58 protein-coding genes and 1 riboswitch (2 of these 59 running past the window's edge) are annotated in these 57,671 nt (G+C 46.1%); of the genes, 39 read left to right on the forward strand and 19 right to left on the reverse strand.

Annotated features, from left to right (window positions below; all coding sequences use genetic code 11):
* The 6 genes from MKY23_RS02125 to MKY23_RS02150 form a co-directional block, all read left to right on the forward strand.
* Positions 1-295, forward strand: partial view of an amino acid adenylation domain-containing protein gene (locus tag MKY23_RS02125; protein WP_339834927.1) — the end only. The gene continues 6,206 nt to the left of window position 1, outside the view; 295 of the gene's 6,501 nt are visible here — the last part of the coding sequence; the start codon falls outside the window, past its left edge; the stop codon is at positions 293-295.
* A gap of 51 nt (positions 296-346) precedes the next feature.
* The gene (locus MKY23_RS02130) at positions 347-1,123 is read left to right on the forward strand and encodes an alpha/beta fold hydrolase (protein ID WP_339834929.1); all 777 of its coding nucleotides are present in this window, start codon (positions 347-349) and stop codon (positions 1,121-1,123) included.
* Positions 1,124-1,139: 16 nt separating this feature from the next.
* The gene (locus MKY23_RS02135) at positions 1,140-4,166 is read left to right on the forward strand and encodes an efflux RND transporter permease subunit (RefSeq protein WP_339834931.1); all 3,027 of its coding nucleotides are present in this window, start codon (positions 1,140-1,142) and stop codon (positions 4,164-4,166) included.
* 66 nt (positions 4,167-4,232) lie between these two features.
* Entirely contained in the window at positions 4,233-4,511 is a 279-nt protein-coding gene (locus tag MKY23_RS02140) for a 2TM domain-containing protein (protein ID WP_339839154.1), read from the forward strand.
* Between the two features lie 168 nt (positions 4,512-4,679).
* A complete protein-coding gene (locus MKY23_RS02145; protein WP_339834933.1) occupies positions 4,680-5,630 on the forward strand; it encodes an SDR family oxidoreductase in 951 nt (316 codons plus the stop codon).
* 297 nt (positions 5,631-5,927) lie between these two features.
* Positions 5,928-7,184, forward strand: coding sequence for a DUF445 domain-containing protein (locus tag MKY23_RS02150; protein WP_339834935.1), 1,257 nt, complete (start codon positions 5,928-5,930; stop codon positions 7,182-7,184).
* Between the two features lie 127 nt (positions 7,185-7,311).
* On the opposite strand, the gene MKY23_RS02155 is transcribed toward MKY23_RS02150, so the two are convergent.
* The 4 genes from MKY23_RS02155 to MKY23_RS02170 are packed head-to-tail and all read right to left on the reverse strand — an operon-like array spanning position 7,312 to position 10,102.
* Positions 7,312-7,668 (reverse strand): YxeA family protein, encoded by a 357-nt coding sequence (locus MKY23_RS02155; RefSeq protein WP_261771711.1) that lies wholly within the window; start codon positions 7,666-7,668, stop codon positions 7,312-7,314.
* A gap of 23 nt (positions 7,669-7,691) precedes the next feature.
* On the reverse strand, positions 7,692-8,423 hold the full coding sequence (locus MKY23_RS02160; RefSeq protein WP_339834937.1) for an ABC transporter permease: 732 nt from the start codon (positions 8,421-8,423) through the stop codon (positions 7,692-7,694).
* A gap of 12 nt (positions 8,424-8,435) precedes the next feature.
* Positions 8,436-9,185 (reverse strand): ABC transporter permease, encoded by a 750-nt coding sequence (locus MKY23_RS02165; RefSeq protein WP_090918850.1) that lies wholly within the window; start codon positions 9,183-9,185, stop codon positions 8,436-8,438.
* Positions 9,185-10,102, reverse strand: coding sequence for an ABC transporter ATP-binding protein (locus MKY23_RS02170; protein WP_154891480.1), 918 nt, complete (start codon positions 10,100-10,102; stop codon positions 9,185-9,187). The genes MKY23_RS02165 and MKY23_RS02170 overlap by 1 nt, the downstream gene beginning before the upstream one ends.
* Before the next feature lie 158 nt (positions 10,103-10,260).
* On the opposite strand from MKY23_RS02170, the gene MKY23_RS02175 reads away from it, so the two are divergent.
* The 8 genes from MKY23_RS02175 to MKY23_RS02210 all read left to right on the forward strand — a co-directional run bounded on the left by MKY23_RS02175 (position 10,261) and on the right by MKY23_RS02210 (position 20,879).
* Positions 10,261-10,974: a response regulator transcription factor gene (locus tag MKY23_RS02175; RefSeq protein WP_154891459.1), complete on the forward strand. Its 714-nt coding sequence runs from the start codon at positions 10,261-10,263 to the stop codon at positions 10,972-10,974.
* Entirely contained in the window at positions 10,974-12,359 is a 1,386-nt protein-coding gene (locus MKY23_RS02180; protein WP_090918846.1) for a HAMP domain-containing sensor histidine kinase, read from the forward strand. The genes MKY23_RS02175 and MKY23_RS02180 overlap by 1 nt, the downstream gene beginning before the upstream one ends.
* Positions 12,360-12,635: 276 nt before the next feature.
* Positions 12,636-12,818: a type A2 lanthipeptide gene (locus tag MKY23_RS02185; RefSeq protein ID WP_161556976.1), complete on the forward strand. Its 183-nt coding sequence runs from the start codon at positions 12,636-12,638 to the stop codon at positions 12,816-12,818.
* A 110-nt stretch (positions 12,819-12,928) separates the two neighbouring features.
* Positions 12,929-16,273: a type 2 lanthipeptide synthetase LanM family protein gene (locus MKY23_RS02190; protein WP_339834944.1), complete on the forward strand. Its 3,345-nt coding sequence runs from the start codon at positions 12,929-12,931 to the stop codon at positions 16,271-16,273.
* Positions 16,266-18,488, forward strand: a complete 2,223-nt coding sequence (locus tag MKY23_RS02195; RefSeq protein ID WP_339834946.1) for a peptidase domain-containing ABC transporter — start codon at positions 16,266-16,268, stop codon at positions 18,486-18,488. The genes MKY23_RS02190 and MKY23_RS02195 overlap by 8 nt, the downstream gene beginning before the upstream one ends.
* A 406-nt stretch (positions 18,489-18,894) precedes the next feature.
* A complete protein-coding gene (locus MKY23_RS02200; protein WP_154891455.1) occupies positions 18,895-19,176 on the forward strand; it encodes a hypothetical protein in 282 nt (93 codons plus the stop codon).
* Between the two features lie 17 nt (positions 19,177-19,193).
* On the forward strand, positions 19,194-20,531 hold the full coding sequence (locus MKY23_RS02205; protein WP_186809805.1) for a hypothetical protein: 1,338 nt from the start codon (positions 19,194-19,196) through the stop codon (positions 20,529-20,531).
* A gap of 75 nt (positions 20,532-20,606) precedes the next feature.
* Positions 20,607-20,879, forward strand: a complete 273-nt coding sequence (locus tag MKY23_RS02210; RefSeq protein ID WP_090918837.1) for a hypothetical protein — start codon at positions 20,607-20,609, stop codon at positions 20,877-20,879.
* 187 nt (positions 20,880-21,066) lie between these two features.
* Here MKY23_RS02210 and MKY23_RS02215 read toward each other — a convergent pair whose 3' ends face one another.
* From MKY23_RS02215 to MKY23_RS02230, 4 genes are all read right to left on the reverse strand, one after another.
* On the reverse strand, positions 21,067-21,870 hold the full coding sequence (locus MKY23_RS02215) for a YcnI family protein (RefSeq protein WP_253498318.1): 804 nt from the start codon (positions 21,868-21,870) through the stop codon (positions 21,067-21,069).
* A 79-nt stretch (positions 21,871-21,949) separates the two neighbouring features.
* A complete protein-coding gene (locus tag MKY23_RS02220; RefSeq protein ID WP_221790915.1) occupies positions 21,950-23,662 on the reverse strand; it encodes a copper resistance protein CopC in 1,713 nt (570 codons plus the stop codon).
* Positions 23,663-23,915: 253 nt separating this feature from the next.
* Entirely contained in the window at positions 23,916-24,572 is a 657-nt protein-coding gene (locus tag MKY23_RS02225) for a response regulator transcription factor (RefSeq protein WP_090918831.1), read from the reverse strand.
* A complete protein-coding gene (locus tag MKY23_RS02230) occupies positions 24,572-25,402 on the reverse strand; it encodes a histidine kinase (RefSeq protein WP_154984942.1) in 831 nt (276 codons plus the stop codon). Before MKY23_RS02230 ends, MKY23_RS02225 begins: the two co-directional genes overlap by 1 nt.
* A 319-nt stretch (positions 25,403-25,721) precedes the next feature.
* On the opposite strand from MKY23_RS02230, the gene MKY23_RS02235 reads away from it, so the two are divergent.
* A complete protein-coding gene (locus MKY23_RS02235; protein ID WP_090918827.1) occupies positions 25,722-25,910 on the forward strand; it encodes a hypothetical protein in 189 nt (62 codons plus the stop codon).
* Between the two features lie 111 nt (positions 25,911-26,021).
* Here the strand turns inward: MKY23_RS02235 and MKY23_RS02240 are convergent, their stop codons facing one another.
* From MKY23_RS02240 to MKY23_RS02250, 3 genes are all read right to left on the reverse strand, one after another.
* Entirely contained in the window at positions 26,022-27,854 is a 1,833-nt protein-coding gene (locus MKY23_RS02240) for a diguanylate cyclase (protein WP_221790918.1), read from the reverse strand.
* A 381-nt stretch (positions 27,855-28,235) separates the two neighbouring features.
* Positions 28,236-28,829: a DUF5317 domain-containing protein gene (locus MKY23_RS02245; protein ID WP_090918822.1), complete on the reverse strand. Its 594-nt coding sequence runs from the start codon at positions 28,827-28,829 to the stop codon at positions 28,236-28,238.
* A 245-nt stretch (positions 28,830-29,074) separates the two neighbouring features.
* A complete protein-coding gene (locus MKY23_RS02250) occupies positions 29,075-30,502 on the reverse strand; it encodes a hypothetical protein (RefSeq protein ID WP_336121280.1) in 1,428 nt (475 codons plus the stop codon).
* 111 nt (positions 30,503-30,613) lie between these two features.
* Between MKY23_RS02250 and MKY23_RS02255 the strand changes: the two genes are divergently transcribed.
* From MKY23_RS02255 to MKY23_RS02330, 16 genes are all read left to right on the forward strand, one after another.
* Complete coding sequence (locus MKY23_RS02255) at positions 30,614-30,745, forward strand: hypothetical protein (RefSeq protein ID WP_336121279.1); 132 nt, start codon at positions 30,614-30,616, stop codon at positions 30,743-30,745.
* Positions 30,746-30,778: 33 nt separating this feature from the next.
* Positions 30,779-31,810, forward strand: a complete 1,032-nt coding sequence (locus MKY23_RS02260; protein ID WP_090918818.1) for a BMP family protein — start codon at positions 30,779-30,781, stop codon at positions 31,808-31,810.
* A gap of 300 nt (positions 31,811-32,110) precedes the next feature.
* Positions 32,111-33,610 (forward strand): ABC transporter ATP-binding protein, encoded by a 1,500-nt coding sequence (locus MKY23_RS02265; protein WP_339834961.1) that lies wholly within the window; start codon positions 32,111-32,113, stop codon positions 33,608-33,610.
* Entirely contained in the window at positions 33,607-34,674 is a 1,068-nt protein-coding gene (locus tag MKY23_RS02270) for an ABC transporter permease (protein ID WP_339834963.1), read from the forward strand. Before MKY23_RS02265 ends, MKY23_RS02270 begins: the two co-directional genes overlap by 4 nt.
* Positions 34,658-35,581 carry an ABC transporter permease gene (locus MKY23_RS02275; RefSeq protein WP_154984937.1) on the forward strand — a complete coding sequence of 308 codons (924 nt, stop codon included), beginning with the start codon at positions 34,658-34,660 and terminating at the stop codon, positions 35,579-35,581. Before MKY23_RS02270 ends, MKY23_RS02275 begins: the two co-directional genes overlap by 17 nt.
* A 25-nt stretch (positions 35,582-35,606) precedes the next feature.
* Positions 35,607-36,278, forward strand: a complete 672-nt coding sequence (locus MKY23_RS02280) for a sulfite oxidase-like oxidoreductase (protein ID WP_090918811.1) — start codon at positions 35,607-35,609, stop codon at positions 36,276-36,278.
* Between the two features lies 1 nt (position 36,279).
* Positions 36,280-37,095, forward strand: coding sequence for a nucleoside phosphorylase (locus tag MKY23_RS02285; protein ID WP_339834965.1), 816 nt, complete (start codon positions 36,280-36,282; stop codon positions 37,093-37,095).
* A 236-nt stretch (positions 37,096-37,331) separates the two neighbouring features.
* Positions 37,332-37,520 (forward strand): hypothetical protein, encoded by a 189-nt coding sequence (locus MKY23_RS02290; protein WP_090918807.1) that lies wholly within the window; start codon positions 37,332-37,334, stop codon positions 37,518-37,520.
* 94 nt (positions 37,521-37,614) lie between these two features.
* Positions 37,615-38,100, forward strand: coding sequence for a GNAT family N-acetyltransferase (locus MKY23_RS02295; RefSeq protein WP_339834967.1), 486 nt, complete (start codon positions 37,615-37,617; stop codon positions 38,098-38,100).
* 139 nt (positions 38,101-38,239) lie between these two features.
* Positions 38,240-38,626, forward strand: coding sequence for a metal-sensitive transcriptional regulator (locus MKY23_RS02300; RefSeq protein ID WP_090918802.1), 387 nt, complete (start codon positions 38,240-38,242; stop codon positions 38,624-38,626).
* Positions 38,627-38,751: 125 nt separating this feature from the next.
* On the forward strand, positions 38,752-38,952 hold the full coding sequence (locus MKY23_RS02305) for a copper ion binding protein (RefSeq protein ID WP_090918799.1): 201 nt from the start codon (positions 38,752-38,754) through the stop codon (positions 38,950-38,952).
* A gap of 122 nt (positions 38,953-39,074) precedes the next feature.
* Positions 39,075-41,669, forward strand: coding sequence for a heavy metal translocating P-type ATPase (locus MKY23_RS02310; RefSeq protein ID WP_339834971.1), 2,595 nt, complete (start codon positions 39,075-39,077; stop codon positions 41,667-41,669).
* A gap of 305 nt (positions 41,670-41,974) precedes the next feature.
* Entirely contained in the window at positions 41,975-43,135 is a 1,161-nt protein-coding gene (locus MKY23_RS02315; protein ID WP_154891443.1) for an ABC transporter permease, read from the forward strand.
* A 158-nt stretch (positions 43,136-43,293) separates the two neighbouring features.
* Positions 43,294-43,890 (forward strand): TetR family transcriptional regulator, encoded by a 597-nt coding sequence (locus tag MKY23_RS02320; protein ID WP_145334097.1) that lies wholly within the window; start codon positions 43,294-43,296, stop codon positions 43,888-43,890.
* Positions 43,883-44,626 carry an oxygen-insensitive NADPH nitroreductase gene (gene nfsA / locus MKY23_RS02325; protein WP_154984928.1) on the forward strand — a complete coding sequence of 248 codons (744 nt, stop codon included), beginning with the start codon at positions 43,883-43,885 and terminating at the stop codon, positions 44,624-44,626. Before MKY23_RS02320 ends, nfsA begins: the two co-directional genes overlap by 8 nt.
* A 51-nt stretch (positions 44,627-44,677) precedes the next feature.
* A complete protein-coding gene (locus MKY23_RS02330) occupies positions 44,678-45,064 on the forward strand; it encodes a hypothetical protein (protein WP_339834976.1) in 387 nt (128 codons plus the stop codon).
* A gap of 321 nt (positions 45,065-45,385) precedes the next feature.
* On the opposite strand, the gene MKY23_RS02335 is transcribed toward MKY23_RS02330, so the two are convergent.
* From MKY23_RS02335 to MKY23_RS02355, 5 genes are all read right to left on the reverse strand, one after another.
* Positions 45,386-46,195 carry a TatD family hydrolase gene (locus MKY23_RS02335; protein ID WP_339834978.1) on the reverse strand — a complete coding sequence of 270 codons (810 nt, stop codon included), beginning with the start codon at positions 46,193-46,195 and terminating at the stop codon, positions 45,386-45,388.
* A gap of 102 nt (positions 46,196-46,297) precedes the next feature.
* Positions 46,298-47,149 (reverse strand): ABC transporter ATP-binding protein, encoded by an 852-nt coding sequence (locus MKY23_RS02340; RefSeq protein ID WP_154891441.1) that lies wholly within the window; start codon positions 47,147-47,149, stop codon positions 46,298-46,300.
* Between the two features lie 49 nt (positions 47,150-47,198).
* Positions 47,199-47,957 carry an ABC transporter permease gene (locus tag MKY23_RS02345; RefSeq protein WP_339834980.1) on the reverse strand — a complete coding sequence of 253 codons (759 nt, stop codon included), beginning with the start codon at positions 47,955-47,957 and terminating at the stop codon, positions 47,199-47,201.
* On the reverse strand, positions 47,957-48,247 hold the full coding sequence (locus MKY23_RS02350; RefSeq protein ID WP_090918785.1) for an MTH1187 family thiamine-binding protein: 291 nt from the start codon (positions 48,245-48,247) through the stop codon (positions 47,957-47,959). Before MKY23_RS02350 ends, MKY23_RS02345 begins: the two co-directional genes overlap by 1 nt.
* Positions 48,248-48,657: 410 nt before the next feature.
* Positions 48,658-49,698: an ABC transporter substrate-binding protein gene (locus MKY23_RS02355; RefSeq protein WP_154984924.1), complete on the reverse strand. Its 1,041-nt coding sequence runs from the start codon at positions 49,696-49,698 to the stop codon at positions 48,658-48,660.
* Positions 49,699-49,912: 214 nt separating this feature from the next.
* Positions 49,913-50,025: riboswitch (TPP riboswitch) on the reverse strand.
* A gap of 141 nt (positions 50,026-50,166) precedes the next feature.
* On the opposite strand from MKY23_RS02355, the gene MKY23_RS02360 reads away from it, so the two are divergent.
* Positions 50,167-50,661 (forward strand): hypothetical protein, encoded by a 495-nt coding sequence (locus tag MKY23_RS02360; RefSeq protein WP_339834984.1) that lies wholly within the window; start codon positions 50,167-50,169, stop codon positions 50,659-50,661.
* 54 nt (positions 50,662-50,715) lie between these two features.
* On the opposite strand, the gene MKY23_RS02365 is transcribed toward MKY23_RS02360, so the two are convergent.
* The gene (locus MKY23_RS02365) at positions 50,716-50,895 is read right to left on the reverse strand and encodes a hypothetical protein (protein ID WP_154984922.1); all 180 of its coding nucleotides are present in this window, start codon (positions 50,893-50,895) and stop codon (positions 50,716-50,718) included.
* A 647-nt stretch (positions 50,896-51,542) separates the two neighbouring features.
* Between MKY23_RS02365 and serS the strand changes: the two genes are divergently transcribed.
* Entirely contained in the window at positions 51,543-52,838 is a 1,296-nt protein-coding gene (serS, locus tag MKY23_RS02370) for a serine--tRNA ligase (protein ID WP_154984921.1), read from the forward strand.
* A gap of 45 nt (positions 52,839-52,883) precedes the next feature.
* Here the strand turns inward: serS and MKY23_RS02375 are convergent, their stop codons facing one another.
* Entirely contained in the window at positions 52,884-53,501 is a 618-nt protein-coding gene (locus MKY23_RS02375; protein ID WP_154984920.1) for a UbiD family decarboxylase, read from the reverse strand.
* Positions 53,502-53,516: 15 nt separating this feature from the next.
* A complete protein-coding gene (locus MKY23_RS02380) occupies positions 53,517-53,720 on the reverse strand; it encodes a hypothetical protein (RefSeq protein ID WP_123065546.1) in 204 nt (67 codons plus the stop codon).
* Positions 53,721-53,931: 211 nt separating this feature from the next.
* Between MKY23_RS02380 and MKY23_RS02385 the strand changes: the two genes are divergently transcribed.
* The 6 genes from MKY23_RS02385 to MKY23_RS02410 all read left to right on the forward strand — a co-directional run.
* Positions 53,932-55,044, forward strand: a complete 1,113-nt coding sequence (locus MKY23_RS02385) for an Ig-like domain-containing protein (protein ID WP_339834989.1) — start codon at positions 53,932-53,934, stop codon at positions 55,042-55,044.
* 123 nt (positions 55,045-55,167) lie between these two features.
* Positions 55,168-55,719: a GrpB family protein gene (locus MKY23_RS02390; RefSeq protein WP_154984918.1), complete on the forward strand. Its 552-nt coding sequence runs from the start codon at positions 55,168-55,170 to the stop codon at positions 55,717-55,719.
* A complete protein-coding gene (locus MKY23_RS02395; protein WP_261764640.1) occupies positions 55,716-56,129 on the forward strand; it encodes a DUF2809 domain-containing protein in 414 nt (137 codons plus the stop codon). Before MKY23_RS02390 ends, MKY23_RS02395 begins: the two co-directional genes overlap by 4 nt.
* A 29-nt stretch (positions 56,130-56,158) precedes the next feature.
* Positions 56,159-56,716: a GNAT family N-acetyltransferase gene (locus MKY23_RS02400; protein ID WP_154960020.1), complete on the forward strand. Its 558-nt coding sequence runs from the start codon at positions 56,159-56,161 to the stop codon at positions 56,714-56,716.
* Between the two features lie 47 nt (positions 56,717-56,763).
* On the forward strand, positions 56,764-57,093 hold the full coding sequence (locus MKY23_RS02405) for a DUF952 domain-containing protein (protein WP_090918766.1): 330 nt from the start codon (positions 56,764-56,766) through the stop codon (positions 57,091-57,093).
* Between the two features lie 24 nt (positions 57,094-57,117).
* A protein-coding gene (locus MKY23_RS02410; RefSeq protein WP_339834993.1) for a DUF1572 family protein crosses the window boundary here: on the forward strand, positions 57,118-57,671 show its 5' portion. Its footprint extends 13 nt past the window's final position; only the first 554 of its 567 coding nucleotides appear in the window; the start codon lies at positions 57,118-57,120; its stop codon lies off the right edge, out of view.

Genomic DNA, 57,671 nt, shown 5'->3' on the forward strand with positions numbered 1-57,671 from the left:
TTCTCTGAAGGACGGAGTAGACTGGACATTGCACATGATCAATAACTATCAAGCTCCTTCTACAGCGTTGGAAAAAAGTATTGCCGCAATGATATCCAATATACTCCAGCTCCCTCTTCCTGGGGTAAGAGATACTTTTTATGAGTTAGGAGGGGATTCGCTACAATTAGTCAAGCTACTTACGAAGTTAAGAGAATACTATAGTATTGATTTACTTGTGGGAGAACTATTACAGAACCCGACAATAGAGAAGCTTGCTATATGTTTGAACCAGAAATATGGCATTGAAAATTAAAATAGTTGAATTCTCCACAGAAGGGGCTGCTGATTTTTGAATAGAGTTTCTATGAAAAAGTATAATTCATGGATTGTAAGTTTCTATCCTGTAGCAACCCCCCGGCTTCGTATTTTTTGTTTTCCCTACGCCGGGGGGAATGCCATTGCTTACAAAGACTGGGGAGATTATTTTCCAGAAGATATCGAGGTTTGCTGTATCCAGCTTCCTGGAAGAGGTGACCGTTTGCTGGAGTCTCCAATCTCCTCGATCCCTGTAATAATGGAGAAGTTAGGTGAATGTTTTCTCGATTTTGCAAAGGGGATACCATTCGTTTTTTTTGGTCACAGTATGGGTGCATTATTGGCCTTCGAATTTACGCAATATCTAAAAAAACATCATCAGATCGAGCCGGAGGCGCTGTTCGTTTCTGCTCATCGTGCTCCCTATCTACCTAGAAAAGATAATTCTATATATTATAATTTGCCGGATGATGAATTATTGATGAGGTTAAAAGAATTAAACGGGACTCCTGACTGGTTTTTTGACGAGCCTGAACTGGTAAAACTTTCACTGCCAACGATCAAGGCAGATCTTGAATTATGCGAATGCTACAGTTATCAAGATTATCCCTTATTAAACATCCCAGTATATGCTTTTGGTGGAACAAGAGATCCTGAGATCAGTGAAGATAGTATTAAAGCATGGGAAAAGCATACGATGTCAGAATTTCAAGCGAATTCCCTTCCAGGTGACCATTTCTTTTTACATAGCTCAGAGGAGTTGCTTGTTTCTGAGATATACAAGGTAATGAGGAAAATTGTGTTGTCTAGTGTCAAACAATCGTAATAAGAGGAGTAGAGCCATGTCCTTTCTTTCAAGATTTAGTGTCAATAATCCGGTTGCCATATGTATTGTAATTATTTTGATTGTTGTTGCTGGGATTTATTCTGTCCCTCGATATAAACAGGAGTCTCTACCATATGTTGAGATACCATACTTACACGTGACTACAGTATATGGAGGGGCATCTTCACAAGAGGTACAAAATGAAATCACAGTACCTATCAATCGTGCGTTAAAGAACGTTGAGGGTATAAAGGTATCTCAATCCACCTCTGCAGCAAATTTTTCTGATATAACGATGGAATTTGGATTTAAAGAAGATATGAATGAAAAGCTGAAGCAGGTTGAGGAAGTATTAAGGGCGGTTACTCTTCCGGCTGGCGCAGACAAACCTCAAACCAGTAAATTTACGATTGATGATAAGCCGATTATGTATCTGTCTCTCAGTAAGCAAAATGATATCCAGGACAGTGAGTTTCAACAAGTTATAGCAGATGAGTTGATGACTAAATTAGAGAATGTTAGTGGTATAAGTCAATTAAAAGTGTATGGTCTTGCATCTAAAAACGTTTACGTCAAGCTTGATCCAATTAAGTTAGAAGCTAATAAAATTGCTCCCCAACAAGTGATCCAGTTGCTGAGGGCAACCAACACAACGATTCCATTTGGCACCATTATGTTAAACAACTCTTCTACAGAAATACAAATAAGCGGAAATTTTGATACTATCGAAGAATTGGAAAAATTTGCACTTGAACCCTCAGGGCAGTTAAGACTTAGTGATGTAGCAGTGATAAGTGAAGGTTTTGCTCAACAAGACACAATCACTAGACAGGGTGGGGCAACAGGCAGCTTGATACACATTATGAAAGATGCCAATGCGAATGTTGTTGAAATATCTGATCAAATACAAAAAATTTCCGATGAATTTGACTCAGGCAAAGTTAAAATGGAAATTATCTATGACAGTGCAACGGATGTAAGAAAGTCGGTAGGTGGATTAACTCGTGAAGCCATACTTGCTGCTATGTTTGCTTCATTATTTATATTTATTTTCCTAAGAAATGCAAGGGCTACGTTAATCGCGATTGTTTCTATTCCATTGTCGATATTGATCACGTTAGCATTTTTGAAGTACTTTACGGATATTACGATGAATGTGTTAACCCTTGGTGGTATAACCGTTGCTATTGGTAGAGTTGTTGATGATAGCATTGTTGTGATTGAAAATATAATAAGAAGATCTAGAAACGAGAAAATAACGAAAGATCTTGTCGTTGAAGCTACAAAGGAAGTTGGCAAGGCTGTGACAGCCTCGACGGTTACAACTGTTGCTGTTTTCTTACCGCTAAGTGTGGTCAGCGGATATATTGGAAAAATATTTGCTCCGTTCTCACTAAGCGTCATTGTTGCTCTGGTTGCTTCTTTAATAGTTTCGCTAACAGTAGTGCCTATGTTGAGCTATGTACTTCTTCGAAACGCTAAAGTTGAGCAACACAAAGAAGAGGGGCTTCTTATTAGAAGTTATGTCAGATGTCTTAAGTGGTTCATTACGCACAAAAAAACTGTGCTTATTGGAGCTCTAGTATTCATTTTACTTAGTATCCCTTTGGTTAAATTAACAGAAATTACTTTTTTTCCACAAAAGAGTGGTAAATATGTTAAGTTAATATATAACCTTCCCAAGGGTGTGAGCCTTGCTGAAGTAGACTCAAAAGCACGGGAAATTGATACTTTGATTAACCAGTCATCAGATGTAAAAAAAGCCGTTGTAACCTCTGGTTCACTTCCAGGTGAACTTGATCCTAATACGTACTTAGCCAGCACTGGTAATAAGGCCGAATGGTTTATTGCGCTACAAAATGATACAGACATTCAGAGCTTTATTGCAAATACGAAAGATCAATTAAAGGAGTATATCAGCGGAAATAATTTAGAGATTAGAGAGATTATTGATGGACCCCAAGGGCCTGATATTTCAATTGTAATTAACGGATCAGATTTGAAGGATATCAAATCCTCGACTGAACAAGTCATCGCTGCGTTAGAAGGAATTGAAGGAACAGCAAATATCGCAGGCAGTATTTCTGATTACACCAAAGCAGTTGACGTCAACATTCGCGCAGAGGATGCATTGAAATATGGACTTACAACCGGACAGGCATGGGAATTAATTAATCCGATCTTCTCTCAAAATACTGTGGGTAAACTGGGGAATCAAGAAAATGCTTCTGATATTGTTGTACAGTATGACAAAAAGAGTTACTCCATAAATGAGTTGAGAAATCTCCCTATTCTATCACCGACTGGTCAATGGATTACAGCAAAAGATATTGCTGATATCAAGGAGGTTGAACATCTAGGATTAATTCAATACCAAAATGATGAGCAGTTTTCTGTAATTACAGGGCAGATTATTGCTGATAATAGCAGTGATATTAATTCAAAGATTAAAGAAAAACTAAGCTTGATCCAGTTTCCGGATAATGTAGATCTTGTACAAGGAGGAAGTAGTAAACAGGTTGAAGAAATGATTACAGATATGGTGCTCGCTATCATTATAGCTGTAGGACTTGTGTATATGGCTATGGTAGTAACATTTGGAGGGGGGAAAATACCTTTTACGATTTTGTTCTCATTTCCTTTAGCTTTTACCGGAGCGATTCTTGGTACTGTGCTGGCAGGCCAGCCGATCTCTATAGCCAGTTTAATTGGTTTGTTAATGCTTATTGGTATTGTTGTGACTAATGCTATCGTACTGGTAGATCGAGTTCAACAAGAACGTGCGTCAGGTTTAACCATTCGTGAAGCTTTAATTCATTCGAGTAAAGTACGAGTTCGTCCAATAATCATAACTACAGTCACTACGATTGCAGCGTTATTTCCGCTTGTTATTGGTGTAGGCGAAGGTGGTTCTCTGGTTTCCAAAGGATTGGCTGTCGTGGTCATTGGTGGATTAATTACATCGACTGTTCTTACGTTGTTTATTATCCCGACTCTTTATGAGGTGTTCCATTATCGAAAAGTACGAAGTGAAACGAAGTAATTTCAGGCCTTCAGTGAAGTCTATTTTGCTTGTAAGCAACGTCCCTATAAATTTAAGAAGGTAGGTATAACTTTGGGAAAAAATAATGAGGAGTATGAACAGGCACTAAAACGGGTTAAAGCTCTTAAGGATTTTTATATTCATCTGGTGGTATATATTCTGGTGAATACTGGATTAATAATATATAACCTAGTATTTTATCCGGATAGCATATGGTTTATATATACGTTGTTAGGATGGGGAATTGGAGTGATCGCACATGGATTTACCGTCTGGGGTGGTGGATCGATATTTGGTGCTGAATGGGAAAAGAAGAAAATAGAAAAGTACATGAATAAAAAGTAATTATGGGTAAACTGGGCTCACTAATGCATAAATGATAGTGGGTCCAGTTTTATTTTTTAAGGACTGTCACAAAATACGATTTAGATGTAACTATTTCTATATATTTACTTAGGTGTGAGCGGTGTATATAATTTGTATAGAATACATAATTATGGATAAAGGGAGTTGTTGATAACGGACACGAGCGAATTACACGTTGTTGTAGGTACAGGACCATTAGGGATGGCAGTCATGGAACAGTTATTATTAAGAAACAAGAAAGTGCGAATGGTTAACCGAAGTGGAGAGATTGATTCATCGGCTAATGTAGAAGTAGTTAGAGGGGATGCAACTGATGATTTAGAGTTCAGTAAGGCTTGTTCGGGGGCTTCTGTTATCTATCATTGTGCCAAGGCTCCATATAAGGAATGGCCTGAGAAGTTTCCACCAATTATGGATGGAGTGATACATGCAGCTATAACTGAGAATGCGAGAGTTGTATATGCAGATAACTTGTACATGTATGGACAGACGAAATCCAAAATATCTGAGGACTTACCCAATCGAGCTACAGGACGTAAAGGCATGACTCGTGCTAACATGGCAGAGACATTAATGGATGCACATAACAAAGGAAAAGTGAAAGCTGTGATCGGTAGAGCATCGGACTTTTACGGTCCAGGAGTGTTGGATTCTGCTCTGGGAGAACGTGTCTTTGGAGCTGTCCTTGATGGTAAGCCATCAGAGGTGTTAGGAAATATAGATTTGCCTCATACCTATATATATATTAAGGACTTTGCAAAGGGGCTTGTGGAGTTGGCAGAGGACAACGATTCTTATGGGCAGATATGGCACATCCCGAGTGCAGAGACAACGACGACCAGGGAAATAATCGCGCGTATCTATAGATTGAAAAATCAGGAGCCGAAGTTTCGAGTAGCACCTAAATTTTTTGTGAACGTGATGTCCCTCTTCAATTCTGATATGAGGGAACTTAAAGAAATGTTGTATTTGTACGAAGCTCCGTTTGTTGTTGATACAGAAAAATACGAAAGAAAATTTAAGAAGAATGTAACTTCACATGACGAGGCCATATTAGAGACATTGGCATGGTTCGAACAAAGAGCCTCTACAAGATAGTATGTTCAGTGTATTGCACGACCCTTCTAATCTATAGAGGGGTTCTTCGATTTTATTGGCACAAAAATGAAGGTTTGGTTTTGACGTTTGTGGGTGATAAGATGAAGTATACGAAAATCGACGGAAGTGTAGCATGAATAGTGGATCTTGATCATGATTCTTGGAGGGATACCTTTAGGAGGAATCTTATCCAAAACATGAAATCGTATGCTTTTACATAATCAAAGTCAATCAAGCGTAGTGATCTCGTATGACAAGTCGAGCTCGCGCGATTAACGATAAAGGAGCAAATTAATCATGGCTAAACCTAAAAAAAACAAAACGGCAGCAGCCTGGTCTCTCGTCATTATGGGAGCAGGTTTCGCAGCATCATTGCCATTCCAGGGGGTGCCGGTAGGTAAACTGCTGGTAGGTTCGTTTGAAGCAGGACTCGTGGGTGGACTTGCAGACTGGTTCGCGGTCACTGCGTTGTTCCGCCATCCGTTAGGTATTCCGATTCCCCATACGGCGTTACTGCCGAAGAACCGGGATAAGATGACGGAAGGTTTGGTCTCCGCTGTCGAGAATAATCTGCTCAACAAGGACAGCATTACGGAGAAAATTGCTGGCTTCAAAGCAGCTGAGATTGTGCTGGATACATTGGGCCGGGAGCTGCATAGTGACGGTATCAAAACCATGATTGATACGTTGTGCAAACGTATTTTGGCCGGGCTTCCGCTAGAGCAGATCGCTCCGATTGTAGCCAAAGAGATCAAGTCACAGGCCGGAGCGTTTGACTTGGGGCCGATTCTCGAACGGGCCGCTGTACAGGTAACAGAGCGAGGGTATGATGCCCAGGCTCTAGATTATGCGTTGAAACAGGCAGAGGAGTGGCTGGTCAAACCGGAAACGATTCTGTTCCTGGGTGAAAGTGGCATGAAAGCGATTAGTGGTATCCAGATGAATGGACTCATGCAGTTTGCGATGAATGCGTTCATGGGTTATTTGAATGAAGACCGTCTGGGCGGCATTATTCAAGGATATCTTTTTGACCGGGTAGAGGATATGAAACGGGAAGGCAGTGCGCTGCGTTACAAAGTGCTGGATATGCTTCGTACACAGGCCATGCGTATTGCGGTGAGTGAAGCTGTGCAGGATGGCCTTAACGGGTGGAAGAATAATCTGCTGGATGGCTGGAATGCTGAGGAAACCGTGCTGAACAAGCTCATCGAGATGCGGGATAAAGCACTAGTGGCGATGGAGGATGGTCGTTATGTGGATACGTATGCACTGCCTGCAATAGAGAAGGTTTTGGCTGATCTGCGTGCAGATGATGCGTTAATGACAAGCATGAATGGCAAGATTGTAGAAGGTGTCACCACACTGCTGGAGAAAAATCACTCCAAAATCGGGAATCTTGTGCGCGAGAATGTAGATAAAATGGATAATGCTTCACTCATCTCGCTGATTGAAGATAAAGTAGGTCAGGATCTGCAATGGATTCGGATCAACGGTGCAGTGACGGGATTTATTATCGGGGTCTTACTGACCGCGCTACGGATGGTACTTGAATAAAAGGGAAGGCCGAGCCGATCTGGCTGGCCAGCAAGAAGAGCCGCTCGTGTGGAGAGCAGGCTCTTTTTTAGTGTCATCGTAATGATGTGGTTTGTTATCTTGTTGCTAGCTTGGGATGAGAGGTGGATTATTTGGAGGTTAGTTGCTTGGCTTGAGCGGGCAATTCATCTGCCGTCACTTCTTCCCAGTGTGTTACACCACGTATTGCGGCTACATAGAGCTTCAAATATGCACCACTTTTAAGTAATTTTCCTGTAGAAAAGTTTAATGTTTTGGATTTTCCCTCATCCGTGTAACCGACTAGTTTGTAGCTGTATCGTCCATTTTCGTCCTTGTTTACTTCAGTCTGATTCACAACCGTATAATAGGTTGTTTTGCCTGCTGGATTATCAGGTGTCAGTTTAGCCGGGTCCATGAATATAAGCCACAGGCAGGTCAGAATCACAAGTACTAATGCGAGAATACCGAGTGATTTTTTCATCATAGTACACTCCTTTGCGGATGAATTCAGGATGATGCAATATCTTTGTATTTCAGGCGGCGAATCGACCAGATGGCAAATAGAAGAATGAACAAGCTGTTCATCAATAGAAATACCATATTCTCTGAGGTAGTCAGCCCCTTCTGACTAAGCACACCCATACCGATCGTGAGCAGGGAAAACGGGAATAACATGCCAATCTTCAATACATACATGCCTAATCCAAAAAAAACTGCGCAAAGGCTGATACCAATAGGTGTAGCAAAGCTGCGTATCCGAATGGATAACCCAAGTTGAAGTGAGGCGATGGAAAGAGAAGCAAACCACCCTCGTAGGCTCCAGACCAGAATTTCCGTTGGAAACTCGCCCGGAATGTTGAACATCTTGCCCGCAGCCCAATACATCAGCATGAAAAAGGCTTGGGCGAAAAAGATCAATAGGCCAACAATGACCAATTTGGCAACAAACAGACTGGTGACACTTAACGGCGAAGCCAGAACCATGTTCCAGTTGCGGTTGCTATGCTCCAGACGGCATACAAAGGCACAACAGATGGCGATGAGAATAGGCAGGAAGAATTCCCCGTAAAATAAACTGACCTGTGTCCACAAGCTGAACCAACCATTTTGTAAAGCGGCCTGGTTAAAATAAAAGTTAAAACATCCGATAAGCAGGCTGATAACAGGCAGGATTGCCAGTACCAGACCGATCCGGGAACGCCGAAGTTTAAGCCATTCGGCAGAGATACTCCTCAGCATATAGTTCCCTCCTTAGATTTCTTGTCTCGAGGCATGAAAATTGCCAGCAAGATAGAAGATGATCGTCATGCACAGGGCCGCTAACAATAGGCCGACAGGCAACATTCCAGATACATAGGTTCCTGAAGAGGCGCTGTAAATGTAAGTGACCGGGTTCAAATCCAAATAATAAGACCAGATAAACAAGTGACGAATAGCGGCTGGGAACAAACCGGATGTGGTTCCAATGAATCCTCCCAGCATGCCCAGACACAAAGCAAACGCCTGATTGCGGACGGTCAGCGACAACCATTGCTGTAGTGCTGTAATGGCAAGTGTAGTTAATAACGTCCCAACAACAAATTGCACAAGCAGGGAGAGTGGGATGGAACCGGAAATGTTTTTGGATAGACCAAAGCCCACGATAAAAATGGCCTGTGCTATGATGCCATACAGGATCAGACTGTTTGCACAGATATATTTGGCGGTGTAGACATGATTTCGCCCCGTATTGGTAGTCATTAACATCTTCCAAGTGTTCCCCTTATGCTCCATATCACAGATGCGGGACACCACAATCGCCGATATGATCGGCAGAAACAGACCATTCATCGAAGCGATGCTGAAAATGAGTGCTTCCCAGCTGGCATTACTCGCGCTTCGAGAGATCGAGATGCTCATGGACATGGCAGCCCAGATCATCTCTGCAGCAAGGAACAGGGTAATCATGATCCAAATCTTTTTGCGCCGGATTTTGTAATACTCCAGAGATAGAGCTTTCATTACAGGCTTCTCTCCTTTCCAGTCAGATCAAGGAAAATGTCTTCCAGACTCTTTTTGTGTTCCTCAATGCGAGTGACCGGAATGTTCTGTTCCACAAGCGCTTTATTCAGCTTCGATACTTCTTCGTCGCGAAGATACTTCAATATGAGCTGATTTCCATGAACTTGTGGCATATAGCCATGAGTTAGTAGAAGTTTTTCTGCTTTTGCCGGCTCGGGGGTCTGAAAACGGATCGTGGCCTGATTGTTAGCCTGTAGACTCTGCATGGTACCTTGAAACAACAATTTGCCATCACTGATAATGCCCACGGAGGTTGCGATCTGTTCGATCTCGGATAACAAATGGCTGGAGAGCAGCACGGTGATGCCATATTGACCAGGCAGGGACTTGATCAATTCTCTGATTTCACCGATACCGGCAGGGTCAAGCCCATTCGTAGGTTCATCCAGAACAAGCAAGTTGGGAAAAGCAAGTAAAGCCATGGCAATGCCCAGCCGTTGTTTCATACCGAGTGAATACTGATCGGCCTGTTTATGTTTCTGATTTTCCAGTCTTACAATTTTTAAGGCTTCATCGATATTTTTGCTTGGTACATTTCGCAACCGCTGCATCACCTTCATATTTTCAAGACCGGTCAAGTGACCATAATACGAGGGGGATTCAATCAATGAACCGGTTTGGCTCAGAATGGCGGGTCGATGTGTGGTCAAGTCTTTCCCAAAGACCTTGACCGTACCTTCACTAGGTTTGATCAACCCTAGCAACATTTTTAACGTGGTCGTTTTTCCTGCTCCGTTCGGGCCTAGAAATCCAAAAATTTGCCCCTTCTCAACCGACAAATTCACTTGATGCACACGATTCATACCGCCGTATGATTTGGACAGATTATGCGTTTCGACAATGGGGGAAGTGTTTATCATTGATTTCATCTCCATTTCACGGTGATCTCTGTTAAGTTCAATATAGATCAGACGTCTTGCTCTTGGCTGAAGATAACCTTACATTTACCTTAAATAGAATTGGAAAATATAGGCTTATATTCATGTCCTGATGTATAATGAAAAGGGTGATACGAATGGACATAATGAAAAACAAGAAAATACTGATTGTAGATGATGAACCGGAAATCCGTGAGATGATCGAACGCTTTTTGCGTAAGGAGGGCTTTTTCAGAGTCTATACCGCAGGTAATGTGGCCCATGCTCTGGCAATGTGCAGAATAGAGAAGCCGGATGCAGCCATCCTGGATATCATGTTGCCAGATGGAGACGGATTCTCCTTGTTGTCTTCTATTCGTTCCTTCTCGGACATGCCTGTGCTATTTTTGTCAGCGCGAGGGGAGGATGAGGATCGTTTACTAGGTTTAGGTTTGGGAGCAGATGATTATATGGTCAAACCTTTTCTTCCAAGAGAGCTGATTCTTCGGCTCATGGGCATTTTGAAAAGGGTATACGCTTCCAATACGATAGAAAGATTGCCTGTATTTCGTCTAGGTGGATTAACCATTGATTTGGAAAGCGCTGTCGTTCATGGGAAGGGAACAGAACTTCCACTGACAGCCAAGGAGCACGCTATACTGGTCAAACTTTATGAGAATCAGAACCGGATTGTAACCAGTGATGCACTATGTCAGGCCGTTTGGGGAGATGAGAGTTACGGATATGAGAATACCCTAATGGTTCATGTTCGGCGGATTCGGGAGAAAATCGAAGAGGACCCGTCTAAACCAGTGTTTCTGTTAACCGTCCGTGGGCTTGGTTATAAACTGATGACTCAGGAGACTCGATAATGGATGGTTTGGTTCGTATTCTAAGAAGATTTGTCGGCTCTACCATTCTTGTATCTGTTGTACTGCTTTTATTTAATCTCGTATTGCTGGGTTCATTGATCTTCAAGGAAATTCACGAAGGACCTTCCCCCAGTGCTGTTGTCAAACAGGTCGCAGGCAGTTTGAGCAAGAGCGAGCAGGGGGAGTACACATTACAAAGTAAAGGGATGGAGATTCTCGCTGAACATCAAGCCTGGGCGATGCTTTTGAATCAGGAGGGTGGGGTGCAGTGGAGTGAGCGTCTTCCAGCAGAAATCCCTCTTACTTACAGTGTGACCGATGTTGCTAAATTTTCTCGATACTATCTTAAAGAGTACCCGGTATATGTGTGGGAACGGGAAGATGGACTTTTGGTGTTGGGGTATCCCAAAAATACGTATGGAAAATACCAGTTCGATTTTTTGGCGGATTGGCTCAAGTCTCTACCGGTCAGGATTGTACTGTTATTGATATGCAATGTGGCACTTGCGCTACTTATCTCATTGCTAATCGGAACCCGTGTCATACGAAGCATTCGCCCGTTGATCGATGGCATTCATGCACTTGCTAAAGGAGAGTCGGTGCAGGTTGAAACCAAGGGCATATTCAATGATTTGTCTGAAAGCATTAACTCGACCTCCCATATGTTACAGGAGAAAAATGATGCGCTAAAGGCAAGGGATGAGGCACGATCCAACTGGATATCAGGGATATCGCATGATATACGGACGCCATTATCCATGATTTTGGGATATGCCAGTGAACTGGAGGAGCAAGCGGATCTAACAACCGAGCAAAAGCAACAGGCATCCATTATCCGGCGTCAGGGGGAGCGTCTGCGATCGCTCGTCAGTGATTTGAATCTGGTATCGATGCTAGAGTATGAAATGCAGCCCCTACAGATGAGATCCATTCGGTTGCCTGTTCTGGCAAGGCAAGTAGTATCTGATTTTTTAAATAATGGTCTGGACGAGCGTTATCCGATATCGTTGAATGTTCAAGACGAAAGTCTGTATGTGCAAGGGGATGAACGATTGTTATACCGAGCGGTAACCAATCTGGTGCAGAACAGCATTAGACATAATCCGGAGGGGTGTGCAATCGAATTGATGATCAAGCGTGAAGTGCAAAGTGGTTACGCACAATTCATAGTCTCCGATGATGGGAAGGGAATTCCCGAGGAAGATCTGCTTGATGTGCTGGTTCTTCCTTATACGGCAGGTCGCATAAGACCTCCACGTCATGGGCATGGTCTCGGACTTCCAATGGTATCACGGATTGCTCAAGCCCATCGGGGGAAGCTTCTGCTCCAGTGTAACAGCCAAGGAGGGCTTCGCGCGGTATTGGAACTGCCTGTAGTGGTATAGAATTCACCTGTCTCAGGACAGGTTTTTTGCAAGTGTATACGTATAACAACGGAATATAGATATTAAAATTTTAAAATATGAATTATTTTATTTTTTTAGATAATCCAAGGAAGGGAAAATAACGATTTACAAAATCTAGCAAAGTGTGATAGAGTGAAGTTAGAAATAGATTACATATTTTATATTTAATGTAAATATATGTTTTGTTTGAATGAACTCCGGTGTTTAGCTTATTTAAGCTATACATATACAAAAAATTGAATGGAGGTTTTTTCAATGAAACAATTCAATCTCGAAGCATTAGCAGCAATCGAGGACATCAGTGATGATGAACTGATGGTGGTTACAGGGGCGTTGGCCGCAATTGAGGATAAGAAAAGCGGCGGTGTATTTTGCACAGTGAGTCATGAGTGCCATTATAATTCTGTTTCACCTTCTTCCTGGTTGACTTGTTGTTAATTCTGACTTCGATTTTCTTCAAGCACATAGCTGATCTCAGTTATGTGCTTGAAGTATTTATATGGCGTTTTCCTGTTTACAACCATTGATTTAGAAAGGGAGAGAAAACGATGAGCATACAGGAGCAGTTGAATAACTCCCACTGGGGTGATGCTTTATATTTGACAGAGAAATACAAGCAGTATGAACTTGGAGTTGCTACCGAGCCTTCCGCTCATGGAGACGCAGTCTCCTCATACGATGTAAGAATGAAGTTGTGGCTTGATCAGTTCTTTCAGGATCAGGAGCAATTAGCGGATCGATTCCAGGCTGAATCTATGGACATGAATAAGGTGAGTAGTCTATTTCAAACTTCAGATTTCCAGTACGCATTTACAGATATGGGCTGGCATCAGGAGCTTCGGAAGACGTTTCTTGAGAATGAGCATGAGGATATTACATATTTCATTGAGGGCAATACAGAGGAAATCCCTTTTTTTGAATTTTCACAACCTTTTCTGCAACGATCTATTCAGATCATGACAGAAGGTCTGTCAGAAGGATATGAGTGGCTGGATCGGCGCCGTGTCATCGGGCTTGTACTGAAGACCGTCTCGGATAAAGTGTTTCACTTGTCTGCGAAGACACTTATCTATGAACTAAATAAAGCTAGACTGCAAGAGGAATTGATAGGTGGAGATTCCCGGCAGAGATATTTGCATTTTGTAAGCGAGAAAATTCAGTCCAGAGAACAAATTCTCAACCTGTTACTGGAATATCCGGTTCTTGCCCGAGGTATTGCCGAGCACACGTTGCGGATCAATCAGAATATGATTCGGGTTCTGGAGCGATTGACGGCCGACCGTCATGAACTGGAATCTTTGTTTGATTTTAAACTGGACAGGCTGGAGGATATCGTATTTCTTGGAGATTCCCATAATGGTGGAGCCAGCGTGCTGCGGTTGAAATTTACCGGGGACGTTAATGTCATGTACAAGCCAAGAGACATGGCAATTGATACTGCATTTGCTGGTATACTACATTGGTTTAATGAACAGGAGATGGGATTGCCTTTCCGGATTACCAAAACGCTGGACCGTTCCGAGTATGGCTGGCAACAATATATTTCTTACGAGGAAGTAACCCGGGAGGAAGAGGCAGAACGCTTTTTTGAGAGACAGGGACAATATTTAGCGATTCTATATGCATTAAACGCAACGGATATGCACATGGAAAATATTGTTGCCCAAGTAGAGCATCCGTTCTTCGTAGATCTGGAGTCTTTGCTGCACAATCAACCCTTCAAGTATATGGATGAGAAGGAGCAGTATACGGCACTGGAGAAGACCCTTTCGATATTGAATGATTCCGTATTAAAAACAAGCATGCTCCCTACGCTGGACTCCAACGCCTTGTATCATAGTGATCTGAGCGGGCTTGCCGGAGATGTGGAGCAGATTCTCAATACTTATGAGGTTCACGATAAAAACACAGATATGATGAGGATCAAACGAAGCAAGATTGCTGTAAGTCGGTTCAGTCACCTGCCATCTTACAATCAAACGCCAATACAACCCGAACGCCATATCCATCGTTTAAAAGAAGGGTTCTATCGCACTTATCGTTCCATCATGGAGCAAAAAGACCGTTTCATCATGGCAGTACGCCACCATTTTCATGGGTGTGCTGTGCGGACAATTGTTCGGCCAACCGTGACCTATTTTACATTAATCGAAGCCAGCTCTCATCCTAAATATTTACGCAATGGGCTGGACAAAAGTCTGCTGTTTGACATGATGTGGGCCATCGTCCGGCAGGATCGTAACCGTGAGAAACTGGTCAGCTATGAATGCCATGATCTGTTGCACGGAGATGTGCCCATGTTCAAAACATTAATTGGTGAGAAGGTGCTGTTTCATCATTCGGATAATCAAGCCATTGAGGGTGTTTATGACTCGGATATCTTGACCCAGACGGAGACAAAGGTTCGGGCCATGAATGAAGATGATATGGATATGCAGTGGGAATTTACGGAGCGTACACTGCAAACGAAGTATGTACTGGAGCGCTCGTTCGCTATGGAGAAGAGTACAGCGAGTGTACGGCCAGAGGCGTTGAACGGGCATCCAATCTCCACGACCCGAGCTGATTACTTACGTGAAGCGGTAAGGATTGGTGATTATATTAAGGATATCGCGATCACGGGAGATGAGGGCAGCACCGTATCCTGGATCAGCATGGGCATGGATGCGGACGAGAAACTGATCTATAAATCCTCGGAACTGGGTCTATACAATGGGGTCACGGGCATCGCTTATTTCTATCTTTATCTAGGTCAAGAGACGGGTGACGGGAAGTATACGGAGATGGTCGATTTGTGTATCCAGACGGCCTGGGAGATGATTCGCAAAAACATGGACAGAAATATCTCTCTGTTTACAGGTTACGGATCACTTCTCTATTTGTTAGTGCATAAAGCGAAGGTATACTCCCAGCAGGATGTTCACCCGGAACTGCTCGAACTGCTGGATATACTGGATGAGATGATCGAGGAAGATGAGCGGCTGGATGTCATCTCAGGTTGTGCAGGCACATTAATGGCATGCGTGGATTTGTATATGATGTTCCACCTGCCTAAGGCACTGGACATAGCTACAAGATGCGCAGATCGTCTGCTTAAGCTGGCTGGGCCGATGGAACAAGGCTTGGCATGGGTGACATCGGCGATCAATAAAGTGCCCCTTAGCGGCATTGCACATGGAAACGCAGGCATATGTCTGAGTCTTGCCCGTCTGTACCGTGTTACAGGTCACGAACCTTATTTTGAAGCTTGTTTGGAAGGAATTAAATATGAGGAATCGATCTACAGTTCCGAAGTGAACAACTGGAAGGATCTCCGGTTCACGGATGGCAATATGTCGGAAGAACATTATGTCATGTATTGGTGTAATGGCGCACCCGGTTTGGGTATTGCCCGGGTAGGAACAGCACAGGAGTTAAGCTTCTGCGGGCCTATAGATGTGCTGGAAAAAGACATTCGCCGAGCGGTGACCAAGACTATGGAAGATGGTTTCACAGAAGTCAGTTATTCACTATGTCACGGAGATATGGGGAATTTGGAGCTGATCTTGCTCGCAGCCGACTATTGGCAGGATGAAACGTTAGAAGCATACGCTTATCAAATGGCTGATTATATCATGACCAAGGTTAGAGAGGATAACGGTCACTGGAGATGCGGCATTCCGAGTCGTCAACAAATACCAGGACTTATGCTGGGTCTGGCCGGAATCGGATACCAGTTACTGCGGCTGTATAATCGGACACTGCCTTCTGTACTTATGATGGAAGGGCCGGTAAGCCATGAACTGAAGGATGTAGAGCAGGTCACGCAGCAGGATAGAGTGGAGATGGCTTTTACCAGACAGCAGGAGTATACGGCAGAGCCGTCATCTGAACCGGGACAGCATTATGCCTAAACGTTCAGTATTTAGCCGTCTGCGTGGCAAGGCACAGCGAAAAATTCCTGTTAAATTGCAAATGAATCAATACGACTGCGGGCCCAGCTGTTTGCATATGTTGCTTGCGTACTACGGCTATGAAGCCGATTTTACCGATCTGAAGGAACGATTTGCCATGCTGGGGAGCGGTCGTGACGGAAGCTCCATGTTGAAAATGAAGGAGGTAGCCGAAACCTACCATCTGAAAGGTGTAGCCAAAAAGGCACCTGCGCCTTCACTCAGTAATGATTTCTTGCCGGTCATCTGTTTCTGGGAGCAACGACATTTTATTGTGCTTGAGGAGATTAAGGCTGGTAAGTTATATACCATTGTTGATCCTGCCATGGGGAGAATGACGATCACTAAACAGGAGTTCGAAGAGAAATATTCAGGTATTTTTCTGCTGGTATACCCGGATGAGGGGTTTGTCCCTTTTTCAGAAAAAAAGATGAGTAAAGTAGCGTATTTCAAAGATTTGATTCGCAGCAACAAAAAGTATTTTGTATGGGCCGTATTGCTTGCCCTGGGATTACAGCTTGTATCGGTGCTTTTTCCGTTCCTGATGCAGGTTTCGATTGATGCGGTAACGGGCAATGAGGGATACTCCATTTTTCCCGTGTTGCTCACCAGTGTGGCTTTATTAACCTTGTTTCAGATCGGTTTTGGATATGTTAAGGATATGTGTATCGTGCGCCTTCAGGAAGTGCTGGATTCGCAGTTAACCACTAGTTTTGTGTCCCACATGTTGAAGCTCCCGTATCAATATTTTGAGATTCGCTCTCGCGGAGATCTGATGATGCGAGTCAACAGCAATGTTACCATCCGGGAAATTTTGTCGCAAAAAATGATTTCCACGTTCATCAATTTATTTTTAATTGTGGTGACGTTTACCTACATTGTCATTCAGTCACGCATCATTGCGTTCACGTTGCTAGGTATAGGAATAACACAGGTCCTTATTTTTGTATACACGCGCAGCAGGTTCAAAAAACTGACGCAAACTCAGATTGTAGCTCAGAGCTTGGCAGGATCTTTTATGACCGAAGTGTTAGAAGGGATTTCAACAATTAAATCTCTCGGTATCGAGCAGCGCACGGAAGAAAAATGGCGGGAGTTATTCAAACGCCAGCTTGCCACGGTGAAGGAAAAGGCTATTTTTCAAACTCGAGTTAACACGATAACCAATACTTTGAATTTTATGACACCGATGCTCATTTTGCTCGTGGGTTTGTACCAGATTATGCAAGGCAACATGACGTTAGGTATGCTTGTTTCATTCCAGTCTCTGGCTGCACTGTTTTTGGGGCCGCTTAACTCACTTGCTTTGATGCTGAATGAGTTCGTAATGGCGGATGCGTTGCTGGATCGGATTTATGATGTGATTTTGGCAGAAAAGGGTCGGTCTTTTCAGAAGAAACCAACGGAGATGGTGCATGTTGCCGAGCTTCAGGGTGATATTACGATTGACCATGTGAGCTTCAAATATACGGAGTACAGTAGTCCTGTGCTTAATGACATTAGTATGACCATTAAAGCAGGAAAGAAGGTGGCTCTCGTTGGCAGATCAGGCTCTGGTAAAAGTACTCTCGCTAAATTGCTAGTGGGGTTGTACACCCCTACACAAGGAAATATTTATTTCGATGGCATTCATGCGGAGGAATTAGATCCTCAACATATTCGTGATCAAGTCAGCATCGTTCTTCAGGATAACTTCGTGTTTAACAATACCGTTTACGATAACATCAAGCTGCATGCGGAAGAAGCGACTGCAGAAGAGGTGATGTTTGCTGCAAAACTTGCCGATATTCATGCAGATATCGAACGCATGCCGATGAAATATAACACGTTAATTTCGGAGGCAGGCTCTAATCTGTCCGGGGGACAGAAACAACGGGTAGCTCTTGCACGGGCGCTTGTGAGCAGGCCCAAAATTCTGCTTTTGGATGAAGCAACCAGCGCACTGGATACGTTAACGGAATCTACGATTGCCGGGAACTTAAGCATGTTGAAATGTACGCAAATTATTATTGCTCACAGGCTGAGCACCATTCGAAATGCCGACACGATCTATGTGCTGGATCAGGGAGAACTTGTCGATGCGGGAACACATGAAGAGTTGGTTACAAGGTGTGACGCGTATCAGAGACTCGTAGGAGAGCAGCTGAATGAGGCCCAGCTCAGACAATATGGATAGAGCATGTTATTTATGAGGTGTCTCTGCTTCGCTGGGCCTGGATAAGAGGGTGTCATTTATAATCAAGCTTTCTTTTTGACACCAGCCGGTGCTCGGAGGAAAGTTTTTTTTATTTTTATATGGAAAAAGTTAGGGCCTAAATGGTACAGCAGTCTTAGAAGCGGGTAATATACACCCAAATATAGGCATGAATCAACTAGGAGAAAAGTTTCAGGAAAACGCTCCTGTGAGCGGATGTGCCTTATGTTGATTTTGTACTATGATGCATGTAACAGGTGAAGGGGGCGCTCTTTACTTACACAGGTTTGAGCCAAAAGGGGGAATTGCTATTCCGCGCACAAAATGGATGAGAAGTTTATTCGCACTGATGATGGTGTTCACTATATTGCTGGGAGGGTGTCAGAAGATGACAGAGAGTGAAAAACAGGCGTTGTACCAGGAAGCTGAGAAGGTTGTGGTGCAGCACTTCAAAGAAAAGTTTGAACTGGATGTGGTCGTTACGAGCAAGGAACTGCTGCCAGAGATGGCGATGTCGCAGATCGGACTGAAGGGGCATGTGAAGGATCATGACGATCAGACCTTTGGCATATCGTACGATTACAAGAAAAAAATCACCAAAAATCTCGTGATTAGTCCCGAGCTCGAGGAAGTCATTAAAGCTAAAGGACATGATCCATACGCCAAATAAAAGGGGAGGTGCAGTGATTGAGTAACGGCAGGAACATTGATGATGAAACGTACAAAACCTTATCGGAGTTAGCCTATCAGGATCAAAAGGCAGGTGACCGTCTGACGGAGCTTCCCGGCTGGCAAGTACTGGAGGGCACAGAGAGTAATAAATTTTCCGGCTTCGATGCCGTAACGTTTTATAATCCGGAGACCAAGGAGGCAGTCATTGCCTATCGGGGAACCGAGGGGAGTGCCTCTCTGGACCGCTCGGTGCCTGATTTCGTGATGGATGCACGCATCGGGGGCGGAGAGTTGATCCGCAAAGGGCAACAAGACACGGCACAATTTGTAGACAACCTGACACCGGATTGGCTCGATAGAGGCGTTCAGAATATCAAAGATTCCACAGGTATTTCCAAAGTGGAGAACTGGGCTGGCGACAGGGTAAGAGATGTACAAAACTGGACGGGCGATCGAGTAAAGGATATCGAAAAGACCTATTCGCCTACGGGCTGGGCTAACCAGATGTATCAGTCGGAAGATTATGCGAACCATATGAAAGAAAAGTATGGCGATCTGAATTTCTCTCTGACAGGACATTCTCTCGGAGGTGGGGATGCGCAGTATGCTTCCGCTTATACAGGTCTTCCTGCGGTTACATTCAGTGCACCTTCAGTGATGGGCAACTTGACTCCTGAGATGCGTCGGCGGGTAGAGGCAGGTGAGTTGGATGGCCAAGTGACGAACTATGCGAGTCCGGGCGATCTGGTCGCTAGCGGAACGTTAGGCGGATATGATCGTCATGTAGGTTCTACGTATTATATTGATTCGAATTACGCAGATGCCAATAATGGTGTAAGTCTGATTGATAAAATCAAGAATACATTTGGCGGAGAAAACTACCACAGCCTGGATCAGTATAACTTCAAAAATGGTTACATTTCCAACGAGTTGTATGATCCGATCACGGGTGAGCGGGTTCGTTATTCGCCACGACTTATGGAGAATCTGGGACCGCTGAGCAAAGCGGTAGGTCCGATGGGGCTGAGAGGCGGTGCCGGCAGAGGAGCGGCTGCGGCGCTGGGATCTGGTCTAATCCAGGTTACCCCGGAGGAACTGAAAAGTGTGGCTTCCCGCTGGAAACAAAATGCCCAGCAGTGCAATGCCGAGTTGAATCAGGTGCGGACACGTATGGCTCAGTATTTACATACAAGCCGTAGCCGCAGACTGGAGCCCATTGTGACTCACTTGGATGCGTCTATCCAGGAGCTGAGCACATGGCATATGAAGCATACGAGCCAGTTCCTGAACTTTATTGAGGAAAAGGCGGAGGCTTTCCGGCAAGCGGATGAGAGTCCGGTACATTTTAACTAGTTATAAATGACAGGCTGGAGAGATAGCATTGAGTATTCAAGGTGAGAACGTGCACTGAGGGGGAGGGAACCACGGATGAGCGGACAATTGCTGGTGGAATTGAATGACCTGCGGATTGCGGAAAAAGAGCTGTCACAGCTACTGGTTCGCATGCAAGCGGATGAGCAGGAGGCAAGGGCGCTGTACAGCCGTCTGAACGATTGGAAAGGACAATCTGCGGATCATACGAGGCAACAGATTGAAGAATTTTTCGCAGGTCTCGCCAAGCGTATCCAATCCATCGAGATGCAGAAGAAAAGTCTGATCCAGTATATTGAATTTATGATTCAAACGGATCAGCAACGTTAATATGCAACGGTGTGCCATATTGCGGATGGCGCATGTAGCGTGCACGGCAAGTCATCAGGATTCTAGATATGAGTTAACCAAAAAAGGAGTTTGCAGCATATACGGGGTTATCCCGTTTGCTACAAACTCCTTTTTGCATCTTTTTACAATGATCTCCTCGGGTGACCCCGGGTAAGAGAACTGCAGATTAACGTTTTTTGCGGCGAGTAGCCAGTGCGATGCCCAGGAAGGACATGATCAGAGCCAGAATCGATACGATTAACGTTGCTTGTTGTAGCTTCAACGTACCTGCATCGGAATCTGTGTTGTTCGGTTGACCTGTTACCGTATCGGAGAGAGCATCGCCGAGAGTGGTGTCATCATTTCCTTTTTTGCCATCAGTCGCAGTGTCAGAAGCTTTGTCACCTGTCGCGGTGCCAGCAGTACCTGCACTGTCATGCCCATTACTTGCTCCACCTGCACTATGGTGGTCGCCGCCTGTTGCGGCATTACCGGCAGCTGCCGGATCTTCGCTGATGGTTGTGATGCTGTGAGGAGAGTTTGCCCCCGGCTGGCCTGTCCACTCTACAATGCTGCCATCACTGTAATATTGGAAGGCATCCCATGCCACTTCTGTTTCTGTCTTTGGGTTCTGTGCAACAAAGTTAAACTGTTGGAACTGTCCAGCCAGAATCCCTTGGTTATCTCCATCAATCTCCCAAGTGATCGAGGTTACTTCTTTAGAATCATTTTTCTCAGTTGTGATCTTCCATCCAGACAGTGGCTGATATTGCTTAAATGCAACACCCTCTGGAATTTTGAGTGTGATTTTAGTTGTTGGCAACTCTTTCTCAGACGGTATTTTAATCGTATATGTCTGCCATGCACTCGTTTGTGCGACGGACGGATTTACCGTGACGTGAGCGCTGGCCAAACCGGAGAACAGCAGGAATGCTGCTGCACCTGTTGCCATAGCAGATGTTAATTTGGATACCCATGATGTCTTTTTCAAAATGATAACCCCTCTCATTCTTTCTTATGCAATCGTTGTTAAATACACTTCACTCTTTTAAAAATGGTTTCGTTGTTTACTACTTTGCTGCCTCAATCTTGAACTCGGCATCGAGGGCATCAAGTGACCGAGTTAACGCGTGGACTTGGATACTCCACTTGCCCGGCATAGAGATGTAGTCCTCCGCCTTGTATACGCCCGTATCGTTCTTCGGAATGGTGATCTCATAGATACCCATATCCATATCCAGATGGATCAGAGACAACGTCACCTGTTCGAGATCTTTGACGATACTGCCATCCGCTCGCTTTATGCTGACTTCGAACTGATTTTCTCCCACTACGTTTGGGCTTACCTGGAGTGTTATCACGGAGCCATCATCTGTCGTTTGTGTGCCCTTATAAGGACCGACGGGTGCTGGCTGACCTGGAGACAGATGTGTCAGTACAGCCGCGAGCGCAAGAATGATGGCACCTGTAACCAGTTCAGCCTTTAGACTGCCAGACAACTGCTTACCTGTAGCGGCTCTTGCTCGATTGGCATGTATCAGCGCGAAACCGATCATCACGATAAGTAGCAGAATTTTACCGATCAGAACCAGGCCATATGCTGTTGTGAATAAAGAGTTCAGTAGCGGTGCGGGCAGGATGACCAGACTGCCATAGATACCCGTAGCGATCAAAACGGCTACAGCACCGATACCCCAAACGGTAAATCTCCTTATCGCTGCCCAGTAGACTTCGCCTCGCAATTTTGCAGGCAATCGATTGGTGAGTGCAGGCAGACACACTGCCATAGCGGTGAGAGCCCCGATCCAGAATGCAGCAGCGGCAAGATGTACAAAGTCCATGGCTACAGCAAGCACACGTTGCTCTGCGGCAGCAGGATGCCCCGTCATAGCATGGGTAAGCAGCCAGCCTAGAACCAGCACCAATGATCCGTATGAGGACCAGATTCGCACGCGCAGGGATCGATCCAGATCATAACCGGACAGTAGTGTGACTGCAAGCAACATGGCAATCAGCATCTGTAACATCCAGATCTGACCGAAGGAGGTCAGTTTGAGCGCACTGCCTAATAAGGCCCAACTGAATTCGCCGAGATTGACACCTGACTCATAGAGTGTGTTCAGCGGAAGGCTTATTAGTGCGGCAAAGGAAGCAGCAGCATAGCTGATCCAGAGCAATTTGTAGCTACCCGGTGCCTCCATCGGTTCCCGTAGCAGGGAAGCTGGGGCAATTCGGAGTAGCAGGAAGGCGAGCGTACCCAGAATGACGGACAGACCGAGATATTGAATCCAGTCCGTGAATGACACGATCCATTTTAATGGGCCACCGGTGGCACCCGAACCGGATGCCAGATCCTTCAATCCGGCAGGTGCTCCGGTAGGCTCACCGATATGGAACACATACGCTCCAGAGATTGGATGACCATCGGCGGATACGGCCTTCCAATTGACGAGATATGTCCCGTCAGCAAGGCCAGGCTTCAGACCCGTTTCCAGAATGTGCGGGCGTTCTGAGTCAATCTGTACGTCACCATTGTCCGCTTGATTTCCGTCAGGTCCGGTAATTTTAATATCATAAAAGGCCGTCTGCAATGATTCATTAAACTCCAACGTCAGCCGCTGCGGTGCAGTAACGAGCAGTTCATTTTCTTCAGGAGACGCCTTCACGATATAAGCATGAGCAGATGCCCATTGCGGCATCACCAGACAGAACACCAGTAACAGACTGGTGAGCAGCGCCCAGTGACGTTTGCTCCAATGCAGGGTTAAGCTTCTTACTCTCAAAAAATCATCACCCTTGGGTTATAGATTTACAATTATCCATAATTCGTCGTTCACACATAATCTATACCATTATAACTTTGTCCAAAATGAAGGCGTATGACTACATAGGGCTATAAAAAATCATGGATTACTGCATATTTGTGACAAATGCTTGAAATGATGCACATTTATAAGTGGTGCTATTACATAACGCATATCAGAAGTAAATCGTTTTGTGGTAGACTTCCCTATTCTATTCGCTCTGAAACATGTTCTATTTACGAGGCTTGCGCCCGGCAAGCCCGCTCTCTAATGCGTAGCGAGTGAGCTGCACCCGGTTCTCCAGCTGTAGCTTCTGCAGAATGTTCTTCAGATGATTCTTGACGGTCTGATCCGAGATGCCGAGCTGTTCGGCTATTTCACGATTGGTGTACCCGGCAGATACCCATTGCAGTATCTCCAATTCGCGAGCGGTTAACGGATTCTCTTGCACATCCTCGCTGCGAGGAGCGGGAAACTCCTGCAATATTCGGTATGCTAGCTCCTTGCTCAGCGGTGCATCGTCACTAACAATGGCGCGAAGGTATTCCAGCCAAGTGGAAGGAGATAAATTTTTGCGTAGATAACCTTGGGCTCCTTGTTTCAATGCTTCAAAGAGGTAAGTGACATCATCCGATACGGTGACCATTACGATCATGACGTATGGGAAACGCAGTTTAATCTGCCTTGTTGCTTCGAGTCCATCCATATCGGGCATCTGCACATCCATCAAAATCAGGTCAGGCATCCAATGTTCGGTTAGCTCAATCGCTTCCTGCCCATTTTTGGCTGTACCAATGACTTCAAACAGGCTATCTTCGGATAAAATGGTGCATATCGCCTCACGCGCATGTGCGTGATCGTCAACAACCAGTACACGTACCAGTTCCATCAAGTCTGCCCCTTTCCAATGATCATTTGTGTATTACCTGGTGTCGAATCAAGCTGGAATGTCCACCCCATCTGCTCGGCTCGTTCTTTTGTGATTCGTAAACCGTACCGGTCCTTAAACAGCATCGGATCGCCTTGAATTCCAGTACCGTTGTCACGGATATGAACAGACCAGTTAGAGGCATTGCCTTTAGTGTAAACTTCCACTTTGGTGGCATGGGCATGTTTGCGTACGTTAAGCAGTGCTTCCCGAATACAAGCAAGCAGTTCTACCTGCTCTTTGGCCGAGAAGGAAACTTCGGTCAGATTCCATTCTACATCTGCTTCTGGAACGGTATCACTCACGATGGATTCGACCTGAGCTTGCAAAGCAACGGCTTCAGGATCAGCAACAGGTGAAGGTACATAACGCAACTGAGCAATAGCTTGCCTTACATATGTATTGACTTCGTGCACGGTTTTTTGAATCTCGCGCAGATCCTGCTCATGGCTGGTGCCTGCAAGACTGCGTCCTGCTTTGTCGGTCTTTACCGAGAGCAGGAATAGCGATTGTGAAATGCCGTCATGCAGTTCCCGGGCAAGCTGGTCACGCGCCTCAAGCGCCGTTTTGGATGCTCGCTCTTGTTCGAGGGCAGCTCGGGCCCCTTCTAACATCAGGAACAAACGGCTTAGCAGTGTCACGCTGACAAGATATACAATTACAGGTGTCAACCAGTTTCCGGCATCCATCGATAGATACGGCATCAGAAACTGATGGCGAATATATTCCCACAGTCCCACGGTGATGGTGGGAATTAGCAGGATCATCCATTTGATCTGTTTATAGGACATATATACATAACTCCTTTTAAAGGCTGGATACATCATACTGTAGCAGGTTGTACCTTTTCCACAATGAGGGTAATGGGATCATTATAACGCAACCTTGTCCAAGACCCTAGTCCGGGCTGTTTACAGGAAATGGGGGAGCATCATGGAGTATTTAGAAGGATATCTAAGAACACAGAGGGGTGAAATACTGTCACGCTAGGTGAGGGTTGATGTGCTCTGCTCAGGAGGGCTCTGCCCGTTTTCGCTATGAGGGAAGGTACTCTATACTTATATAGAACGCAAAATCATTACAAAACATGTTAAGGAGTGACGCAGCAACATGAGTCAAGAAGTATTGGAACGTCGCAGTGAATTGCTCAAGAAGAACATTCACCAGATGCTTGTTCAAGACAATCAGCACGGGATCAGTCGCCAAGACAACATGTTTTTGCAACAGATGATCAAAGAGTTGCATCAGACCTCGCATGAACTGAATACGATGAGTAACGAAGAGTCTTCACAAGACTGAACAGGCCCCTGATGCATTCGATGAATCAAATTACACTTCACATCACGATGAAAAATGAAAATGGCGCTATCCCTCATGGGATAGCGCTTTGGCGTTTATGCATATATCAGACTACTGCAATAGTTGATGAGCCGCTCGTTTCTCGATATACCGAATGAACAACTCCGCGAGTTCCGGGTCAAATTGCGTACCTGAACATGCCCGCAATTCCTCTATGGCCTCATCCACATTTTTGGTTTTCTGATAAGGTCGCTCGGTGGTCATGGCATCAAAGGAATCGATCACGGTCAGCATCCGGCACAGCTTAGGAATTTCATGACCCTTCAGGCCGTAAGGATAGCCATGGCCGTCATAGCGCTCATGATGCAATTCAATATACGGAATCAGATCGGCGAAGCGATCATTTGTCATCACCATTTTTTTGCCCCAAGTCACATGACCCTTGATGGTATCCCATTCCTCGCATGTCAGCTTTTCTCTTTTGTTCAATATAGACCAGGGGATCTCCAGCTTGCCAATATCGTGAATCAGCGCCCCAAGCACGAAACGCCGCTTTTCTGCATTGTCTAGTTTGAGCACTTCGCTAATATCGAGCGCGTATTTATAGACCCGTTTGGAATGTTTGAACGTATCCATATCCTTGTATTGAAACAGGTTCAGCTGTTGCTCGATGTCGCGGACGTCTTGAACCAGATCAATCTCGTGCTCCATACCGTCATTGCTACCATAGCGATGTACGTTGTTTTTGCCTTGCTTTTTGGCGTAGTAAAGCGCTTTGTCCGCCTGATCCACCAGTTGAGACTTGTTATACATATCCACTTGGTATGCAGCAATTCCGGCAGAGAAAGAGAGACAGCCATGCGGTAATACCTCTACCCCTTCAAAGGGGGTATCATTCAGCTGTTTGCGTAACTTATTCATAAATCTGTAAGACTCATCGAGTTCCATGCCTGGCATGAGCAACGTGAATTCTTCTCCACCATATCGAAAAGCGGTAACGGATGTGCCTTCGGTTTTGCGAATGAGAAAATCCCCAAGCAACGCCAGCAGACTATCACCTTGAAGGTGACCAAACTGATCATTATATTTTTTGAAATCATCAATATCAAGCAATCCCAGACAGAGGGGCGTTCCTTGCGTACGAGCTTTGTTTAGCTCCGTTTCCAGCATGCTCTCGAAATAGCTATGGTTGAACAATCCTGTACGCTGATCCGAGTTTGCCTTTTCTTCAATGGACTGGTACATGATGAACAGTTGCTTGAACGCATGAGATAACAAGATGCTGAGGCTGAGATATAAAAATAGACCAAGCACACCGTTATGTACAACCAGAATGGTGAGCACAAGCGCCAAAATAAGTGTACAGAGGTAGACCAGGAGGGATTCGGTTACGAATGCCCGTTTCATCTGCTGTAATGCATCTTTGGTTGAAAAATGAAAGAACAATCCTAGCGTAATGGTATTAATAATAAAATAGGCAGCCAGCGCTGCAACATATGGAATCAGGTTGTAACTATCAATCGCTCCGACCTGACCACCTGTCCATTCGAACACAGTGGCGGCTCCGGTGATCATGAGACTATAGATACTGAAATTGACAACATGTTTCCACCAGGCAAGCTTGCGGTCTTTAATTAATAAAATGATAGAAATCGGCAACAACACCGAGAGGCTGAATGCCCCGCCAAACATAAATATGCAGGCCAGATACACAGAGGAATCCATCGATTGCTGGTTACCCTTCGGGGGAATCTGGAACGTAAAATAGTCGAGGATGAGCGCTGCTCCCAGCATGGTATAAACCATGACCCAATCGGTTGTAGTCAGATGTACATAAGACCACTGGTTCATATAGATAAAAACGCCAACCCCGGTGCAGCTAAGCAAAACAACATACATCATGCTTCGATCTGCTTTGCGGAAAAGGTTACGAATAAAGTTCATAGAAAATCTCCTGCTTGGATTTAGTCAACTCGTGATGTTAGGTATAAACGAAAGGTGCAGTATCACGACATCTTATAAAGATAACAGACTCCTGCTCGATGCATTTATATTGGTTATTGTTGTATAGGTATATACTATATATTTTTTAACATAACAAGTTCGCTTCCAAAAATCCAGCAAGAAAAAACAGGCCGCTCGCAGCCTGTTTGTCTGGTGTGGCAGCAGAACCTAACCGCCAAGCTTGTATCCCGAAGTAAGTGCTACAACGACAGACGCTACGATGATGGCGTTGATAACAATGCGGGAATATTTAATACCCTCGAATTTCTTCATGGAAAAGACCTCCCTTCCTTGGAGTCTGGTCCGATGCTCACCCAATTCTCACTGGGTTTGATATGTTTCTGCGGACGATATATCTTCTTTGCCCCGATTCACCATCATGTACTGGATAAACAGGAATATGCCAACATTCATCACGACATCACCAATGCTGATGACCTGTGTTCGTGGGTATGGACTCGATAGCGGGATGATGTCGCCGAGAAAGGCAAGATGGGTTGATGCGTCCATCATATAATGCTTGGATACGGCGGTGCCTTCCCGAAGCAGATCGACATAATAAGGCCCAAGCACAGCAGAAGCTTCAACGGAGACGGGCATGCGACCACCATTAAAAGCCATCACGATGAAGTTGAGAAACACCCCGATCCAGATCAGCGTGAACCCCCGATGATGTCTGTTGAGCCATAAAAAGATGAGGCCGGTGATATAAACAGCGGCAAACAGATAACCATTAATGGATGCTACCCAGCTCAACCGCTCCTGCATATAGAAAATGCCAAACTGGAAGAGTAACAGTAGAGGGAAGATCCAGCCGCCGCGTAGCTGGAGTGTTGCAAACTGGTTGAGCCCATAGCGGACCCCACCCCTGAATAGACCAACAATCAAGCCGATCAGAATACCGTCGTATACCATGATTAACCCCTGTTCTTGCGGACGTGCGCAACGATACTTGCGTGTTTGTGTACATAAGAAATTCGACCTGATATTGGCAATTCCTGCATGGTCAAAATGATTTTTAAGAAGAATTTTGTAAATGCATATATAAAAGCCGTCTTCCCGAAAAATAGAGGTCGAAACCTGAATCCGAATCGGTGAAGACGGCTTTATATTTTGCTAAAAAATGATAATTTCAGTCAAGTGTTTATCTAGGGCGATATTTACTCGGAACCACCATTCAAGTAATTAAAGAAAGGCTGATCCACCCAGAAGTTGTATGAGGTGATGTCTGCTTCAGGAGCCAGCTTGCGGAATCCTTCCTGAATAGCCTTGGCATTTTCTTTAAGTGAGAAAGATTGGGCATAATAATGACCAAGCGTAATTTTGTTGTTTGTAATCACTGGGAAATTAGCCAGTGCGGTTGGTGAGTAATACAGCGGCTGCCACCAGGAGTTGATGATCAGTGGAGATTGGCTGTTGCTGTTCTTTTTAGCAAATTTCAGAACGATGTCGTTGAAACGGGCTTTGTCCGCCGTGTTGTTAAATTCAAACTGAATGTCATATTCCTTCGCATAAGCGATGTAATTGCCATTCTCAATCTGCGTAACTTTGTAATCTGGTGTTTCTTTCGGCTCGCCCCACTCTTTCAAATAGATAAAAGCAGATGTCTTCGGCTGGAATTGTACATCGGCATCGATGCCTTCGCTACGAAGCAGGCCAATCAGCTGTACTGCATGATTGATGCTATCATGACCATAAGTTAACGTCAGTTCATCGATAAAGTTGGAGTCAAATCGGCTGTCTTTCAGGTTGTAACCTGTAACGAGATCCTCACGTAGCGCCTGATCTACAATCTTTCTCAGTTCCGGAGCTTCAATCAGATCTGCCGTGCGATATGCAGCATAGAGCTTGGAGTAGATATCTGCATCATTGGAGCGTCCGATTTCATTTTTATATTTACCTTGGCTGATCAACACACGTCCAAGCAAAATGTTCGCTGCATCCTTGCTTGCTGCGCCGCCCTTAACCAGAGCGGGATACAGACTCTCCGGAACAAGTCCTGTATCAATGGCCGCGGCCAGTTCTTGTCCAGCTTGTCCTTGCAAGCGATTCGGCTTGATGCCTGCTTTGGTAAGGGCCTTCGCTGTTTTGTCCGCAGGATAGGTGTAAGAGAGTTCTTTGAAACCAGCTGCCTTGACGGCGAGAAATACCGCTGTGTAAATGCTCAGTTGATCTTTCGCACGTACCTCCGTTGTTGATAACACACCGTTGTTGAACAGCGCAACAGCTGCCTCGTAGGCGTCGTCACCCGATTTCAGATCGCTGAAGGCAGGTGCCTTTGTGGCATCCGTACTTGTAGTGGAGGCGGAACTTGCTTCCGTAATGGCTGCTATGGCTTTGATAAAATCACCCTTGGATGATTGCTGTGGCAATTGGACACCGTACTTGGCTTGCAGGAATTGAGCGAAATCTGCTGCACTCTCTGTGTAGCCAGCTGGTGCTGTTGCTGCAGGGGTGTTCACTTGTAGCGTTTTAGGTGCAACTGGCGTTGCGGATGCTGCAGAAGCAGAAGCGGGCAGACTGAGACTGCCGAGGGTTACCGGAGCGGCGAGCAGGGCTGCCAGCGTAATCTGGGTGATCTTTTTCAAATGAAAAGCCTCCTTAAAATAGGTTGGAAATGATAGGTGAATGAAATATAATCCTGACAAATCCTATCAGAATATAATGATTGGATTGACTTTAGCACGGAGTCGCGCCAAATGTCAACGGAAAAAAGCCAGTTGCAATGCGGTTTCCAGAGTATGGAAACCAGTGTTGTTACGATGATCTTCCATATGAGTGTATACGCTGAAAGTTTTATTGACAAGGATCGACATTATCCGCTAGGATAATAAAAAAGATTATTGAAAAGGGGAATTTTCAAAATGAAAAGAGGTTTATCGTTCGTCTTATCAATTGTTATGTTGTCTATTTTGCTGGCCGCTTGTGGGAAATCAGCTACTAAAGACGAACAATCCGCTCAAGGCGGCGATTCTGAAAAATCCCTGCGAATGGCACTGGTACTTCCTGAAAAAATAGGGGTCAACCCTTTCTTTGTACAAATGGATGAAGGCTTCAAAAAAGCAGGTAAAGAGTTCAAGGTGGATACCAAAACGATTGAATCAACAGACCCTGCAGCATTCGAGCAAAACCTGCGTGCAGCTGTTGCTGAGAATTATGATCTGATTATTACAGCAACGTTCCAGGCAGAAGATGCACTCAAAAAGGTTGCTGCCGAGAATCCAAACAAGTCGTTTGCGATTGTAGACACAGCGATTGATCTGCCTAACGTTCGTAGCGTTGGTTTCCGTGAATATGAAGGAGCGTACCTGCTGGGTGCTGCTGCCGGACTTTCCACGAAAACGGATAAAGTGGGTATGGTCGCTGCAATGGACATTCCTTTGATTAAGAAATATACAGAAGGTTTCAAAGCAGGTCTGGAGTCGGTTAATCCAAAAGCAGAATTCCTGGTGAACTATGTTGGTGGTTTCAATGACCCGGCTAAAGCGAAAGAATTGGCACTGGTGCAATTCGGCAAAGGTGCTGACTTCATCGCAGGTGCATCTGCTGTAGGTGATCTTGGGGTGTTCGAAGCGGCAAAAGAAAAAGGCTTCTACACTTCTGGACAAGATACAGACCGTACAGTAGAAGATCCGGAGCATATCGTACTGTCCCAGTTGAAATCTACGGATACTGTGGCTTATGAGACCGTGAAAGATTTTGCGGAAGGTACATTCAAAGCAGGCGCAGTGAACTACGGCTTGAAAGAAGACGGTGTAGGCCTGACATACGTTACGCGTGACAGTGAGTCTCCATTGAATGCATTTGTTGGTCAAGAGGTTATCGACAAAGTTAAAGCGATCAAGGATGACATCGTATCCGGTAAGATTGTAGTTAAAGATCCATTGCAACAATAGTAAGGATATAAATCACTTCTTATATATGATCTGAAATATTTCATATGAAGAATGAGCAATGAATTGACGGATGTGTAATCCATCTAGTTAGCCGGCTGCCCAACCAGGCAGCCGGTTTTGCTACTGTTACAGTGACCATATATGTTGAACTTAACGTTTACACCATAACGGAGAGGACAGAAGAAACCTGGAGAAGCGAAGTGGTTGCCTGAAAGCTTTCTGCAAGAAAGCTACATCGGAGTGCCCAGTGTAACCATTTCACGTTGAACTTATATTAACCGAGAGGAGCGAACGCAAGATATGCTGTTGGAGATGGAGCAAATTACGAAGAAATACGGTAGCTTCACGGCGAACAAGGATATCCATTTTAATCTGCGCGAGGGGGAGATTCATGCTCTCGTCGGAGAGAATGGAGCAGGGAAAACGACGCTAATGCGTATGCTGTACGGGATGGAGCAACCGACAACAGGCACGATTAAAGTCCGTGGGCGCGAGGTAAGCTTTGCAACACCATCTCAGGCTATGGCGAGCGGGATTGGCATGGTGCACCAGCATTTCATGCTGTTTCCATCCTTTACGGTAGCGGAGAATATTGTCATTGGACGTGAACCTGCGGCGGCAGGGGTATTTGATCGAAAAAAAGCGGCAGCTCAGGTCGATGAATTGGGCAGACAATACGGCATGCCGGTCGACCCGTGGAAAAGAGTTGGAGAATGTCCCCTGGGTATGCAACAACGTGTAGAAATTCTTAAAGTGCTGCATCAGGGAGCAGACATCATTATATTGGATGAACCTTCGGCGGTGCTTACTCCGCTTGAAGTGAAAGAACTGCTGGCGAATATGAAATCGCTCGCGAAGCTGGGCAAAACCTTTGTCATTATCACACACAAGCTGCAAGAGGTTATGGATGTTGCGGATCGAATCACCGTACTTCGAGATGGACAAGTCACAGGTACATTAGAAGCGAATGATACCGATGTAGAGGAGTTGTCACGTCTGATGGTCGGGCGTGAACTGGTGCGAATGGACAAACCCGCATCTGTTCCGGGTGAAGCTGTGCTTCAGGTGGAAGCTGTTCAACTCTCGGGAGCCAAAGACCGCTCTGCACTTAATAATATTCATATGAAGGTTCGCAAAGGTGAAGTTGTCGGGATTGCGGGCATCTCCGGTAACGGTCAATCCGAATTGATTCAGGTGATTGCCGGGTTGCGGAAGCCGGATGGAGGGCGAGTGCTTCTATCCGGACAGGACACGACCAATTGGCCGGTACGCCGGATTCGGGAGCATGGTCTCGCCCATATTCCGGAAGACCGCTATATGTGGGGGGCAGCGAAGGATGCCAGCGTGAAGGAGAACGGACTGATGGGGCACCATCATCGTCTGCAAAAGCGGGGCATGATCAAGGCCAGAGCAGCCAAAGCAATGGTGGAAAGCTGGATCAAACAGTTTAGCATCAAGACAGGCTCGGCGGAAACAAAAGCCCAATTTCTATCGGGCGGTAACTTGCAGAAGCTGATTGCTGCACGTGAATTTGCGCAGGATACACCGTTTCTGATTGCAGCAGAGCCTACACGTGGGGTAGATATCGGTGCAATGGAGACTATTCACGCGGAATTGTTGCGCAAGCGGAATGAGGGAGCAGGTATCCTGTTGATCTCATCCGAGTTGTCAGAGATTTTGCAATTATCGGATCGCATTATCGTGATGTATGAAGGCGAGATTGCCGGAGAACTTCCGGCAGCGGAAGCGACAGAAGAACAGATCAGCTTGCTGATGGCAGGAGGGAAAGAGCGGGTATGAATCGGGTAAAAGAAACACTTCGCGGACTTGTGCAGCCGCTACTTGCCGTATTGATTGGCTTGCTCGCCGGTGCGATCGCCATTCTGGTCGTTGGCGGCAATGTCATAGATACGTATGCCGAGATGTGGAAGGGTGCCTTCGGTAACTTCTACTTCTTCACCAATACATTGGCACGTGCCACGCCGATTATTTTGGCGGGTCTGGGTGTTGCACTGGCATTCCGCGCCGGATTTTTCAATATGGGTGCGGAAGGCCAGATGATTCTGGGCGGACTCAGTGCGGCGCTCACGGCGCTTTATCTGCCAGGGCCGGGCTGGTTCGTATGTATTGCTGCCATCTTGGCGGGAATTATCGCCGGCGGTGTGTGGTCCCTTTTTGCAGGGTGGCTGGATGCACGCTTTGGCATGAACCTTTTGATTACCACACTACTGCTTAACTATATTGCGACGTATTTTGGTGGATATATGGTTTCGTATCCATTCAAAGATAAGACAGGATCAGCAGCGATGGCGCAGACACCAATGATTGATCAGAGTGTCTGGCTGCCGAAGCTATTTCAGGGTATGGGACTGCACGCGGGTTTCATTATAGCGATTATAGCGGCGATGGTGATCTACTGGTTTACGCATAAAACGGTGACGGGTTTTGAAATTCGTATGCTGGGTAGCAATCCGTCTTTTGCGGCTTATGGCGGTGTTCGCCGGATTCGTATGATGATGCTGTCCATGGTCATTAGTGGTGGACTTGCAGGTCTTGCGGGTGCTGGCGAAGTGCTAGGTACGCAGTATCGTTTCCTGGATGGCTCGTTATCCTCGGCAAGTTATGCGTGGAGCGGCATCATGGCTACATTGCTGGCACGCTCGCACCCAATGGGGACAGCTGTAGCAGCTATTCTGCTCGCGGCGTTACAGACAGGGGCGATGGGCATGGAGCGGAATACGGATGTCCCTCTGGAAGTTGGTAGCGTAATTCAGGCTGTCTTGACACTGTTTGTCTCGGCACAGATCGGTTATTCCTTCCTGAAGCGGAGAAAGGAGAAAAAGTCCAATGCAACAACTGTTTGATGCAGCCATGTTTGGCTCAACCTTGCGGATTATGACGCCGATTCTGCTCGCAGCACTTGGCGGGGCTTTATGTTCGCGCGTCGGTCTGTTTAACGTGGGTTTGGAAGGACTGGTGCTGATCGGGGCATTCTCCGCGATTGTGGGCAATTACTTGTTCGGCAATGTACTCTTGGCAGTACTGTTTTCGATTATTATCGTGATGCTGTTCTCGGCGCTTTTTGCATTTATAAGTATTAATCTCAAGGCTAACGCCATCGTCGTCGGTATATCGTTGAACTTTCTGGCGGCGGGACTCACGACCTTTGCCCTGCGGGCAATCTTCGACGTAAAAGGTGCATACTATGATAAAAATATGGTGGGCCTCCCGAAATTGGACATTCCGCTGATTAAGGATATTCCTTGGGTGGGCACGGTGTTATCTGGTCATAGCCCACTCGTATATCTAGGCATTATTATTGTTATTGCTTTACAGTTCTATCTATTTAAAAGTGTATCCGGCTTCCGTCTGCGTTCCGTGGGCGAGAATCCGATTGCGGCCCAGAGCATTGGCATCAAGGTACGCGGCATTCAGTATGGTGCTGTACTGATGTGCGGTGTACTGTGTGCACTGGCTGGAGCGCAGCTGTCCCTTGGTCAGGTGACGATGTTCACCGAAGGCATGACCGCAGGTCGCGGCTTCATCGCTTTGGTTGCTACGATGCTGGGACAAGCCAACCCGCTTGGGGTGATGGGGTCTAGTGTACTCTTTGGATTCATGGAAGCACTCAGTATTCGTCTGCAAGGCTTCTCTCTGCCAACCCATTTCACCATGATGTTGCCGTATATTGTAACACTGGTGGCGATGTTCTTTTTCAAAGACCGGACGTATGCGCAGGATGCATTGAAAGCAGGCGGAAGCTCACGTTAATTGTAGCAAAGGAGGAATCAGGGACGTGCATAACAAAGCTGAGCGTTTGAAAAAAACCAAAACACCACCACCGAAAGCTGGCGCCGATTACGGAGATCGGTTGCCGCCAGGTCAGGTGCTGACGGAGAAATTCCCGATTTTGCATGAAGGGGAAGTGCCGGAGTATGACCTTTCCACTTGGGATTTGAAGGTTTTTGGTGAAGTCGAAGAAGAGAAGGTGTTCTCTCTGGCTGAGCTTCAAGCGATGCCGCAGGTGAACATGGTAAGTGATATTCACTGCGTTACCCGCTGGTCAAAATTTGATACACCGTGGGAGGGTATCCGCTTCTCGGAATTCATGAAGCTGCTGGGGGTTAAACCAGAAGCGAAGTACGTCATGATTCATGCGGACCATGATTATGAGACCAATGTGCCACTCGAAGAACTGATGCATGATGATGTATTGCTTGCGTTCAAATATAACGGTGAGCCACTAACGCCGAAGCATGGATTCCCACTGCGACTGGTTGTGCCACAGCTGTATTTCTGGAAAAGTGCGAAGTGGGTGCGTGGGCTGGAGTTTATGACAGAGGATCGCAACGGCTTCTGGGAAAGCAATGGTTTCCACCATTTTGCCGATCCGTTCAAGGAACAGCGTTTCTCGGGTGAGGATCTGCCGATTCCTGAGGACGAGTGGACGAAGAAGGAGTTTGATTAAGATGTTGATGCCGATTTTGCAGATTCATTCGGAAGATATGCCAGCGTATGCTATCGTGTGCGGTGATCCGGCTCGTGCGGAGAAAATTTCTCGAAAGTTGGAGAATGCGAGAGAGCTCGCGTTCAGCCGCGAGTATCGTACATTTGTAGGTAAGTATGAAGGCATTCAGATGGCGGTGGTTAGTCATGGGGTAGGTTCACCGGGTGCAGCTGTGTGCTTCGAGGAATTGATTCGCGCAGGAGTGATAACCCTGATTCGTGTAGGCACAGCAGGCTCATATACAGCCGATTATCCAGCAGGTAGCGTTATTGTCAGCACTGCGGCTGTACGCTCCGATGGGCTGACACGTCAGCTAGTACCAGATGGCTTCCCGGCGGTGGCGGATATTGATGTGACCAGCGCATTGGTTGCTGCTGTACGTGAGACAGGCAGTGGTAAAGGTGAGGCTGTGAGTGGTGAGGCAGTAACAGAAGCTGGAGAAGTATTAGGAGCAGGAGCAGGCGCTACCAAGGTTGGTGTGGGAATCACGGTAACACTGGATGCATTCTTCACAGGAGTGGAGGAGATTCCACACCGCAAGTACAAGCAGGCTGGAGCACTTGCAGCCGAGATGGAGATCGCTGCACTCTATATCGTAAGCACCTTGCGTGGTGCACGGGCTGGAGCCATTGTAGCGATTGACGGCTTCGCAGACAGTGATCTTGCTGCCGAGTATGATCCGCATACCGATGCGGTCGCTAAGGCTGTGGAGCACGAGATCAATGCAGCGCTACGCGCACTTGCTACACTTGCTCGCCAAGATCAGGCGACAAGATAGCTTAAACATAATGTGAACGTCCACTGAGAGTGGACATTTTGTCAGACGTCCTTCTACGGTCATGAATATGGCCGGGGGGCGTCTTTTTTTACATCGAGGAAAGATATCCTATCATCGGAGTGCAGTGTGTAAGAACTTTTGTTCAGCTGATGTAGCTCAGAATGATTTTGAAATCATTGGGTAATTATATACAGGAACAGAATCCAACATGAGATTGCAAAAGGAGGATTTACACGATGACACAGAACAATCAACCTCAGGATGAAGCAAAACTTCGCAATAAACTGGATGAAGATGGCGACTCTTTGATGGAGAAAAAGAAGATCTTGAATGGCGTGGACATTGAGCCACAGGCGGATGATTGGGCAGCTAAACCATCACCGGTTGCTTATAACGAAGAAATCAATACAACCTCCAAAAAATAGTATTAATCGACAGAGCAGGTACCTTAGGGTATCTGCTTTTTCGTCCTAGTATAATATTATAAATACATAATAAGGAAAGGCGGAGGGAACAAATATGAAGAATACCATACAGATCCGAAAAGCACAGCTTGCTGACTATCTTGGTGTATCTACGTTGTTGGATCAATTACACGAGTTACATGTACAGGCAAGACCGGACATTTACAAACCTTTGCACCCCAGGCTTGGGGAAAAGGAGTATACCGATTGGCTTGCGAAGGATGATCGTTACCTCTATGTAGCGGAACACGTAGAGGCTGGTAAAATTGTCGGCTTCAGTAGCGCACAGCTGAGCATCATTCAGGATCATTCGCTTTTTGCGGATCGCAGGATGTTATATCTCCACGAACTCGTGGTGGATTCAAGTCACCAAGGACATGGAACAGGCAAACGATTAATGCAGACCATGTTGGATCTGGGAAGAGAGCTTCAGGCAGACCACTTAGAATTAACGGTTTCTACATTCAACTCGCATGCACAGGCTTTTTATGAACAGATGGGGCTAAGGGTGCGTAGCAGCAGAATGGAGTTTCCATTATAAGTGTAATTCGAGTAGTGGAATAAGTATGAGCATGAAGACTACATACACAAAATGTTCGATAATAAAATAAAATAAGTCCTTGAATACCCCGTGGGGGTATGTTAATCTGAATGAAGAACGAAAGAAAAGGGGTGTTATGATGGAACATCAAAGCCATCCCGAAGAGCCGGTATACACTGCGGAACAGCAGTCCGAGCAACAAGCGGATTCATGTCACGCCGTGAACCTCGATAAAGACGGCAAGCCCATTCGTAAAAGCCACCATTCGCAGGAGATGAAGGGCAACCTGATCTCTCGTTTGAACCGGGTCGAGGGTCAGATTCGCGGCATCAAAGGGCTGATTGATAAGGACACATACTGTGATGATGTGTTAACCCAGATCGCAGCAGCACAGTCAGCGCTCAATTCGGTAGGCAAGCTTTTGCTGGAAGGGCATATGAAGAGCTGTATTGTGGAACGTATTCAGGCCGGCGAACACGAAGTCGTGGATGAATTACTGGTTACCGTTAGAAAACTGATGAAGTAATGTGCAGATGATAAGCTATATATTTTGAACTAATCGTTTACACAGAAACGGAGTGCCCATGTAAATAATCTTTAGTTCAATTTATATAGTAAATACGAACATACTCAATCGAGGAGGAATGAAACATGTCTAATGTTACGTTGAATGTCAAAGGGATGTCTTGTAATCACTGTGTAAAGTCCGTTGAAGAAGCGGTGAAAAATGCGGGTGCAAATGGTCAGGTGGATCTGGCAGCCGGAACAGTAGCTGTAGAATATAATGAGCAGGCGGTTACCGTAGATCAGATCAAAGCCGCAATTGAAGATCAAGGATACGACGTTGTTTAATTGATTCGAGAGAAGTTCATTAACGAAAGATGGCAGTACAGGCTTAGACCTCTTGATTCTCAGTTGAACTTGATTATACAAGGGAGGGTTTAAGCCTGATTTTCCGTCCTAAATATACCCCTATGGGGTATGAGAATCGTTCGAAAGGAGCTGACATGATGACAACGGGCGCATCTGAAAATATAGAACCTGTACCAACTCCTGTACCTGTGGAGAATTCAGGTCTCAAGACAACCCTGCATATCACGGGAATGACCTGTGCCGCATGTTCTACACGTGTGGAGAAGGGGTTGTCCCGCATGGAAGGCGTACATGAAGCTAATGTGAACCTTGCCATTGAACAGGCGACCATCTCGTATGATCCCAAAACGACCAGTGTGAACGCATTACGGGACAAAGTCGCGGCACTTGGCTACGGTACGGTGACAGAATCCATCGATCTGGATATTACGGGTATGACCTGCGCAGCCTGTTCTGCACGTATTGAGAAAGGGCTGTCGCGGTTGCCGGGTGTCACCCAAGCTAACGTTAATCTGGCGCTGGAGACAGGGCATATTGAATATGCAACGGGTACCCTCAAACCGTCCGATATTACAGCCAAAATCAAACAGTTAGGCTACGGCGCTGCATTACAATTAACACAGGAGGAATCGACCTCTGTTCGGGAACGGGAGCTACAGCGTAAGAAATGGAAATGGATGATCTCCGCACTCTTGTCCATTCCGTTATTGTGGGCAATGGTTGCCCACTTCTCCTTTACATCGGGCATTTATGTACCTGAGCTGTTTTTGAACCCATGGTTCCAGCTGTTACTGGCGACACCCGTGCAATTTGTGATTGGATGGCAGTTCTATGTAGGTGCATATAAAGCGCTTCGCAATGGTAGTGCTAACATGGACGTACTTGTGGCACTCGGAACAAGCGCCGCCTTTTTTTATAGCCTGTATCTGACGCTCACGAGCGGGTACTTACCTGATGCCAGTATGGGTCAGAGTATGGATCATGGTGCAATGGGAACGGGTATAGGAACTGCTGCAGGAGCTACCGCTATGCCTATGGTGGAGCTGTACTATGAGACAAGTGCGATTCTGATTACGTTGATTTTACTTGGAAAATGGTTTGAGGCTGTGGCGAAAGGGCGCTCTTCACAGGCGATTAAAAGCTTGATCGAACTCGCTCCCCGTGAAGCACGTGTTATCCGTGACGGACAGGAAGTTCTAATTCCGGCTTCCTATGTAGCCGTTGGTGATCTGGTTCTGGTAAAGCCTGGAGACAGCATTCCGGTGGACGGTATCGTAGAAGAGGGTCAATCCTCTGTCGATGAATCCATGCTGAGTGGAGAGAGTCTACCTGTCGATAAAAAGCCTGGCGACCCCGTCACGGGTGCAACGCTGAACAAAAACGGTGTTCTTCGTATTCAGGCGACCCGAGTTGGCTCAGATACGGCTCTATCGCAAATTATTAAAGTGGTCGAACAGGCACAGGGATCAAAAGCACCTATTCAGCGGATTGCCGATGTGATCTCAGGAATATTTGTGCCTATTGTGGTGGGGATTGCCGTACTGACCTTTTTGATCTGGTATCTGTTTGCAAGTCCGGGGGACTTCGCCGGATCGTTGGAAAAAGCGATAGCTGTGCTCGTTATCGCTTGTCCATGTGCACTTGGGCTGGCGACACCGACCTCTGTCATGGCTGGTTCAGGTCGTGCGGCGGAATATGGCATTCTGTTTAAAGGCGGTGAACATTTGGAGTCAGCCCAGCAGATTCAGACGGTTGTGCTCGACAAAACAGGGACCGTTACCCAAGGCAAGCCAGTATTAACTGATGTTATTGCTGCACCCGGCTGGACAGAATCAGAGTTGCTTAAACGTGTTGGAGCGGCAGAGCAAAGCTCGGAGCACCCGTTAGCCGAGGCGATTGTGAACGGTATTCGGGAGAAAGGTCTGCTTTTGGAGTCAGCTGCATCGTTTGAGAACATCCCTGGTTATGGTGTCCGTGCAACGGTATCTGCTGAAGAGATTCTAGTGGGAACACGCCGCTTGCTGGCAGATGCGAACGTAGAGGTACCGGAGGAAGGCATACAGCAGATGAGCGCTTTGGAGGAACAGGGCCGTACGGCTATGCTGGTTGCTTCTCAAGGCCAGTGGGCGGGCATCATTGCGGTGGCGGATACGATCAAGGATACTTCTCGGGAGGCCATTGGACGGCTTCAATCTATGGGAATCGATGTCATTATGATTACGGGAGACAATGAACGAACAGCTCGTGCGGTAGCAGAGCAAGCGGGCATCCAGAACGTTTTGGCAGAAGTTCTCCCGGAAGGCAAGGCGGCCGAAGTGAAAAAATTGCAAGAGAGTGGCCGAAAGGTTGCCATGGTTGGAGATGGCATCAACGATGCCCCCGCACTGGCTACAGCCGATATCGGAATGGCGATTGGAACCGGAACCGACGTAGCGATGGAAGCCGCAGATATTACGTTGATGCGTGGTGACTTGAACAGCATTGCAGATGCCATCGAGATGAGCCGCCGCACGATGGGTAATATCAAGCAGAATCTATTTTGGGCGCTTGGCTACAATGTGATTGGCATACCGATCGCGGCCGCGGGATTTCTGGCTCCGTGGCTGGCAGGAGCTGCAATGGCATTCAGCTCGGTGTCGGTTGTGCTGAACGCCCTGCGGTTGCAGCGGATGAAGCTTGCTCGAACGAAGTCATAAGATAAGAGATTAACACTTGGGTAATAAGAGCTATGTAACAGATCAATGATGATCCTTTAAAATGCGCGGCTCGCTTCAAGGCGAACTGCGTATTTTTTTACGTAAAAGCGGTCATAAGCCAACCAAGATTGACACTCATGAAAATAAATCCAGCTTCATTCATGAAAATAAGGTCAACTTTTCTGAATATTACGAAAGATTATTGACAATATAGACATATACCTTTAAAATTTAAACGATCGTTTGATTCAAACGGATGTTTAAATCAAATTTGAACTATTTTGAAGATGGGGGAACCTAATTATATGTTGCAAGCTCTACGTACATTGTTTAAAAAACCACCAGTGATCATAGGCATTGTTACTGCACTGATGTTTCAGGTTATTTTTAGTGTGATCTGGATGACAGCATATTCCGGTGTGAACGATCGGACGAAAGAATTAACGGTAGCTATTGTGAATGAGGATGGTGAACTGTCCAAAGGGATTGCGGATCGATTGGCAGAAACATTGCCTTTCCATACCGTGGCTAACCTGAGTGCCTCTGAAGCACTGGATCAATTGAACCATCATCAAGTGCACATGGTGCTGGACATTCCGGCAGGATTTAATGAATCCCTTCAAACGGCTGGCGCCACTGCCGAGATTAAATATACGATCAATGAAGCCAATCCGGTAACGATTAAAAGTATGATGCAAGGTGTGTCACAGAGCGTGACCAACACCATTAACAAACAAGCTTCCGCGCAAGGCGTGCAAACTGTACTTACCGCTTCCGGTGCTTCGGCCGATCAAGCTGCTCAGGCCGCTAAGAACCTGACCAACCGGGTGGAAGGCAAGACGACATCGATTAATCCGGTGAACGGCATGAACAATCAGATGGTACCGATGATGATGGTGCTTGCCTCTTATGTAGGCGCCATGATTATGGGCATGAATCTTCAAGTAGCTATGGGTATGTTATCTTCAATGTATTCTCGCATGACATTGTTTGGTGCCCGAGTTGTCATTAATGTAGGTTCCGCATTGGTTGTTTCTTTGCTTGGTTCTTCTCTGATCGTGGCATTGGGGGGACAGATTGCACAAGGATTTGTGGCCTTCTGGCTGTTCCAGGCACTGTTCCTGTGTACGTTCATGTTTTTCTCCCAGTTCTTCCTGATTTGCTTTGGACCAGCAGGAAGTGTGTTTAACATCATCTCGCTATCCCTGCAACTGGTGTCATCCGGTGCGATGGTGCCGCGTGAATTGTTGAACAGCTTCTACAGCGGAATCGGTCACTACTTGCCTGCAACCTATGCGGTTCAGGGTATTCTAAGCGTGCAACTAGGTGGCCCGGGCGTGCAGTCTGCCGCAGGTTCCATCGTTGTTGTACTGCTGATCGCTGTTGCACTGTCCCTCGTTGTGACGCTGCTCAAAAAAGGGCGCAAACCGGCTGGCATGCCAAGCCCGGCTCCAGCAAACAGCTAATATACGTACGCATTATGAAGCTGCGTCGTTTGTACCAAGCACCCCGGTGATTTTCATCGGGGTGCTTGGTGTAATATAATAGATGGGATGAAGTGAGGGCTACAGTCTGCGTAAAATACTGTAGCAACTGACATGAACGGATAAGAGGAGAGAAACAAATGACGGAACCGGAATTGGATATCAAAACGAGGATATTGCTTGCAGCTAAAAAACTTTTTGCATTACAAGGGTATGACGGGACGAGTGTTCGTCAAATCTGTGATGAGGCGGGGGCAAATGTGTCGCTGGTGTCTTATCATTTTGGCGGTAAAGAGAAAGTGTTCGATGCACTATTTGAGCATTTTTTCCCTGAACATATTCTGAGTAAGTTAGCTGCAGAATCGATGTCCCCTGTAGAAGGTATCCGCCGAATTGTTGGTGAAGTCGTGAGGTTTACGATGACGGATCGCGAGATGAGTGACATTGTACAGTTGGAGATTACGCTGCGTACTCATCGGACTGCAACGGTGTTTCAATATCTGGATCCGGTCTGGAATAAAGTAAGAGAGTATCTACAGCAAGGTAAAGATGAGGGACTGTTCAAGATTGAATCTTCATCCTATGCCATGCTTCAGGTTATGGGCGTAGCACTTGCGCATAAGCGGGCCAAGCACTCGCGTTTTGGTTTTGATTATCAGGATATGAATACAGAGGAACTTGCCGAAGAGACGGTAGAGTTCGTACTTCGAGGATTAGGAGTGAACAGCCATGAATGAAACGATTGAACTGATGATGAGGCATCGCTCTGTACGCAAATTCAAGCCAGACCCGGTCGGTGAGGAACAACTCGCAGCTATTGTAGAGGCAGGACAGATGGCCTCCTCTTCAAGCAACGTACAGGCCTATTCGGTGATTGCCGTGACAGATCAAGAGCAGAAAGCCAAACTGGCTGAGCTTGCCGGGGGCCAGGCTTATGTCAATGAATGTCCGGTCTTTCTCGTATGGTGTGCTGACCTATATCGATTGAAGGATGCAGCGGCGCGTCATCTTCCGGAGAAGGAGTCTTATGCGGACTCCACCGAAAACTTTATGGTAGCTACGATTGATGCTGCCCTTGCTTCTCAGAATGCTGCTCTTGCAGCCGAATCGCTCGGTTTCGGCATTGTATATATCGGCGGAATCCGCACTCGTATTGAAGAAGTAGCTACATTGCTCCAATTACCGGATGGCGTTTATCCAGTATACGGGATGTGTATTGGGGTTGCAGATCAGGAAACCGGTATCCGGCCACGTCTTCCACTGAAGGCGGTATTACATCATAATCACTACCAGCCTGCTCAGACCCTGGAAGGTGTTCAGGAGTATGATGTGACCACGACGGAATACTTGAAAGAACGTACCCACGGTGAGCGCGCAACCCCGTGGTCTGAACTCATGGCGAAGCGTCTTACCGAGCCTGCTCGTATGCAGGTGAGAGCATTCCTTGAACGCAGAGGGTTCTTGAAGCGGTAATCATTCTGAGTATTTAGTGGAACCACCAAAGAAGGGGAGGAGGAAGGCTGATTGAATTTTAAAAGGTCTTTTGTAATTTTCCTGTCTGCAGCTACGTTAATTGTTCTTGTCTCTGTATCTGTTTTTGGAGATAAGTCTGAGTCTAAAGATTCTAATGTTGCTCAAAAAAATCAGGGTGTATATCAAGTTAATCAGTCCGGACAAACCTACGGGAAATTTGTAGATCCATCAGTGGAACCTGATTTAATCTCCGCAATAGGTATTGACGGCAAAAACGGCTATGTACTCTCATCCGATCTCATTGGTTCTGATCCTGCAACACCTGAGGAGGCAGTGAAACATCAGATGGAAAAAGAAAAAGGTAATCAACGAATTCCCCTGTATGACAAAGATGGCAAAACAGTTATTGGTCAATTTGAGCTTACAACAAATGAATAGTGTTTACATCCTAGAGTATCTGCGTAGTAGACATAATTCACTAACTCAGACAAATGACAGAAAATAAATAAAAAAACAGCGAACACACCTCTATTACAAGTGTTCGCTGTTTTTTTATTCTCAAGTGGAAGTAACTGTACAGACGTTCTCTCTTCCGTATGTTAAAAGGTGAGGCTCTGTTTACCAATCACATTAGTAGAGTCTACTTATGAAGACGAGGAGGCTATTTACACAATTGAATGGCGTAACTTAAGGCACAACATAACGCCATAATTCATACCAAATGGAATGGGTTATGAATTACTCCCGTTCTCTTATCTCTTATTCTGGCAGGCGATAAAAACGCATGGTGTTCCGGTAAAAAAGACGTGTGGCTCGCTCGATTCCCATACCTGTAACCTCACTCCAGGCCTGAATCACCTGACGTGTCATAGCCGGGTGTGTCATCTTGTCTTGAAACGGCCCTTCAAAAGGCCAAGGCCCATCGGTCTCGGCCATCACTTGCTCTGCTGGATATTGCCTTGCGAGTTCGCGGATCTCCGTCTCGTATAGAATATCGGGTGTGAAGGAGATATAATACCCGTTGTTTGCCATACGCCGAATGGTCTGTTTTGATCCTTTGAACCAGTGAAAGTGGGCGCGTGTAAACTGATGTTTCTCCAGCAGTTCGCAGGCTATATCGGCATCCTCATACACGGCATGCAGGATGATGGGTTTATGGTGTTTTTTGGCGAGTATGATGAACTGCTCCAGCAGATCAATATATCCGTTTTGGTCAAAGCTAAGGCCTGCTCGCTGTGCTTCTTCACGGTTGTAATAGGGCAAGCCTACCTCACCGATGGCAATAGCATGTCCAATGTTTTCTTCAATCCAAAGAAAGAACTTTTCTTGCTCGTTGAGGGAGGGAAGTTGCTGTTCGGGATGATAGCCAAAAGCCGGATAGATGTAACGCGGATGCTGTTTAGCAAGTTCCAGATTGGCCTGAGCAGAAGCCAGATTCATGGAAACCGCAATGACGGCTTCGACCTGATGCGATGGTAAGCTTAACAACATCTTCTCCTGTTCCTCATGTGTGTATTTATCAAAATGAATGTGGACATCGATTAATGGTGCAAACGTTGGAGAATGCATGGGGGAGTGCCTCCTTATATCGTAGGTATGTATATATATAACGCCGAGTTCATGGTGTTGGATCACCCATATTAGGAAAATATAACTAAAAAGCCCACGCTATCAAGATAGGCGGGCTTTCTGCTGTTCTTCTTTCATCCACTGGGCAATCTGCCGTTTGCGTTCGAGAAAGGCAGGCTCTTCTGTTATTTCATCTCGTCTTGGACGGTCAAAAGGAACATGAACCTCGTGTAGCACAGCCGCCGGTCGATTGGATAATACATAGACCCGATCCGCCAGTAACAGTGCTTCCTCGATATTATGGGTGATGAATAGCACCGAGCGACGATTCTGTTCCCAGATATCCAGCAACCAGCGTTGCATGTCGCTCCGCGTCAGAGCATCGAGCGCGCTAAATGGCTCATCAAGCAGCATCAGTTCCTGCGGGCTGAGCAGTGCACGAAGGAAAGCAACACGCTGTTGCATTCCGCCTGACAGTTGATGAGGATATGCCCGCTCGAAGCCTGCAAGGCCAACGCTGCCCAGCCACTGTCTTGCCTCTGCGAGCGCTTCGGCACGCGGAGCAACGGGGGCAGTGAACGCTGTAGCAGAAGCGATCTCACCTGCCAGCAACACATTGTCTTCAATGGTTCGCCATGGGAAAAGGGCAGGTTGCTGCGGCATATAGCTGATATGTCCGCGTTGTCCCGTAACCTGCTTGCCATTCATGAGCACTTCGCCGTCCTGTGGCTTGAGCAGGCCGCCGATGATGTGGAACAGGGTACTTTTCCCGCATCCGGAAGGGCCAACGATGGCGACAAACTCCCCTTTTTGTACCGTAAGGGACAAGCCATTCAACACAGACAGTTTCCGCCGCCGTTCCTTGAAGGACACATGCAAGTTAACAATGTCTAGCGCGGGAGGAACCGAAATGGAACCCGGACCATTCGTTTTATCCTTCGGGTATCTTTTCATAGGGAATCACTTCCTAAGTACATAATACGTTAACCTCTGATATGCAAAACTAGCGCTTCTGTGGGCGCCAGCGAACGAGCAGCTTCTCTAACAGCGCAATGAGCAGGAAAAGAAGCAGGCTGAGTGCCACGATAATCATGATGGCAACAAAAAGGCGATCCGTGCGGTAAGCCGATTTCTGCAACATCATATAATAGCCGATGCCTTTGTCGGCACCAATCCATTCCGCGATGATTGCACCCATGACACTGTATGTGGCGGCGATTTTGACACCGGAAAATATCGATGGAAGGGCATGCGGAAGCTCCAGTTTCCAAAAGATATGACGGCGATTCGCACCTGCCATGCGCATATAGTTCATCATCGCCGCATCCGTGCGTGTTAGACCGTCCATGGTAGCGACTGCTACCGGGAAGAAGCAGACCAGAATGATAGTAATCAATTTGGGTAGCAGGCCAAAGCCGAACCAGATCAGCAGGAGCGGTGCAAGTGCGATGGTCGGGATATTTTGACTAAGAATAAGTAGTGGATACAAAGCTGACTTCAGAAAAGGGATCAGATGCAGTACCATGGCAATGAACAGACCGACCGCTGTCCCGGCGACAAATCCGATAAGGGTTAGCTGAATCGTTGCAGAGGCGTGCATACCCAATCGGTCAGCCTGAGACGCCGCTTCGCGAGCGATATCGGACGGGGCGGGCAACATCCATTTCTCAATGTGGAATAGGGAGACGGCCCCTTGCCATATCGCAATAAAGAGAATAACCGCCACGAGGGGCGGCCATACACTTTTGAAATAGGTAGACATTAGCGATATTTCTCCGTCAGTGTATCCATGCTGAATCCGTCCGGGCTATGTGCAATTTTGATCTGGGAGATGATGCTTGGACTACCAGCTTCCACAAGTACCTCGTGCATTTTGCGAACAACCTCCAGCAGTTCATCCAGTTCGCCTTCCATGGTGGTATCTAGCGCATTGACCTGATATTTCAGGCCGGATTGCTGAATCACTTCGATGGCACGGTCTACGTATGGATAGGAGTTCTCGCCGTTCGGTGTTTTGGGAATAACCTGAATACTGAGTAATGTACTTGCCATAAGAAATCAATGCTCCTTTCGGGTGTGGGTGGATAAGTAGATATGGTCGTTGTACACTGTAACACTCCGATGACAGAATAACCTTCCAATCGCTGTTATCCCCAGATTTTTTGATTCCCTTTTCCAAAGGGGAAAATCCGGTGATAAAGGCGAAGCGTATGCTTCCGATGCTAGCTTTCTTTCAGAAAGCTTTTAGCTCCGCTTTTTCAGGTTTTTTCTGTCCTCTCCGTTTCTTGTGTACAAAAAATTCAACTTATCCATTAAGCTGTGGAAAAAATTCAAGAGAAAGCGCGCTTATGAGGTGGTTTTCCTTAGAAAACCTTATAAGCGTTGACTTCTTCAATTTTTTTCTGCCCTCTTCGTTCAAAACGTGTAAATATCAAGGTTCATGGTTACAGTTAGATTTAATATTACTGTGGTAAAAATTCGTTCGTGTAGGCTTTCGTTACATCGATCTCTTTATCCAGCAGTTTTTTGCTGAACATCCAGTCGGTGTAGTTCTTCCATACCTCTTCCTTTTGTTCACCCCAGCGCGGGGCATCATCTTTGTATTTCGGGCTGAGCCACTTTTGGCTTGCGAGTACTAATTCTTTGTCCAAATCGGGAACAGCTTTGATCAAAATGTTCGCTGCTTCTTCAGGGTGATCAATCGCATATTGATATCCTTCAGAAGTGGCCTTCAGGAAAGCCTTCACCAGTTCAGGGTCTTTCTGAATCGTCTGTTCATTGGTCACGAGTACAGGGGTGTAGTAATCCAGCGCTTTGGCATAATCTTTTACATATAACATGTCAATCGGTTCTCCGCGTAATTCAGCCTCAATTCCCGTCCAGGCATAGAAAATCCACGCAAAGTCGATGTCCCGTTTCACAGCTGTGAAGAAGTCGGCATCGCCCATGTTAATCTTTTTGACTTTGGATACGTCAGCACCTTCGCCCTCCATAATGGATTGCATCACCGCTTCTTCCACCGGGGAACCCCAGCCGCCGTAAGTTTTACCTTCAAAGTCTTTGGGTGATTTGATCTTACGATCCACTGGAGCGGCAAAACCGGATGTATTATGCTGAATAACTGCGGCAATCGACACAAGGGGAACGTCCTGCGTCCGCGCCTGAGTTACACTTTCCTGATAACTGACGCCAAACGGTACCTCACCCGAGGCAACCATCGTATCCGCACCGCCGGCTCCCGGCTGTACAATCTCCACGTTTAAACCTGCTGCTTTATAAAAACCTTGGTCCACCGCTGCATACAGACCGGTATGATTCGTATTTGGAGTCCAGTCGAGCACGACCTTTACATCTTTCAGTGCAGTACCGCTCCCCTGGTTGGTTTGGTCCGAACCAGTCGCACCTTGCTGCTCTGTTGGAGCGGCTTCTTTGCCACCACATGCAGCTACGGTAACCAGTAGCACACACATGAGTAACATTCCCATCGTTTTACGCCATTTCATTGTGTTTCTCTCCTTCGTTATGTCCGGCCGAATGGCACGGGGTACTCCTTGGCTTCATATCCAATCCCTTTGCATAAATCGCCGGATTTATACGTGCGGGTTATCCGAATAACGTCATTTTTCTGTTTCTGCTGGCAAAAGAAAACAAAAAAAGCGCCCCGTAATCCGGGACGCGTGCAGGCGTGAGAGAGTGGCGTTCAGCTTATAGCTGTGCCGTTGCAATTTACTCCGATTCCTACGCTGGCATGATCCAGATCAGGTCTAAGGGTTAGTATCTTGATGGGATACACTCTCAGCCGGCCAATTCCGACTCCCCTGGGAAACTATGAAGTTACGGGCATTACTAGGTGTAATTATAGGCCAGTGACAGGATTGTGTCTACATAAGTTGGACTAAAAATATTTTCACAAAATGTTCACTTATGTGACGGTAGCCTGATTGTCTATAATGATCCAAGTTACAGAAAGGATGAGTGTATTGCCAGTAAACAAGAAACAACAAGTGATTTTTGGACTTATGATGTGTACAGGAATGGTCGTAGTGATGATGACCTTCAATTTATGGCATACGGGGATGTTAAGTCAGATGTCCGTGCCGCAGCTATTGCTCCAATTTGTGATCTGTTTTGCCATCGCCTTTTTGGTGGAATCGTTCATCGTGGGACCGATAGCGAGAAAAATTACATTTTCCTTCTCATTTGCGAGGTCGAGTAAAATTAGAGGTGTAGTTACGATGTCCTTTTTCATGGTAATCGGCATGGTTTTGCTCATGTCTTTATATGGCATCATTACAGCCTATACTGCAGGTCAGCTAGAAGGAGATTCCGTAATCAATGCGTATCTTCATACGATTGTACGTAACTTCGGTCTGGCATTGCCTTATCAGTTGATTGTACTCGGGCCGCTAGTGCGTTATGTATTTGGCAAGTTGTTCAAGGGACCAGTAGCCGTTGTGTCGGTTTAAATCATCGTATCGTTATCCATCATAACAAAAGTATTTCCTGGGCAATCCTGTGGTTTAAGAAGTTCTAGCGTAAGCGATCCAAAACAAAATACCAATAATCACAGCAGCAATAATGATCGTAGTGAAAACTCCGCTCAACCATGAACCTCGCTGGGCTTGGCGGGCAAGTTCATCTGCTCTTTGTTTGGCGGCTTCGCCCTCGGATGAATTCAGATGGTTTGGGTCCATATTCATGCAATATCTTCTCCCCTCGACAGCTTAATTTACCATAGTCTGAACTGTTATATAGGACAACTCATATATATTTGAAAAAACGGTTACTCGACTAATTGTTTAATGGAAGCTAAAGCCATGACGATACTAATTGCAAGAAGGAAAATACCTCTGAATTTAATACGTATGATGTCGGAAAGTATTAACTCGTCTTTATTCCGGTTGAAAGGCCAGGAATTCGGTATGAGCAGGGCTCTGATTCCAAAGACGAGTCCGAATAAACTAATCAACAGAAAGATGATGAAGAAAAACATAAATTCACCCCTTGGTGTTTTAGAAGTTATTTCAATTGTACTTGATCCAGCTTTGGAAAGATACGTAAACGGGCATCTATCAGTTGCAATGTTGTTCTGTCTTCGTATATACTGAGAAACACAATTACAGATCGGATCATGCCGTTGAAGAGAATCCAACTCAGAGGCGTTTTCGCCAGGGAGCGAATTGAAACTATCCCAAGTTAACCGGAACCGCCCGTTATCGCGGACCAAGAGGCTGATCAGGAGATTTGAACTGATTTGGCAAGTTGGGTGGCACCGCGAGCAGAGCGCTCCTCGTCCCAAGGGATGAGGGCGCTCTTTGTATTTTTTTAGCCAAAGGAGACGGTGATCATGTTAGAAATGAAGTGGGTTCGGGCACATGCAGAAGAGGTTCAGGCGGCAGCAGACGGGAAAAAGATCAAGGTTGATATCGATGCGTTAATACAACGGGATGACGAGCGAAAATTGCTTTTGCAGCAAACGGAAGAAGCGCGTCGTCAGCGTAATACACTATCGGCTGAGATCGGGAAGCTTATGCAGTCGGGTGAGCGTGAGCAAGCGGAGAAGATGCGGGGACAGGTTAAACAATTGAATGAACAGCTGGAGCAAGAGGAAGCCAAGCTGGCGGTAATCCAGGAGGAAGTGACCAGACTGCAATGGCTGGTGCCTAATATCGTGTCGCCAGATACGCCTGTGGGCTTGTCGGATGAAGATAATGTAGAGCTACGGCGAGTGGGAGAGCTACCTGTGTTTGACTACGAGGCCAGAGATCATGTCGAGCTGGGAGAGATGCACGAACTGATCGACATTCCGCGCGGCGTTAAGATCGGTGGAACGCGAAGCTATGTATTGAAGGGGGCAGGTCTGTTGTTACACCGGGCGGTACAGCAACTTGCACTGGACCTGTTGCTGAAGCAGGGATTCACCCCGCTGGAGGTTCCACTCATGGTCAGGGAGGATACACTGGTAAACACCGGATTTTTCCCGACAGGCCGGGATCAGGTATATGAATTGCAAGGAGAGAACAAATGGCTGGTCGGCACATCGGAAGTACCGCTGGTTTCTTATTATGCGGATGAAGTGATTGATGTGAAAGAGCCCGTAAAGCTGGCCGCAATATCGACATGTTTCCGTAGTGAAGTAGGCTCGGGAGGACGGGATGTACGGGGCTTGTACCGTGTACACCAATTTGCCAAAGTAGAACAGGTAATCCTGTGTGCGCCGGATGCGGCGGAATCGGAACGGATGTTACAGGAGATTACGGGACATGCAGAGGAATTGCTGCAACGGCTTGAATTGCCCTATCGTGTAGTGGCGGTATGTACGGGAGATATGTCGCAGAAAACGTACAAACAGTATGACATCGAAACATGGATGCCAAGCCGCGAAGCATATGGGGAAACCCATTCGTCCTCGAATTTGCATGATTTTCAGGCTCGGCGTTCGAACATTCGCTGCCGTGATGAGGAGGGAAAGCTGGTCTACTGTCATACGCTCAACAATACTGCCGTAGCTTCACCGCGCATTTTGATCCCACTGCTGGAAAACCATCAGCAGGCAGATGGTAGCATTTATATTCCGGCAGCTTTGCGTCCATATATGGGCGGGGCCGAACGCTTGATTTTGCCAGAGCATGAGAAGGAATGAAATAGAGAATAAGCAAATAAAGAGGAGCCCGCATTGGGTTCCTCTTTATTCAAACATATGATCAATAACCCATTGATATTCTTTTTCAAACCGGGATGCCAATTTGATATTTTCTATGTTTACCGTATTCCTTATATATGTCAGGTCAATGTTATCGAATTGGCTATACATGAGGTAACGAGCCCATTCCAGGCTACGGGCATCAGACCAGAACTCGGCTGCTCTTAATCGATCTAGGATCAGATCATCTATTCCAATCACATAACAATAACCTTCTGGTGTGTTTAATTTGATTATTTTTTCTTTCGAACCCTCAAGTGTATCCGAAGGAATTTCAATTGGTATATCCATCTCAGATACATAGTAATGCCTTCCTTCTCGGACGAAACCTAGTTCATCAAATAGGGCTCGTGCTAAATCATCTCGGATCATTACAAGATCAACATCAGCTGTCTTATAGCTTCCAGATGTATATAGTTCAACGGCATTTCCACCAACAATGATTGCTGGATCTGCATCTAGTTCATCAAGTATAGGAGTTATGATCCCCATGACATAGAATTCTTTAAGTTCTCTTCTGGATACATCGCCTGCAAGTTCAATAAGCTTTTCTTTAGCCCATTGAATTTTTTTCTGTATTTCTGGTGTTTTTATACGATCCATGATTCACCTGTATTCTTAACGCAGCTTCCATTCAAGCTCGTTAATAATTTCGATTTTTCCGGATTGCAATGCCTTTTCAAAACGATTGCGGGCCGTTCTCATTAGTAAGACCATCTCATCTTCTGAGCGTACCTTCGTAGATGTTGAAGTGGAAATGGTTCTCATGCGTTTGCGATTATTGGTGACAGCGACCACGTCCAGCAGATTCTTTTCGATCATACATGCTTCACCTCACTTGTTCAGGTTTATTAGAACAGTATTTCATCGCTTATATATATTATACAATGAAAATCATAAAATGGTTCTACCTGTCCTTGCACTTTGTCATTTAACTTTAACCATCCAATGTCCGATATAAAGTATAGTGGATAGTAAAATATTAGGCGAAAAATAAATTAAACGGTTGGATGATGGGAGAATGAGACTGGACATGGACAAGAGTCGAATCAAATGGTCGTTACGAGGTATGCTTGCTCTAATTATCGCACTTACGGTTGTATTGCCTACGTCAGTTTGGGCAGCGTCAGGTGATGTCATTTCAATTGAAATTTCAGGTAGCAGTCCACAGAAGATGAATGTGGGGGAGACTACATCCTATCAGGTGCTGGCGACGGTGGAAGGCGCGGACCATAAACAGGATGTTACCGGGGGAGTAACCTGGTCCACTAGCAATACTGCTGTGGTGACAATCACAAAAGGTAAAGTCAAAGCGATCGCTGCAGGCGAAGCTACGATTGTTGCTCAATTGAGCGGGGTTAAAGCACAGGTGGTTGTTCAGGTGCAGGATAAAATCAAAAGCATCAAGGCTTCACCTAATGCGTATACGTTTGTAAAAGGAAACGAAGGCACGCTTCCGAAAGTCAGCATTACGCGTGCTAATGGCAAGGAAGAGGAAGTCACATCCGATATTGTATGGACGGTGTCCAGTAACCTGGCTGTGATTGAGAACGGAAATATCAAAGGCGTCACTCCTGGTAAAGTGATACTGCAAGGGAAGTACGGGTCGACTCTCGTTAAAGTACCGATAACGGTGACAGACACCATTAGCAAGATAGAGGTTAAGCCTGCAACAATCCAGTTAACGATCAAAAAATCTAGCCCACTTAAAGTGATGGGGACGTACTCCAGTGGCAAAACAGTAAACCTATCCAAATCTGTTGTGTGGACGTCATCCAATCCCGGCGTGGCAGCAGTGAAAAATGGTACGGTCAAAGGGATGAACGAAGGACAAGCCACCTTGACTGGTACGTATCAGGGTCAGACCGTTACTGTACAAGTCAACGTAGTACCTACGCTCCAGAAGCTGATTATGGGTCAGAAGAGTTTGGTTTTGTCTCCGCAGTCCAGCTCGGCTCTAGGGGTAATGGCTCAGTATGATACAGGGAAAACGTTGATGGTGACAGGAAGTGCGGTGTGGAGCAGTTCTAAGCCGAATATCGCCACCGTAACAAATGGCAGAATCGTTGCTGTAGCCAAAGGTAAAACAAGCATTACCGCGAAGTGGGGCAATAAAAAAGTGACGATACCTGTGACGGTAAAATAATGTTCCCTTTTTCCATATAAGTGTTGATCAGATCGAATTGAATCCATGTATACTATGAGGGAGGCGTACTTATGCGTCTCCTTTTTTGAACATAGAATCGAGCTTCGAGGAGTGATTATGGAAATGACCGATCAGATGAACCCGGAGAATTGGCCTGCATGGGCCACGGAACCTGTAGAAGTTGTAGAAGCTAACCCCGCTTGGAGTGCGCAGGCTGAGGAAGAAATTGCGCAGTTAAGAGAGCTTTTGAAACACCTGGAAATACATACATTCGAACATATAGGGAGCACATCCATACCTGGTTTGTCTGCCAAGCCAATTATTGATCTGATGGGGAAGGTGCAGTCCTGGGATGACATGGAGCGCATTGCCGAGCAGTTGAACCCTGTAGGCTGGAACTACGTTCCGCCTGAACTGGATGGCCGGGAATACAGACGATTCTGGGTCAAAGTTAAAGATGGGAAACGAGCTGTGCATCTGCATCTCATGCGTCCAGATGAGGAACGCTGGGAGCGACAGATCCGGTTTCGGGATGCACTGAGATCTCGGCCGGATTTGGTGAAGGCCTACGCCGAACTGAAAATCAAGCTTGCAGATGAGAATAAAGACGACAGAGAATCGTATACCACTGCCAAAACCGAATTCATCTTAAAGGTTCTGGATGGACGGCTGTGAAGCATCAGAACGGACTGTTCATTAAAAATAGATGGGTCTACTTCATCGCCGTGATCATCACGTTGGCAGCGGGACTAGCTTCCAGAACATATGGAGCGGTTTTGCCGAAATGGATGTATGAGCATTTTGGAGATGCGCTATGGGCAGGCATGATCTATTTTGGCGTACGTATGGTATTCATTCACTTGAGCCGTGCGAGAGCAGTCTGGATCAGTGTTATATTCAGTTGGGGCGTTGAATTCTCTCAAATGATTCAGGTACCTTGGCTGAACGATCTGCGTTCGACGTTGTTGGGAGCTCTGATATTGGGTCGTGGATTTCTAGTCAAAGATTTAATCCGATACCTAATCGGCATATTATGTGTTTATTTTATAGACCGTTTTATCTTGACTAGATTTATACGTTTATAGAGTCAATTCATAAATAGGAGGTACGCTGAATGAATATCGATAAACTTTTTGCAGCATCCCCTGAGTTTGAAACCGAACGGTTGTACCTCAGACGTCTTACGATGGATGACCTCGATGAATATTATGCATTTGCATCTGACCTGAAAGTTAGTGAGCAAAGCTTGTGGCAGTGCCATCAAAGCAAGGATGATTCCATCGGTTATCTGGAGCGAGTGCTGCGAAACTATGAGCAAAAAACGGTATATCTCTGGGCTTTTGTGCTGAAAGAAACGGGAACGCTGATTGGAAGAGGTGGCATTTTCCATCTGGATGAATTCATGCAGAGCGGGGAACTGGGGTACGCCATTGGTAGCGCCTATTGGGGCAAGGGGCTTGCCGCGGAAGCTATGCAACCTATCGTTGATTACTGCTTCGAGCAACTGGGGTGTAACCGGCTGGAGGGTAAATGCAATGCGGGCAACATCGGCTCTGCGCGTGTGATGGAAAAGCTGGGCATGGTGCAAGAAGGGGTGTTACGCAAGCAGTTGAAAATTAAAGGTGTATTTACCGACCAGAAGATGTACGCCCGCATCCGGGATGATCTATAATAGTTGATTAACATGAGCTGTCTTACAGCGACCAAGGAGGAAAAACTATGATCTATAGCATTATTTCCCGTTCCGTATGGGAGGAAGTGTCCAAAGGAGACACATATGCACCAGAAAGTTTGGAAACGGACGGCTTTATTCATTGTTCCACCGCAGAGCAGATCCCGTGGGTAGCTGGACAGTATTATGCGGGACGTACCGATCTGTTGCTGCTCGGGATTGAAGAGAGAACGTTGAAGGCAGAGCTGGTCTATGAGGATCTATATGAATTGAACGAGTTATTTCCACACATCTATGGAGAGTTGAATCTGGATGCGGTAAGTAAGGTCCTGAACTTTGAACCGAATGCAGACGGCACGTTTTCTTTCCCGGCATAACTTTCTGAAATGGGGGTAAGACGGATGGATATGAATCAGGCTTTTTTGGAAACAGCGGAGAAACAGTTCCTCTACTACAAGCGGCTTGGTGAACGCGCAATGGAGCAATTGGAGACGGAGCAGTTGTTCCAGACATGGAACGAAGACACCAACAGCATTGCAGTCATCGTAAAGCATTTGTGGGGCAATATGCGATCCCGCTGGACGGATGTGCTGACAACGGATGGTGAGAAGCCATGGCGTGAGCGTGATGCCGAATTTGTGGGTGATTTTCATACGAGGGAAGAGTTGCTTGCCAAGTGGGAAGAGGGCTGGGACTGTCTGTTGGGAGCGCTGCGTTCGTTTACTCCGGATCACATGTCTCAGATCATATATATTCGGAATGAGGGCCATACCATTATGGAGGCGATTATGCGGCAGTTGGCGCATTATCCGTACCATGTGGGGCAGATTGTGCACACGGCCAAAATGTTAAAAGAAACGTCGTGGGATAGTCTTTCTATCCCCAGAAACGGGTCAAATACTTATAACGAAGGCAAGTTTTTGAAACCAAAGACCAGAAAGCATTTTACAGAGGA

This window comes from Paenibacillus sp. FSL R7-0272 (genome assembly GCF_037969905.1).
Taxonomy (GTDB): domain Bacteria; phylum Bacillota; class Bacilli; order Paenibacillales; family Paenibacillaceae; genus Paenibacillus; species Paenibacillus polysaccharolyticus.

Coding starts and splice junctions, on each gene's coding strand:
- MKY23_RS02130 (WP_339834929.1), top strand. CDS start 347: ATGAAAAAGTATAATTCATGGATTGTAAGTTTCTATCCTGTAGCAACC.
- MKY23_RS02135 (WP_339834931.1), top strand. CDS start 1,140: ATGTCCTTTCTTTCAAGATTTAGTGTCAATAATCCGGTTGCCATATGT.
- MKY23_RS02150 (WP_339834935.1), top strand. CDS start 5,928: ATGGCTAAACCTAAAAAAAACAAAACGGCAGCAGCCTGGTCTCTCGTC.
- MKY23_RS02155 (WP_261771711.1), bottom strand. CDS start 7,668: ATGATGAAAAAATCACTCGGTATTCTCGCATTAGTACTTGTGATTCTG.
- MKY23_RS02160 (WP_339834937.1), bottom strand. CDS start 8,423: ATGCTGAGGAGTATCTCTGCCGAATGGCTTAAACTTCGGCGTTCCCGG.
- MKY23_RS02165 (WP_090918850.1), bottom strand. CDS start 9,185: ATGAAAGCTCTATCTCTGGAGTATTACAAAATCCGGCGCAAAAAGATT.
- MKY23_RS02175 (WP_154891459.1), top strand. CDS start 10,261: ATGGACATAATGAAAAACAAGAAAATACTGATTGTAGATGATGAACCG.
- MKY23_RS02180 (WP_090918846.1), top strand. CDS start 10,974: ATGGATGGTTTGGTTCGTATTCTAAGAAGATTTGTCGGCTCTACCATT.
- MKY23_RS02185 (WP_161556976.1), top strand. CDS start 12,636: ATGAAACAATTCAATCTCGAAGCATTAGCAGCAATCGAGGACATCAGT.
- MKY23_RS02190 (WP_339834944.1), top strand. CDS start 12,929: ATGAGCATACAGGAGCAGTTGAATAACTCCCACTGGGGTGATGCTTTA.
- MKY23_RS02195 (WP_339834946.1), top strand. CDS start 16,266: ATGCCTAAACGTTCAGTATTTAGCCGTCTGCGTGGCAAGGCACAGCGA.
- MKY23_RS02200 (WP_154891455.1), top strand. CDS start 18,895: ATGACAGAGAGTGAAAAACAGGCGTTGTACCAGGAAGCTGAGAAGGTT.
- MKY23_RS02210 (WP_090918837.1), top strand. CDS start 20,607: ATGAGCGGACAATTGCTGGTGGAATTGAATGACCTGCGGATTGCGGAA.
- MKY23_RS02225 (WP_090918831.1), bottom strand. CDS start 24,572: ATGGAACTGGTACGTGTACTGGTTGTTGACGATCACGCACATGCGCGT.
- MKY23_RS02230 (WP_154984942.1), bottom strand. CDS start 25,402: ATGTCCTATAAACAGATCAAATGGATGATCCTGCTAATTCCCACCATC.
- MKY23_RS02235 (WP_090918827.1), top strand. CDS start 25,722: ATGAGTCAAGAAGTATTGGAACGTCGCAGTGAATTGCTCAAGAAGAAC.
- MKY23_RS02240 (WP_221790918.1), bottom strand. CDS start 27,854: ATGAACTTTATTCGTAACCTTTTCCGCAAAGCAGATCGAAGCATGATG.
- MKY23_RS02245 (WP_090918822.1), bottom strand. CDS start 28,829: ATGGTATACGACGGTATTCTGATCGGCTTGATTGTTGGTCTATTCAGG.
- MKY23_RS02255 (WP_336121279.1), top strand. CDS start 30,614: ATGTCAACGGAAAAAAGCCAGTTGCAATGCGGTTTCCAGAGTATGGAA.
- MKY23_RS02260 (WP_090918818.1), top strand. CDS start 30,779: ATGAAAAGAGGTTTATCGTTCGTCTTATCAATTGTTATGTTGTCTATT.
- MKY23_RS02265 (WP_339834961.1), top strand. CDS start 32,111: ATGCTGTTGGAGATGGAGCAAATTACGAAGAAATACGGTAGCTTCACG.
- MKY23_RS02270 (WP_339834963.1), top strand. CDS start 33,607: ATGAATCGGGTAAAAGAAACACTTCGCGGACTTGTGCAGCCGCTACTT.
- MKY23_RS02275 (WP_154984937.1), top strand. CDS start 34,658: ATGCAACAACTGTTTGATGCAGCCATGTTTGGCTCAACCTTGCGGATT.
- MKY23_RS02285 (WP_339834965.1), top strand. CDS start 36,280: ATGTTGATGCCGATTTTGCAGATTCATTCGGAAGATATGCCAGCGTAT.
- MKY23_RS02290 (WP_090918807.1), top strand. CDS start 37,332: ATGACACAGAACAATCAACCTCAGGATGAAGCAAAACTTCGCAATAAA.
- MKY23_RS02295 (WP_339834967.1), top strand. CDS start 37,615: ATGAAGAATACCATACAGATCCGAAAAGCACAGCTTGCTGACTATCTT.
- MKY23_RS02300 (WP_090918802.1), top strand. CDS start 38,240: ATGGAACATCAAAGCCATCCCGAAGAGCCGGTATACACTGCGGAACAG.
- MKY23_RS02305 (WP_090918799.1), top strand. CDS start 38,752: ATGTCTAATGTTACGTTGAATGTCAAAGGGATGTCTTGTAATCACTGT.
- MKY23_RS02310 (WP_339834971.1), top strand. CDS start 39,075: ATGGGGTATGAGAATCGTTCGAAAGGAGCTGACATGATGACAACGGGC.
- MKY23_RS02315 (WP_154891443.1), top strand. CDS start 41,975: ATGTTGCAAGCTCTACGTACATTGTTTAAAAAACCACCAGTGATCATA.
- MKY23_RS02320 (WP_145334097.1), top strand. CDS start 43,294: ATGACGGAACCGGAATTGGATATCAAAACGAGGATATTGCTTGCAGCT.
- nfsA (WP_154984928.1), top strand. CDS start 43,883: ATGAATGAAACGATTGAACTGATGATGAGGCATCGCTCTGTACGCAAA.
- MKY23_RS02335 (WP_339834978.1), bottom strand. CDS start 46,195: ATGCATTCTCCAACGTTTGCACCATTAATCGATGTCCACATTCATTTT.
- MKY23_RS02340 (WP_154891441.1), bottom strand. CDS start 47,149: ATGAAAAGATACCCGAAGGATAAAACGAATGGTCCGGGTTCCATTTCG.
- MKY23_RS02345 (WP_339834980.1), bottom strand. CDS start 47,957: ATGTCTACCTATTTCAAAAGTGTATGGCCGCCCCTCGTGGCGGTTATT.
- MKY23_RS02350 (WP_090918785.1), bottom strand. CDS start 48,247: ATGGCAAGTACATTACTCAGTATTCAGGTTATTCCCAAAACACCGAAC.
- MKY23_RS02355 (WP_154984924.1), bottom strand. CDS start 49,698: ATGAAATGGCGTAAAACGATGGGAATGTTACTCATGTGTGTGCTACTG.
- MKY23_RS02360 (WP_339834984.1), top strand. CDS start 50,167: ATGAGTGTATTGCCAGTAAACAAGAAACAACAAGTGATTTTTGGACTT.
- MKY23_RS02365 (WP_154984922.1), bottom strand. CDS start 50,895: ATGAATATGGACCCAAACCATCTGAATTCATCCGAGGGCGAAGCCGCC.
- serS (WP_154984921.1), top strand. CDS start 51,543: ATGTTAGAAATGAAGTGGGTTCGGGCACATGCAGAAGAGGTTCAGGCG.
- MKY23_RS02375 (WP_154984920.1), bottom strand. CDS start 53,501: ATGGATCGTATAAAAACACCAGAAATACAGAAAAAAATTCAATGGGCT.
- MKY23_RS02380 (WP_123065546.1), bottom strand. CDS start 53,720: ATGATCGAAAAGAATCTGCTGGACGTGGTCGCTGTCACCAATAATCGC.
- MKY23_RS02385 (WP_339834989.1), top strand. CDS start 53,932: ATGGACAAGAGTCGAATCAAATGGTCGTTACGAGGTATGCTTGCTCTA.
- MKY23_RS02390 (WP_154984918.1), top strand. CDS start 55,168: ATGACCGATCAGATGAACCCGGAGAATTGGCCTGCATGGGCCACGGAA.
- MKY23_RS02400 (WP_154960020.1), top strand. CDS start 56,159: ATGAATATCGATAAACTTTTTGCAGCATCCCCTGAGTTTGAAACCGAA.
- MKY23_RS02405 (WP_090918766.1), top strand. CDS start 56,764: ATGATCTATAGCATTATTTCCCGTTCCGTATGGGAGGAAGTGTCCAAA.